The sequence below is a fragment of the Achromobacter sp. GQ309 genome, assembly GCF_059759315.1.
Genome location: NZ_JCAXDP010000008.1, coordinates 223,335 through 279,617, shown reverse-complemented (window position 1 = coordinate 279,617; position 56,283 = coordinate 223,335). Strand labels below are relative to the sequence as shown.

Below are 56,283 nucleotides of genomic sequence, written 5' to 3'. Positions count from 1 at the left end.
ACCGCGAGCGCTTCGCCATTGCCATCAGCCCCGCCGATGCCACCACGTTGGGCGAGGCCGTTTATCCCAAGGGCGAGGTCAAGTACGACCCGACCTTTGAAAAGGACATGGAAGTCTTCCACAAGGACGTGACGATCCGCGTCCCGGTGGGAGCCGGCGGACAGCCGTTCACGCTGACGCTGACGGGCCAGGGCTGCGCGGATGCCGGCCTTTGCTATCCGCCGATGGACAGCACCGTGAAGCTCACGCCTGTGGCAGGTGGATATACGGTGGCGGGCACGGGGCTTGGCGGGGCGTTGGCGCCGCAAGCGGCTTCCGGCGGCTTGTCCGCGCTGGTCAATGCCGGAGACACGGGCCTGGCCGACGCGCTGGGTGGCCTGGGATGGATCAAGACGGCTGGCGTGTTTCTGGTGCTGGGCCTGTTGCTGGCTTTCACGCCGTGCGTGCTGCCCATGATCCCCATCCTGTCGTCCATCGTGCTGGGCGGCGCGCAGCAGGAGCGGCCTAGCCGCGGACGCGGATTGGCTTTGGCCGCCACCTACGTGCTGGGCATGTCGGTGGTGTACACCGCGCTGGGCGTGGCAGCCGGCCTGAGCGGCGCGGGGCTCGCGGCCTGGTTGCAGACGCCGTGGATCCTGACCCTCTTTGCCATCCTGCTGACCGTGCTGGCGCTGGCGATGTTCGATGTCTTCACGTTCCAGATGCCGTCGGGTGTGCAGGCGATGCTGTCCGAGCGCTCGTCGCGCGTGCCGGGCGGACGCTACACCGGCGCCCTGGTCATGGGCGCCTTGTCGGCGCTGATCGTCGGCCCGTGCGTGGCCGCGCCGCTGGCCGGCGCCCTGCTGTATATCTCGCAGACCGGGGACGTGGTCCTGGGCGGATCGGCGCTGTTTGCGATGGCATGGGGGATGGGCGTGCCGCTGTTGATCGTCGGCGCGTCGTCGTCCGCCTTGCTGCCCAAGGCCGGACCGTGGATGGACGGCGTCAAGCGGCTGTTCGGCATGCTGCTGCTGGCGACCGCGTGGTGGATGCTGATTCCCGTCGTGCCCACCTGGGTCCAGATGACGGGGTGGGCGTTCCTGGCTGTCGTGTCGGCCGTGATGCTGCGCGCCTTCGACGCCTTGCCGCAAGGCGCGGGCGCCGGGCGCATGTTCGGCAAGGGCCTGGGCTTGTTGCTTGCCCTGGCGGCCGCGGCGTGGCTCGTCGGTGCGGCCAGTGGCGGGCGCGATGTGCTGCAGCCGCTGTCGCACTTGGCCGCGCGCGGCGATGCGCCGGCTGCCGGCGCCGCCACTGCGGGCGAGGTCCATTTCACGCGTGTGCGCAGCAATGCCGAGCTGGACGCGCTGCTGGCGCAAAGCACCCGGCCGGTGATGCTGGACTTCTATGCGGACTGGTGCGTGTCGTGCCGCGAGATGGAGCGCTTCACCTTCACGGATCCGGGCGTCGCGCAGCGCATGGCGGGCATGGTGCTGGTGCAGGCGGATGTGACCGCGAACAATGCCGACGACCGCGCGCTGCTCAAGCGCTTCCGGCTGTTCGGCCCGCCGGGCATCATGTTCTTCGAGCCGGGCGGTAAGGAAATCGCGGATGCGCGCGTAGTGGGCTTTCAGGACGCAAAGCGCTTCACGGAATCGCTGGACCGCGTGCTCGTGCGTTGAGGGACGAGCACGCTGGCGGCGGGGCATGCGCCAGCGTCTGATGCGCGCAACGCAACGATGCTTGCGTTGAATCAAGAAAGGGCGCGATATACCATGATCGCTTCGCTGCCCGCGCGGCGCATCCCACTCCCTCCAGGCCGGCGCCGTGACGTCCCCCACCGTTGATGCAAGTCAGGACCGGAACGGTCTGATTTATCTTCAATTGATGTTCGTCATGGCCACGTGGGGCCTGAACATCGTCTCCATCAAGTATCTGACCCAGCACATGGACATCCAGGCGCTCGCCGCCGTTCGGATCGTCATTGCGTTCATTACCGTCACCCTCATCATCAAGGCGCGCGGCGGCCGTATCCCGAAGTTGGGTAGCGCGCAGCTGGGCTGGGTGGCGCTTGCCGGCTTTCTGGTCGTGTATGCGCACCAGGTGGCGTTGGTGTCGGGTTTGCGCGTGTCGTCGGCGGCCAACGGCACGCTGATCATGGCCACCAGTCCGTTGCTGTCCGCCTTTCTTGCCGCCATCTTCTACCGAGAAAAACTCACGGCGACTCGCATTGCCGGCGCGCTGCTCGGCCTCCTGGGCGTCGGCATGGTGGTGGTGGGCAGCGGCGCGCAGCTCGGGTTGACCGGCTGGGGCGATGCCGTGGTGTTCGTGGCCGTGCTGGTGTTCGTGTTTGGCGGCCTCGTCATCCAGCGGATGTCACGCATGATGGATCCGCTGGGGATGCTCTGGTACATGTACCTGGCCGGCGGCGTGATGCTGGTGGGACATGCCGCGCTGACGCCGTCGTCGTACCACGCTGAGACGTGGCAGATGGCATGGTGGCCTTGGGCGGTGCTGATGTTTTCGGCGGTGGTCGCGTCCGGTATCAGCAACATCGTGTGGAACGCGGGCATCGCGCGGCTGGGGATCAGCCGCGCCGCGCTGTTCGTGAACTGGCTGCCGATCTTCGGGCTGCTGTTCGCGGCCCTGTTCCTGGACGAGCACGTCACGCTGACGCATGTCGTCGGTCTGGGCTGTGTGCTGGGCGGGACGTGGCTGGGGCTGCGCCGCGGCGCGCAGCCGGCGCGGGCTGCCGCCGCAAAGGCTTGATGGCGGGGGATGCCGGCGTCCTGGCCGGCGGGAGGCGCCGAGCGCAGACGGCCAAAGCCGCCGCGCCCGGAGGTCCTTCTAGCGCTGGTTTTTCAGCAGCTTGGCCGCTTCGATGGCGAAGTACGTCAGGATGCCGTCCGCGCCGGCGCGCTTGAAGGCCAGCAGCGCTTCCATCATGACCTTGTCGTGATCCAGCCAGCCATTGGCGGCGGCCGCCTTGATCATGGCGTATTCGCCGCTGACCTGGTAGGCGAAGGTCGGCACGCGGAACGTGTCCTTGACCCGGCGCAGCACGTCCAGGTAAGGCATGCCTGGCTTGACCATCACCATGTCGGCGCCTTCCTGCAGGTCGCCGGCCACTTCGCGCAGCGCCTCGTCGATGTTGCCCGGATCCATCTGGTAAGCCATCTTGTTGGACTTGCCCAGATTGGTGGCCGAGCCCACGGCATCGCGGAAGGGACCGTAGAACGCGCTGGCGTACTTGGCCGAATACGCCATGATGCGCGTGTGGATGTGGCCGTTGGCCTCGAGCGCGCGACGCACCGCGCCGATGCGGCCGTCCATCATGTCGCTGGGGGCGACCATGTCGACGCCGGCTTCAGCCTGCGTGAGCGCCTGCTTGACCAGGATCTCGACGGTGGGTTCGTTGACCACGTAGCCGTCCGCATCGATGACGCCGTCCTGGCCGTGGCTGGTGTACGGGTCCAGAGCCACATCGCACAGCACGCCCAGTTCCGGGAAACGCGACTTCAGCTCGCGGACCACGCGCGGGATCAGGCCGTCGGGATTGGTGGCTTCGATGCCGTCGGGCGTCTTGAGCGACGGGTCGATGGCGGGAAAGAGCGACAGCACGGGGATGCCCAGCGCCACGCATTCCTCGGCCACGGGCAGCAGCGTGTCCAGCGAATAGCGGACCACGCCGGGCAGGGACGCCACGGCCTGCCGCAGGCCGGAGCCTTCGGCCACGAAGACGGGGTAGATCAGGTCATTGACCGTCAGTGCGTTCTCGCGCACCAGACGGCGGGTGAAGTCGTCGCGGCGCAGGCGGCGGGGGCGGGAAACCGGAAACTCAGGGGTGATGATCTGCGGGTTCATGGTACGACCTTGGGGGAAATCCAATTTTCGATGTGGGCGCCGGCTTCTTCCAGGCCGATGCGCTCAGGCGCCGAGAAGGGAATCGTGTGCAGCGCGCCGATGTCGGCCAGATCCTTGCGGACCGAGAACACGGTGCGCATGCGCTGTCCGTACGGCAGCTTGTCGGCCTTGGTCAGCAGCGCCAGCACCGGGCGGCCGGTGGGGGCAATGAAATTCGCCAGACGCCGGTCCAGTTCCGTCACGCCGCGGCGGATGTCGATGAGCAGCACGATGCCGACGAGCGACTCACGGTCGCGCAGGTAGCCGCCCAGGATGTCCGCCCACTTTTCCTTCTCGTTGCGGGCCACGGACGCATAGCCGTAGCCGGGCAGGTCGACCAGATAGCCGATGTGGGCTTCCGGGTCCAGCGGGTCCGGCAGGCCGAACATGTTGATCAGGCGCGTGCGGCCCGGCGTCTTGCTGGAGAACGCAAGACGGCGCTGGTTGCACAGCACGTTGATGGACGTGGACTTGCCGGCGTTGGAGCGGCCGACAAAGCAGACCTCGGGAGCGCCGGCGGGCGGCAACTGGTCGAGGCGAGCCGCGGAAGTGAGGAAGGAGGCGCGATGTAGGAGGGACACGGATGGCTTTCGATACGGTTGGTTTCGAGCCCTATTGTATAATCCGGCGTTTGCTACAGTGGTCCCCGTGCGCGGAGCCGTCTTTTTTGCTTACTGTTTAGCTGTCATCCAGCCGATAAAAGCCCCTTTCGGGCAGCGCTGACGCAGCTTCGCAGAAAGATCGCAAGCAGGACAAGCAAAACAGGTTCGATACGGTTTTACTGCGAGTGCGGGCAGGCGTGGGCGCCTTTTTGCGCCTTGATCGATGTGATCGTCGAGGTCTTCATGAAGCGTGTGCTGTCCCGGATGTTGGTTGCGAGCGGGCTGTTGCTCGGCGCCTCCGCCCTCTCTGCTACGAGTTTCGCCGCCAATGGCGCTGCGGGCCCGGCCAAACCAGATGCCGCCAAGGGCGGTCAGCTGTTTGACCAAGGCGACGCGGCCCGCGGCATCATTGCCTGTGCCTCCTGTCACGGCGCGGCGGGTAACAGCACCATTCCGGTGAACCCGAACCTGGCCGCGCAGCCGCACGAATACCTGGCCAAGCAGCTTGCCGACTTCAAGGTGAAGGAAGGCGCCAAAGCGCCTGTTCGCAACGGCCCGGGCGGCAATCCCAGCCCCATGACCGTCATGGTGCAGAACCTGACGCCGGCCGACATGCAGAACATCGCGCTGTACCTGGCAACGCAGCCGCTCAAAGAGCCCGCCACGGCTGGCCATGAGAACCTGGTTGAGCTAGGTCAAAAGATCTGGCGTGGCGGTTTGCCAGACCGCAACGTCCCGGCTTGCGCGGCATGCCATTCTGCCAATGGCGCCGGGATTCCCGGTCAGTACCCCCGTCTGTCGGGCCAGTTCCCCGTGTACATCGAAGAGCAACTGAAGCTTTTCCGTAGCGGCGACCGCAAGAACGACGTCATGCATGCCATCGCGGACCGCATGTCGGACGCCGACATCAAGGCGGTGTCGGATTACGCGGCCGGCCTTCGGTAAACGATCGGCCGCAACGTGCGCGGCCGGTCCGCGTTGATGCAACTTGCGCGTGCCGGAACCTCGTTCCGTCATGCACTGTCTATGAGGGGGGTAGCCGATAGCGCGGCCCCCCTTTTTTCATGAATTCGACTCGAACCCACTCCCGCCCCTCTTTGCGCAGCCTGCCAGGCGATCTCTTTGAACTTCTGGGTTCGATGCGTTTTGCCGTCAGCCTGCTGATGTTCATCTGCGTGGCCAGCCTCGTGGGAACGGTGCTGCAGCAGAACCGCTCGTCCAACAACTACATCGACCAGTTCGGCCCGTTCTGGTTTGAAGTGTTCGACAAGTTCTCCATCTGGCACGTCTACAACAGCTGGTGGTTCCTGCTGATCATGGGCTTTCTGGTCGTGTCGACCTCGGTGTGCCTGATCCGCAATGCGCCCAAGATGCTGCGCGACGCCCGGTCGTTCCGCGAGCACGTGCGCGAGGGCAGCTTGCGCGCATTCCCGCATCGCGTGGAAACCACCGAGCCCACCGGCGTGCCGCAGACCGTGACCGGCCTGAAGGCGCTGCTGGGCCGCATGGGGTATGCGGTGCGCGTGCGCGAGGACCAGGATGGCGTCCTGCTGGCCGCCAAGAAGGGCAGCGCGAACCGCCTGGGTTATGTGTTCGCCCACGCGGCCATGGTCATCATCTGTATCGGCGGCCTGCTCGACAGCGAGTTGCCGGTGCGCCTGCAGGTCATGTTCGGCGGCAAGCAGCCCATCGTCGACAACATGCTGATCTCCGAAGTGCCGGAAAGCGGCCGCCTGTCGGTCAACAACCCGAGCTTTCGCGCCAGCGTCCTCGTGCCCGAGGGCGGCCAGGCCAGCACCGCGGTCGTGATGGTGGGTGACGGCGCCCTGGTGCAGCCGATGCCCTTCACGCTCAAGCTCAAGAAGTTCGTTGTCGACTATTACTCCACCGGTATGCCCAGCCGCTTCGCCAGCGAAGTCGAGGTCACGGACCCGGACACCGGCAAGACCTTCGATTCCACCATCGAGGTCAACGAACCGCTGCGCTTCAAGGGCATGACGGTCTATCAATCCAGCTTTGACGATGGCGGCAGCACGGTCGCGCTCAAGGGTTATCCGCTGGTGGGCGCCAACGACGCCACGTTCTCGGTCGATGGCACGGTCGGCAAGACCAGCGAGCTCACCGCGCAGACGGCCAAGGGCCCGCGCAGCATGGGCATCGAGATCACGGCCATGCGTCCCATCAACGTCGAGGACCTGACCCGGGGTGACCCCAAAGGCGCCGACCAGAGCTTTGCCGAACACGTGGCATCGGTTGCCGGCAGCGCGGCCGGCAAGAAGAACGAGAACCTGCGCAACGTCGGGCCCAGCGTCGAGTACAAGCTGATCGACGATGCGGGCCAGGCGCACGAATTCCAGAACTACATGCTGCCCGTCGAGCTGGACGGCGCGGCCGTGTTCCTGGCCGGCGTGCGCAACAACGCGTCCGAGCCGTTCCGCTATCTGCGCATTCCGGCCGACGACGACAGCACCATCGCTGAATTCATGCGCCTGCGCGCCACCCTGGCCGATCCGGCCGCGCGCAAGGAAGCCGCCCGCCGCTTTGCCGAACGCAACAGCCCATCGGGCGCGGACCGCCAACCGCTGGAGACCGCGGCAGAGCGCGCGCTGGACACCTTTGCCGCTGGCGGCCTGCAGGCCGTCGCGGCTTTCCTGCAAGCCAATACGCCCGCCCCGGACCTTGAGCGCGCGGCCGATGTCGTGATCCGCCTGATCGGCGCCAGCATGAACGAATTGCGTGCCATCGCGCGCGAACGCGCGGGTCAGCCGCCCGTGCCCGTCGAGGGCCAGGAAGGCGAACGCGCGGCGGTGTGGTCGCGTCTGGCGGTGGCGGCGCTGTCCGACCTGACCGTCTATCCCGCGCCGGTGTTCCTGTCGCTGGCCGACTTCAATCACGTGCAGGCCAGCGTGTTCCAGGTCAGCCGCACCCCGGGCAAAAACACGGTCTACCTGGGCAGCCTGCTGCTGGTCCTGGGCGTGTTCTCCATGTTCTACATTCGCGATCGTCGTGTCTGGATCTGGGTCAAGCCGCAAGGCGGCGGCAGCAGCGTCCTGGCGGCCATGACGTCTCAGAAGCGTACACTTGACTTCAATCAAGAGTTTGAACGCTTCAAGCAGGCGCTGCTGCGCCAGAAAAAAGGGTCCTGAGGTTATTTATGTCCACGACGACCACCACGCAACCCCCGTCGCCTGAAACGCTCTGGCAGGACGCCTTATCCGAAACCGGCGACAGCCGCGCGCAACGCGGCAAGCCCGACTGGACCGACATCGTCTTCTTTTTGCTGCTGGCAGCGGGCGCGGGATTCGCGCTGACCCGCTACGGGCACGCGATGGACTACTACGAGAAGATCATCCTGTGCGGCACGGTGCCCGCGGTGGCCTGGCTGGGCTGGCTGTGGCGGCCGCTGCGCCGGCTGATGATCGCCTGTGCGATCTCGTCGGGCCTGGCGCTGATGCTCTATGGCACCGACCTCGCCCGCGCCGAGCAGGTGTTCTTCCTGAAGTTTCTGTTTTCTTCGCAGTCCGCCATTCTTTGGATGAGCGCGCTGTTTGCGCTGTCGATGGTGTGCTACTGGATCGGCCTTTTCAGCCCGACGGCTGCCTGGCTGGGCACGGCGCTGAATTGGGGCGCGGTGTTTGCTGGCGTCACGGGTCTGCTCGTGCGCTGGCGCGAGGGCCATCTGATGGGTCCGGACCTGGGTCATATCCCGGTCAGCAACCTGTATGAAGTCTTCGTGCTGTTTTGCCTCATCACGGCGCTGTTCTATCTGTACTACGAACGCAAGTACGCCACGCGCGCGCTGGGCGGCTTCGTGATGCTGGTGGTCACCTCGGCCGTCGTGTTCCTGCTCTGGTATTCGTTCACGCGCGACGCGGGACAGATCCAGCCGCTGGTGCCCGCGCTAAAAAGCTGGTGGATGAAACTGCACGTGCCCGCCAATTTCATCGGCTACGGCACGTTCTCGCTGGCGGCGATGGTGGGCTTTGCGTACCTGGTCAAGCAGCACGGTCAGACGACGTCGTGGGCCAAGCTGGCGCCGCTGTTCATCCTGGGCGTGTTGCTGTGTGCCGAGCCGATGGTGTTCCGCACCGATGGCCTGTCGGCCACCTGGATGCTGTACTTCGGCGTGGGCGCGGTGATCGTGGGCGCCATTCTTCTGGGCCGCCGCCGCATCGCGGAGGCGCTACCCTCGCTGGAAGTGCTGGACGATATCATGTATCGCGCCATCGCGATCGGGTTCGCGTTCTTCACGGTGGCCACCATTTTGGGGGCGCTGTGGGCCGCCGACGCGTGGGGCGCGTACTGGCAGTGGGACCCGAAGGAAACCTGGGCGCTGATCGTCTGGCTGAATTACGCGGCTTGGCTGCACATGCGGCTTATCAAGGGCCTGCGTGGCGCGATGGCTGCCTACTGGGCGCTGATAGGCCTGTTGATTACGGGGTTTGCGTTCCTGGGCGTGAACATGTTCCTGTCGGGCCTGCACTCGTACGGCCAGCTTTAACGCCGTAAATATCCCGGCAGACGAACGAAGGCCCCTGCATGCAGGGGCCTTTGTCTTTTGCGCGACGCCGGTTCAGGGTAGCAGCGATTCGCCGCGAAGCTGGTCCGCCAAGGTTTCGCGCTGGCGCACGACATAGTATTTGTCGCCGTCGACCATGACCTCGGCCGGGCGCCCGCGCGAGTTGTAGTTGCTGGCCATGGTCATGCCGTAGGCGCCGGCCGATTCCACCGCCAGCACGTCGCCTTGGCGGATGGTCAGCAGCCGCTGTTTGGCGAGCCAGTCGGCGCTTTCGCATACAGGGCCGACGAGGTCGTATTCGGCGGGGTCGCCGGCGCGCGGGTGCAGCGGCTGCACGCCATGGAACGCGTCATAGAGCGCCGGGCGCAGCAGGTCGTTCATGGCTGCGTCGACGATGGCGAAATTGCGGGCTTCGGCATGCTTGATGTACTGGACGGTGGTGAGCAGTACGCCGGCGTTGCCGACGAGCGAGCGTCCCGGTTCCAGCACCAGTTGCAGATGACCTTGGCCGCGCGCGTTCAACCGTTCAAAAACGCGGTCGAGCAGGGCGCGGGGCGAAGGCGGCGTCTCGTCCAGGTAGCGGATGCCCAGTCCGCCGCCCAGGTCCAGGTGTTCGATAGCGATGCCCGCCTGTTGCAGGCTTTCGATCAGGTCCAGCAGCTTTTCGAGGGCATCGAAGTAGGGACTGATGTCGGTGAGCTGCGAGCCGATGTGGCAGTCCACGCCGACGATCCGAAGACCGGGCAGCGACTGCGCAGTGCGGTAGGCCTCGAGCGCGTCGCCGATGGCGATGCCGAATTTGTTTTCCTTCAGGCCGGTCGAGATGTACGGGTGCGTGCGGGCGTCGACGTCCGGGTTCACGCGCAGCGACACGGCGGCGCGCAGGCCCATGTGTGCCGCGACGTCGGACAGGCGGTGCAGTTCGTCGACCGATTCGACGTTGAAGCACTTTACGCCAGCGCGCAGCGCATCGCGCATTTCCCAGGCCTGCTTGCCCACGCCTGAGAACACGATGCGGGAAGCATCGGCGCCGGCGGTAAGCGCGCGATGCAGTTCGCCGCCGGACACGATGTCAAAGCCGGCGCCCAACCGCGCAAATTCGCCGAGCACGGCCAGATTGGAGTTGGCCTTCATGCCATAGCAGACGAGCACCGGACGCGGTCCGATGGCGCTGCAATAGGATTGCCACGCGGCTTTCAGCGCCGCGCGGGAGTAGACGTAAAGAGGTGTTCCCAACCGTTCGGCCAGATGGTCAAGCGGCACATCTTCGGCGTACAACACATTATTGCGGTACTGGAAGTAGGGATGGCCGGCCAGGTCTGGCGGAGTGGGGAACGGTGGCGTCATGGGAGGGTCGGGGCCGGAGGGATCTGCACCGGCGGCGCGGTCTGCTGCGTACTGGCCGGCGCCTTGCTGCCTTCAGGGGGCGGCGGCATGGAGAGCGGCCCCTTGTACCCGCAGGCCGCCACGATGCCGGTCGCCATGAGCGTGGCTACAATGCGAAGAGCCATGCGGCTGTATGCCAATTGGAACACTGGGAACTCCGTAATTCTTGCAGGCTCGATTATGACCGAAACCGAATTTCTTGCGTTGATCGACCAAGTGCTGGACAGCATCGAAAGCCAGGCCGATGACTGGGCGGCTTCGCTCGACGTCGATGTCGAAACCAGCCGCAGCGGCAATGTGCTGACCATGGTTTTCGAGGACAACACCCACGTCGTGGTGAACAGCCAGGCCGCCATGCAGGAGCTGTGGGTCGCCGCGCGCAGCGGCGGCTTCCATTACCGCTTTGATGGCCAGCACTGGAACGATACCCGGGGCGGGCCGCAGCTGCCGGACGCCTTGTCTCAGATCTGCTCCGCTGCCGCCGGCGTCCCCGTGACGATACGGCTGTAAAAAAGGCCGGCCCAGTGGGCCGGCCTTTTTGCATCAGAAAGGAATCTTCTGCGACCAGGGCGTGGTGGTTTGCGTCCCCACGCCCGGCGCGACCTTGATCCGGGTGTCCTCGCTGGAGCTGCTGCTCAGGCCATTCAGGAATTCACCCAGTGTGTCGGCTTCGGGCAGTCCGAGGCGCGCCACGGCCTGTCCCGGCGGAAACTCCGAGAAGTAGAACTCGCCGTTCTCGACGAGCAGACCGTCCGGACGCGGACGCTGCTTTTCTTCCGGCACGCCCTTCAGCACGCTCTGCATGTAGTCCACCCAGATCGGCATGGCGACGCCACCGCCGGTTTCGCGCGAACCCAGCGACTTGGGCTGGTCAAAGCCCAGCCAGGCGGTTGCCGCCAGCGTCGGCGTGTAGCCCGAGAACCAGGCGTCCACGGATTCGTTGGTCGTGCCCGTCTTGCCGGCGATGTCGCCGCGCTTGAGGAGCGCCCGGGCGCGCGCCGCGGTGCCGTACGTGGTAACGCCGCGCAGGATGTCGTCCATGACCCAGGCGGTGCGCGGGTCGATGGCGCGGGCTGCCGCGTCGCCGGCCACAACCGGCTTGGATTGCATGATGACCTTGCCGCTGCTGTCGGTGACGCGGTCGATGAGATAAGGCGTGACGCGGTAGCCGCCGTTGGCGAACACCGAGAACGCGCCGGCCAGTTGCAGCGGCGTGACCGAACCTGCGCCCAGCGCCAGCGGCAGCACGGCGGGCTGCCGCGCCTTGTCAAAGCCGAAGCGGGTCAGGTAATCCTGCGCGTACTGCGGGCCGATGGCCTGCAGGATGCGGATCGACACCATGTTCTTGGACTTGTACAGGCCTTGGCGCAGCGTCAGCATGGGCTCGTACTGGTTGCCGTAGTTCTTGGGATTCCAGGCCTTCGAGCCGGTTTGCGCGGCGGTCAGTTCGAACGGCTGGTCCGAGATCTGTGTGCCCGGCGTCAGGCCGCGTTCCAGCGAGGCGGCGTAGATGAAGGGCTTGATGTTCGAGCCCGGCTGGCGCCATGCCTGTGTCACGCGGTTGAAGTTGCCGCGGTAGAAATCGAAGCCGCCGACCATGGCACGGATGGCGCCGTCCTGCGGCGACAGCGCGACGAACGCTGCCTGCACCGACGGCAAGTTGATGATTTCCCAGTTGTCGCCGAACTTGCGGATGTAGACCACGGAGCCGCGCTTGATGCGCTGTTCGGGCTTGGCCTTGTCGTTCAGCGCGCGGGCCACGACACCCAGCACCTTCTTGTCCGTCACGGTGATGACTTCGCGCGAGCTGCGCGCCAGCTTCACTTCGGTGGGGCTGGCCGACAGCACGACCGCGGTCAGCAGGTCGCCGCTGTCCGGGAACTTGTCGAACACGCCATCCAGGAACTCGTCCAGCGCGGCGGGGTTGTTCTCGGTGCCGGCGGGCAGGTCCAGCTGTTCTTCCGGGCCGGGGTAGGGCGCGCGGCGCGTGTATTCCAGCACGCCTTCGCGCACGGCGCGGTAGGCGGCTTCCTGGTCCTTGGACTGCACGGTCGTGTAGATGTTGATGCCGCGCGAATAGACGTTGTCCTGGTACACGTTGTAGAGGAGCTGGCGCGCCAGCTCGGCCACGTATTCGCCATGGATGGAATAGCCGCCGGCCGGGGTGCCTTCGGCGGACTTCATGACGATGGGCTGCGCCATCGCCTGCTTGTATTCGGGTTCGGTCAGGTAGCCCAGCGAATGCATGCGGCCCAGCACGTAGCGCTGGCGGAGTTCGGCGCGGGGGCGGTTGGCGATGGGGTTGAAGCGCGAGGGGGCCTTGGGGATGCCGGCCAGCATGGCGGCTTCGGCCGGCGTGATTTCGGACAGCGGCTTGCCGAAATACGTGCGCGACGCGGCCGCGAATCCGTAGGCGCGATGACCCAGGTAGATCTGGTTCATGTAGAGCTCGAGGATCTGGTCCTTGGTGAGCTCGGATTCAATCTTGAAGGTCAGCAGCAGTTCGTAGAACTTGCGTGAATAGGTCTTTTCGGACGACAGGTAGAAGTTGCGCGCGACCTGCATCGTGATCGTGCTGGCGCCCTGCGTCTTGGACATGTTGATCAGGTTGGTCAGGCCGGCCCGCACCACGCCCATCCAGTCGATCCCGCCATGCTGGTAGAAGCGGTCGTCCTCGGCCGCCAGGACCGCCGATTTCATGACGTCCGGGATTTCGTTGAAGCGCAGCACGTTGCGGCGTTCTTCGCCGAACTCGCCGATGAGGACGCGGTCTGCCGTGTACACGCGCAGCGGCACCCGCGGACGGTAGTCCGTCATGGCGTTCAGGTCGGGCAGGTTGGGCCACGCGAGCGCCAGCGCCATGCCCGCGAGCAGGACGCCGCACAGGAACAGGCCGGCGAAAAGGATGCCGGTTTTAACGAAGAACCGCAGTATCGGGGAGCCGCTGCTGGCGGGCTTGTCTTTCTTGGAGGAATTCTGGGGCTTGCTCATCGCGGCGATTTTACGGGTATCTCCGGTCCCGCCTCATCGTGGCGGATCGGTTTCTGTAACAAAATAGGTCAGTGTGGTGCGCGGGCAACTGCGGCAAATGTGATAATGCCGGCATGAACTTTGCCGCTAACTCATGTCCGGAGGCAGCCCCGGACCCGGCGCGCGCCGACGCCGCGCCTGAAAGCCAGCCCTGCGCCGTCGAGTGCACGGGCAAGACCGCGTCGTTGCCGCACGACCTGCCGGTATTTTTGGTCGGAATGATGGGCGCGGGCAAGACAACCATAGGCCGTAGCCTGGCGCGCGCGCTGGGGCGCGACTTTATGGATCTGGATCATGAGCTCGAGGCGCGTTGCGGCGTGCGGGTGCCGGTAATCTTCGAAATCGAGGGCGAAGCCGGTTTTCGTCGCCGAGAGTCCGCCGCCTTGGAAGAGTGTACCCAACGGCGCAACATAATTCTTGCAACGGGCGGCGGCGCCATCCTGGACGCCGGGAACCGGCAGCTTCTGCACGAGCGCGGCATCGTCGTCTATCTGCGCGCCAGCGTGGACGAATTGTTCCGCCGGACCTGCCGCGACCGCAACCGGCCCCTCCTGGCCACCGCCGACCCGCGCGGCACCCTTCGCGACCTGATGACCCGGCGCGAACCCCTATATAAGGAAGTCGCCGACCTGGTGGTGGAAACGGGGTCAATGCCCATCCACACCCTGGTCAAGGCGCTGCTGCCGCAATTACAAGCATTCGAGAAGCGCATATGAACGTTGTTGACGTTGAAACTCCGGGCGGAAGCTATCCGATCCACATCGGACCGGGCCGTCTGGACTCCCTGGATCAATGCATTCCCGCGGACGCTACCGCGATTGCGGTCGTCACCAATCCGACCGTGGCGGCCCTGTATGCCGAACGCGCGGAAGCCGCGCTGGCGCGCTCGGGCAAGCGGGTGCTGCGCATCGAACTCCCCGACGGCGAGGCCTATAAGGACTGGCAGTCGCTCAACCTGATCTTCGACGCGCTGTTGGGCAATCGCCTGGACCGGCGCTGCGTCCTGGTGGCGCTGGGCGGCGGCGTCATCGGCGACATGACCGGTTTTGCCGCGGCCGTGTACATGCGCGGCGTGCGTTTTCTGCAGGTGCCCACCACGCTGCTGGCGCAGGTCGACTCCTCGGTGGGCGGCAAGACGGCCGTGAACCACCCGCTGGGCAAGAACATGATCGGCGCCTTCTACCAGCCGATCGCGGTCGAGATCGATACCGACGTGCTGGGCACACTGCCGGCGCGCGAGGTCTCGGCGGGCCTGGCCGAGGTCATCAAGTACGGCCTCATCCTGGATCCGGAATTCTGGCGCTGGTGCGAGGACAATGCGCAAAAACTGCGCGCGCTGGACCCCGAGGCCGTCACGTATGCCATCCGCCGCTCGTGCGAGCTGAAGGCGCAGGTGGTGGGCAAGGACGAGCGGGAATCCGGGCTGCGCGCCATCCTGAACCTGGGTCATACGTTCGGCCATGCCATCGAATCGGGCCTGGGCTACGGCGCCTGGCTGCACGGCGAGGCCGTGGGCTGCGGCATGGTGCAAGCCGCTGAGCTGTCGGCCGATGTGGCCGGCTTTGATCCCGCCGACGTCGAACGCGTTCGCGCGCTGGTCCAGGCCATCGGCTGCCCGACCGTCGCGCCGGACCTGGGCGCCGACCGTTGGTTGGACCTGATGCAGGTGGACAAGAAGACCGAAGGCGGCTCGATCCGCTACGTGCTCATGACACGCATCGGTGAAGCCCTGATGCGGCCGGCCCCCGACGACGCGGTGCGCGCCGTGCTGGCACGAACCACCCAGTAAACGTAGTGAAGGACGGTGTTGCAGATGAATGAACTGGCTTCCTATGCTTCTCACCCGTCCCGATCGCGCGGCCGGGCGCATGCCGAGCCGCCACCCGAGAACCGCACGGAATTCCAGCGCGACCGGGATCGCATCGTCCATTCCAGCGCCTTCCGGCGGCTGGAATACAAGACGCAGGTCTTCGTCAATCACGAGGGCGACCTGTTCCGCACTCGCCTCACGCACAGCCTGGAAGTGGCGCAGATCGCGCGCACGCTGGCGCGCAGCATGGGGCTGTCCGAAGACCTGACCGAAGCCATTTCGCTGGCGCACGACCTGGGGCACACGCCGTTCGGCCATGCCGGCCAGGACGAGCTGAACGCCTGCATGCGCGAACTGGCGCCGGAGGCGGGCGGCTTTGAACACAACTTGCAAAGCCTGCGGGTGGTGGATGAGCTTGAAGAGCGCTATGCCGACTTCAATGGCTTGAACCTGTGTTTCGAGACGCGCGAGGGCATTCTCAAGCATTGTTCGGTGGCCCACGCACGGGTGCTGGGAGATGTCGGCGAACGGTTTCTGAACCGCACGCAGCCGTCGCTGGAGGCGCAGCTTGCCAACCTGGCTGACGAAATCGCCTATAACAACCACGACGTGGACGACGGCCTGCGGTCCGGGCTCATCACGCTGGATCAGCTGAAGGAAGTGTCGATCTTCGAGCGCCACCATGCGTACGTGATGGATCGCTATCCCGGTCTGGCGCCGCGGCGCGCAGTTGCTGAAACGATACGCCGCATGATCAATACGCTGATCGTCGACCTGACCCACACGTCGCTGGCGCGCATCCGCGACGCGGCGCCGGCCAGCGCGGACGACGTGCGCCGCTCGCCGCCGCTGGCGGGGTTTTCCGACGAGATCCGACGCGAAGCCGACACGCTGAAGAAATTCCTGTTCGACAACCTGTACCGCCACTATCGCGTGCTGCGCATGACGCGCAAGGCGCGGCGCATCGTGCGCGAGCTGTTTGCGGTGTTCCTGGATGATCCGCGTCTGCTGCCGCCCGATTACCGCCGCGCGCAGTTCAACGAACAGGCGCGCGCCATCTCGGACTATATCGCCGGCATGACCGACCGCTACGCCATCCGCGAACACAAGCGGCTGTTCGATATGGCGTAGGGTTCCGCTGTCAGCGGCGCTTGCGGTAGGGCTCGTCGGCCTCGACGAAGGTCGCTTCGGCCAGCGCGTCCCGCGTCCATTCCTGCATAGCCGGCAGCGCCAGTACAGCATCCATGTACTCGCGCACCGGACCTGCCGCGGCGATGTTGTAGGTCTTGAAACGCGAGACCACCGGCGCAAAGAAGGCGTCGGCAATGGAAAACCCGCCAAAAAGAAACGGGCCGCCCTGGCCGAACTGCACACGCGTTTCCTGCCAGATGGCCTGCACGCGCGCGACGTCCGCGAGCGCCGCGTCGGGGAAGTCGATGCCCGGCAAATCGGCTTCGACATTCATCGGCATGGCTTGGCGCAGCGCGCCGAAACCGCTATGCATCTGCGCGGCCAGCGAACGCGCGCGGGCGCGGGCCTTGGCGTCTTTCGGCCACAAGGCGGCCTCCGGATGACGCTCGGCGGCGTACTCGCAGATGGCCAGCGAATCCCACACGGCGAAATCGCCGTCCAGCAGCACGGGCACCAGGCCGGCGGGCGACACCGCCGCGACACGCTTGGAAAATTCCTCGGTGAACAGGCCGACCTTCTGCTCCGTGAACGCGATGCCCGCGGCGCGCAGCGCGATCCACGGACGCATGGACCAGGACGAGTAGTTCTTGTTGCCGATGATCAGGGTGTACATGCTGGCTTTCCCATTGGATGGAGTGGGGGTGTTCAGTCGCCCGGCTTGCGGCGCAAAAGCTTGCCCAGATACTGGCCGGTATGGCTGGCCTGCGTTGCTGCCACGATTTCCGGCGTGCCTTGCGCCACGACCCTGCCGCCGCCGTCGCCGCCTTCAGGACCCATGTCGATAAGCCAGTCGGCCGTCTTGATGACGTCCAGGTTGTGCTCGATGATGAGCACCGTGTTGCCGGCGTCCACCAACTGATTGAGCACCTGAAGCAGCAGTTCGATGTCGCGGAAATGCAGGCCGGTCGTCGGCTCGTCCAGGATGTACAGCGTGCGCCCGGTGCTGCGGCGCGACAGCTCCTGCGAAAGCTTCACGCGCTGCGCCTCGCCGCCGGACAGCGTGGTCGCGCTTTGCCCCAGGCGGATGTACGACAGACCCACGTCGATCAGCGTATGCAGCTTGCGCGAGATGGCGGGCACCGATTCGAAATATTCGAGCGCCTGCTCCACCGTCAGGTCCAGCACTTCGCTGATGTTGCGGCCGCGGTAGCGGATTTCGAGCGTCTCGCGGTTGTAGCGCTTGCCGTGACAGACGTCGCAGGGCACGTACATGTCGGGCAGAAAGTGCATCTCGACCTTGACCACGCCGTCGCCCTGGCAGGCTTCGCAGCGGCCGCCCTTCACGTTGAAACTGAACCGCCCCGGGTCATAGCCGCGCGTGCGCGCTTCCGGCACGCCGGCGAAGAGTTCGCGGATCGGCGTGAACAGTCCCGTGTACGTGGCGGGATTGCTGCGCGGCGTGCGCCCGATGGGGCTTTGATCCACGCTGATGATCTTGTCGAAGTTCTCCAGCCCCTGCATCGACACGTAGGGGGCGGGCTCGCTCTGCGCGTGATGCAGTTGGCGCGACACGGCCACCGCCAGCGTGTCGTTGATGAGCGTGGACTTGCCCGAACCGGACACGCCGGTCACGCAGACGAGGCGGCCGGCGGGCACGTGCAGGTCGACGTTCTTGAGGTTGTTGCCGGTGGCGCCGGTGAGCGTCAGCCACGGCAGTTCGTCGTCGACAGGGCGGCGCTTCGGGATGGCGATGGCGCGCGCGCCGCTCAGGTATTGGCCGGTCAGCGAATTGGGATCGCGCTGCACGGTCTCGGGATCGCCTTGAGCGACGACTTCGCCGCCGTGCTCGCCCGCGCCCGGTCCCATGTCCACGACCCAGTCGGCCATGCGGATCATGTCCTCGTCATGCTCGACCACAATGACGCTGTTGCCGAGATCGCGCAGGTGCTGCAGCGTGCCGATCAGGCGGTCGTTGTCGCGCTGGTGCAGGCCGATGGAGGGCTCGTCCAGCACGTACATCACGCCCGTCAGGCCCGAGCCGATCTGGCTGGCCAGCCGGATGCGCTGTGCCTCGCCGCCGGAGATCGTGTCCGCGCTGCGGTCCAGCGACAGGTAGTTCAGGCCGACGTTGTTCAGGAAGCTCAGCCGGGCCTCGATCTCGCGCACGATGCGCTGCGCGATCTCCTGCTTGGCGCCCGTCAGGTTCAGGTTGCGGAACCAGTCCAGGCAGCTGGACAGCGGCATGGCCTCGACTTCGTAGATGGCCTGGCCGTGGCGTTCGCCGCCGCGCGGGTCATGGCCGATCAGCACATTGCGCGCTTCGGGGCGCAGGCGCGAGCCGGCGCAGTCCGGGCAGGTCTTGATGTTGCGGTACTTGCCCAGTTCCTCGCGCACCGTCGCCGAGTCCGTTTCGCGCCAGCGGCGCTCCAGGTTCGGGATGACGCCCTCGAAGGTGTGGCGCTTGACGGTGCTGCGGCCTTTTTCGTTCAAGTACAGGAACGAGATCTCTTCCTCGCCGGATCCGTACAAGACCTTGTCGCGCAACGCTTCGGGCAGGTCTTCAAAGGGCGCCTCGATGTCGAATTCGTAATGCGCGGCCAGGCTGGTCAGCAGCGAGTGGGTGAAGGCATTGCGGCGATCCCAGCCGCGGATCGCGCCGGCGGCCAGGCTGAGTTCCGGAAAGGCGACGACCCGCTTGGGATCGAAGAAGCCGACCTGTCCGATGCCGTCGCAACTGGGGCAGGCGCCCATCGGGTTGTTGAAGCTGAACAGGCGCGGTTCCAGTTCGGGCAGGCTGTGGCTGCACACCGGGCAGGCGTAGCGGCTGGAGAAGACGTGTTCGCGCTCGCTGTCCATGTCCAGCGCCAGGGCACGGCCTTCGGCGAGCTGCAGCGCCGTCTCGAAGCTTTCGGCCAGGCGCTGCTTGCTTTCGGGCTTGATGCGCAGGCGGTCGATGACGACGTCGATATCGTGCTTCTCGGTCTTCTTCAGCGGCGCCATGCCGTCGATTTCCACCAATTGGCCATCGACGCGCAGACGAACGTAGCCCTGCGCCTGCAGGCTGGCGCATTCGTCCTCGAAGCTGCCTTTCTTGCCGCGCGCAATGGGCGCCAGCACCGCCAGCCGCGTCTCGGGCGTCCAGCCCAGCACCGCGTCCACCATCTGGCTGACGCTCTGGGCCTGCAGCGGCAGGCCGTGGTCGGGGCAGTAGGGCGTGCCGACGCGCGCGTAGAGCAGGCGCAGGTAGTCGTGGATTTCGGTGATGGTGCCGACCGTGGAGCGCGGGTTGTGTCCCGCGGCCTTCTGTTCGATCGAGATGGCCGGAGACAGGCCCTCGATGAGATCCACATCCGGCTTGTCCATCAGTTGCAGGAACTGGCGGGCGTAGGCCGAAAGGCTTTCCACGTAGCGCCGCTGGCCTTCCGCGTACAGCGTGTCGAATGCCAGCGAGGATTTGCCGGACCCGGACAGGCCAGTGACGACCACCAGCTTGTGGCGCGGCAGGTCCAGCGAGACGTTCTTGAGATTGTGGGTGCGAGCACCCCGGATGCGTATGGTCACGTCGGTATGGGTAACGTCCAGTTGCGTCGTCGATGACGCCTTTGATCCCGCGCACCCTTTGGGCGCATTTAAGCGATTTCAAAGGCCAACTTGGTACTATAGCGCGCCGAATCCTCTCGCGTTCAAGGCCGTTCATCCGGTTGGACTGGCCCGAGGCCGGCGCCGCACCGCAAGCATCAGACCGTGAGCGTATGACATGAGAAGCATGCGCGCCGCCCTAGTCATCGTTGAAATTTCCGCATGCCGGCAGATAAAAAACTGAAATTGACCCCCTCCGAGCGCCGCGCCAGCGTGGCCCTGGCCGGCCTGTTCGCCGCGCGGATGCTGGGGCTGTTCCTGTTGCTGCCGGTTTTTGCCGTTGCCGCAAGCGGCATGCCGGGCGGCGACGATCCCGCCCGCGTGGGGCTGGCGCTGGGCATGTACGGCCTGACCCAGGCGTTCATGCAGATTCCCTTCGGTCTGGCGTCCGATCGCTGGGGGCGCCGTCCGGTGGTGATCTTCGGGTTGTTGCTGTTTATCGCCGGCAGCATCGTCTGTGCGCAGGCGACGGACGTCTTCTGGATCACCATAGGCCGCGCCATCCAGGGCGCCGGCGCCATTTCCGCCGCGGTCACCGCCTGGCTGGCCGACGCCACCCGCGACGAGGTACGCACGCGCGCCATGGCGATGGTGGGCGCATCGATCGGATTGTCGTTCGCCGTGTCCCTGGTGCTGTCGCCGGTGCTGGTGGGCTGGTGGGGGCTGTCGGGCCTGTTCTGGACCATCGCCTGCCTGGGCGTCGTCTGCCTGGCCGTGGCGCGCTTCGTGGTGCCCGTGGTGCCTCGCACGCAGGCCCGCACGATGCAGGCGGCCAAGCCGCGCGAGGTCCTGACCCATCGCGACCTGTTGCGGCTGAATTTTGGCGTCTTTGTCCTGCATCTGATCCAGGTGTCGCTGTTTGTCGTGGTGCCGGCGCTGCTGGCCAAGGTCGGCGGACTGGACGCGCGTGACTTGTGGAAGGTCTACCTGCCGGTCATCCTGGTGTCGTTCGTGCTGATGGTGCCGGTGGTCTTCGTGGCCGAAAAGCGCCGGGCGCACCGCGGCGCGCTGCGCGCGTCGGTGGCCGGCCTGGTGCTGGTGTGCGCGCTGCTGCCGGCCGCCAGCCACGGCTTTTACACGCTGGCCATCGCGCTGACCGGATTCTTCGTCGCTTTCAATGTGCTGGAGGCGCTGCAACCGTCGCTGGTCTCGCGCGTGGCGCCGCAGGCCTACAAGGGATTGGCGCTGGGCTTCTACAACACCGCGCAGGCCGCGGGTCTGTTCGCCGGGGGCGCGCTGGGCGGCTGGCTGGCGGGGCATTCGGGCGCCAGCGCCGTGTTCATCGGCGCGGCAATCCTGTCGGCCGTGTGGCTGGCGGTCACCTGGGCGCTGCGGCCCTTGGCCTGACCGTTGCGGGCTTTCCCGCAGGCTTCGGAAAGTCGCGGATCTGGCCCCGAACGGCGTCCAACAGCGCCGAAATGGTTTGCCTGCGGTGATCGATTTGTCACCGATCCCGTTTGGCGCGGCGGGCGCTTTCGTCGATAATACGCATCAACACAGGCTTCACCTGGGCATCGCCGGTCATCGCTTCGATGACCGGCGAGTTTCATGAAGCCGGTCTTCAACATCGCTTTTTTATGTTGTTGCCGGCGCGCTCGCGGCAACGCTAGTCGCAGGCTGTCAACAACAGAGGGACATCGGCATGGCATCGGTTAACAAAGTCATACTCGTGGGCAATCTGGGTCGCGACCCGGAAGTCCGCTACAGCCCCGACGGGGCGGCAATCTGCAACATGTCGATCGCCACGACCTCGTCCTGGAAGGACAAGGCCAGCGGCGAAAAGCGCGAAGAAACGGAATGGCACCGCGTCGTCATGTACAACCGCCTGGCTGAAATCGCCGGCGAATACCTGAAGAAGGGCCGCTCGGTCTACATCGAAGGCCGCCTCAAGACGCGCAAGTGGCAAGACAAGGACACCGGCGCCGACCGCTACAGCACCGAAGTCGTCGCTGACCAGATGCAGATGCTGGGCGGCCGCGAAGACGGCGGCGGCGGTGGTGGCGGCAACTACGGTGGCGGCGGCTACGACGACGCGCCGCGCCAGCAGCGCGCTGCCCCGGCCCAGCGCCCGGCGCCGCAGCAGCGCCCGGCTCCCGCAGCGGCCCCGGCCAGCAGCGGCGCCAACTTGGCCGACATGGACGACGATATTCCGTTCTAAGCGTCGCCCCGCGTTAGGTATGTTCAAGACCCCGGCTTTCAATGGAAGGCCGGGGTTTTGCTTTTGGGGAACACGGGGCGACGCAGGCGCGCCTCAAGGGCTAGGGACGGTCCGCGCCAGCGATTTCCTTTGCAGGACCTGGCTGAAATGCCTCAACCAGAAAATCGATAAACGCCCGCGTGCGAGCCGTCTGGTTGCGGCGCTGCGGGTAATAGACGAACAGGTCCGCCGACGGCAACGCGAAGTCGGGCAGCACCACCCGCAACCTGCCGCTTTCCAGATATTTGGCCAGATCCCATTCCGACCGGATGAGGATGCCGTGGCCTTCCAGGGCCCAGCCCAGCACGATGTCGCCGTCATTGCTGGATAGCCCGCCTTCCACCTTCACCACTTCGACGCGGCCTTTGTGCGTGAACCGCCAGACGCCGTGCGCCTCGTCGTTTTGCCGGTGAAGAATGCACTGGTGATGCGCCAGGTCGGCCAGTGTTGCCGGCGTGCCGTGCGCCTTCAGGTAGCGGGGCGACGCGCACAAAAAGCGCCGGTTGGTCATGATGCGCCGGGCGGCTAGGCGCTTGTCGGGCAGTTCGCCGAAGCGGATGGCCAGATCGAATGCGCCTTCCACCAGGTCGACGGGCCGGTCCGTTACCTCCAGTTCAACCTGCACTTGCGGATAGCGCTTCGCAAAGTCAGAGACCAGCGGCGCGATGGTCGTGCGGCCGAACCCCAGCGTGGCGTTGACGCGGATCAGGCCGCGCGGCTGGGCGCTGCTGCTGGACACCACGTCTTCCATCTCGCGCAGGTCCGCCAGGATCCGGGTCGCATAGGCCAGGTAGGTCTCGCCTTCGTTGGTCAGGCTGATGCTGCGCGTGGTGCGGTTGACCAGCCGCACGCCAAGGCGCTTTTCCATCAGGGCCAGTCGTTTGGTGGCCGCCGGTGGCGTCAGATCCAGTTGCCGCGCCGCCGCGGACAGGCTGCCCAGCCGGGCGATCAGCACGAAGAACTGCAGCTCGGAGGCTAGGTCGGCTTTCACTGAAAGTAAATAATCAAATGAACTTGGGTGAATTCTAGGGCAGGGATGCGCCACTAATCTATCGATTCCCGATGCGACCCAACCGGAGACAAGCCATGAGAATCGTCGACATCCGCGAGCAGACCCTGCCCATCAGCTCGCCCATCCGCAACGCCTACATCGACTTCAGCAAGATGACGCTGAGCTTGGTCGCCGTGATCACCGACGTGATCCGCGACGGTAAGCCGGTGGTCGGGTACGGCTTCAATTCGAATGGCCGCTATGGACAGGGCAAGCTCATGCGCGAGCGATTCATCCCGCGCGTGCTGGAAGCAGACCCGGACACGCTGGTGGACGCCACGGGGCGCAACCTGGATCCGCACAAGGTCTGGGACGCGATGTTCAAGAACGAGAAGCCCGGCGGCCACGGTGAGCGGTCGGTGGCGATCGGCACCATCGACATGGCCGTGTGGGATGCGGTCGCAAAAATCGAAGGCAAGCCGCTTTTCCAGTTGCTGGCCGAACGTTACGGCAATGGCCAGCCGGACCGGCGGGTGTTTGTGTACGCGGCCGGCGGCTACTACCACCCAGGGCAGGACCACGCCGCGCTTAAAGACGAAATGCGCAGCTATCTCGATCGCGGCTACACGGTCGTGAAAAAGAAGATCGGCGGCGCGTCGCTGGACGAGGACCTTCGCCGGATCGACTCGGTGCTGAGCGTGCTGCAGGACGGCCAGAAGCTGGCTGTGGATGCGAACGGGCGGTTCGACCTGGACACGGCGATTGCCTACGCCAAGGCGCTGTCGCAGTACGACCTGTTCTGGTACGAGGAGCCGGGCGATCCGCTCGACTTCGAGCTGCAGGCGACGCTGCGTAATTACTACGACAAGCCCATGGCCACGGGCGAAAACCTCTTTTCGATGCAGGATGCGCGCAACCTGATCCGCTATGGCGGCATGCGCGCCGACCGCGATTATCTGCAGTTCGATTGCGCGCTCAGCTATGGGCTGGTGGAGTATCTGCGCACGCTCGCGATGCTGCGTCAGCATGGCTGGTCCGCGAGCCGCTGCGTGCCGCATGGCGGGCATCAGATGTCGCTGAACATCGCGGCGGGGCTGGGTCTGGGCGGAAATGAGAGCTACCCGGATCTGTTCCAGCCCTTTGGCGGCTTTCCGGATGGGGTGAAGGTGGAGGCCGGCTACGTCACGATGCCGGATCTGCCGGGCATCGGCTTTGAGGGCAAGTCCGATCTGTACGCGGTGATGCAGGCGCTGTCCGCTTGATTGCCGGCGACGGCGGTCCCGTTGGCCGCGCCAGCGGGAACCGCCGTACTGCACTGATTCAGGCCTTCACACCGCATCCGATGTGGTTGGCCTGCATCGCGAAATAAATTGTTTCACTTTACCCGCTTGCGTCGTCTATCTAGTAGTAGGTAAGATTCATCCCATCGACGCAGCGCAAACAACAAACCGCCCGGCGCCGAAATCAGAAATACAGTAGGACCGCTTTTTTATTTCTCTCGACATCTACCTACAAGTAGATAGCTAACTGAAACGCATACTGCATCTAAAACTGGAGATTGACCATGAAGACCCTCGTATCCGCCCTGATCCTTTCCGCTTCCTTCATCGGCGCTGCCCAAGCTGGCGAACTGGACTATCCGCCCGAACTGAACACCCAAAGCACGGTGACCCGCGCTCAAGTGCAGCAAGAACTGGCCGCCGCCCGCGTCAACGGTGAACTGGCATTCGGTGAAGAAGGCTACGCCGCCGCCCCGATCGCCTTCACCAGCGACAAGACCCGCGCTCAGGTCAAGCAAGAACTGGCTGCTGCCCGCGCTCAAGGTCTGACCGACGGTGGCGAACTGGACTACCCGCCCGTTCAAGGCTGATTTTTTCGACCAAACCTCTATCTATAGATAGATAGCTTCAACCCAACAACGCAACACTGCATTTCAAACCAACCTGACTGGAGATTTCTCATGAAGACCCTCGTTTCCGCCCTGATCCTTTCCGCTTCCTTTATCGGCGCTGCCCAAGCTGGCGAACTGGACTATCCGCCCGAGCTGAACACCCAAAGCACGGTGACCCGCGCTCAAGTGCAGCAAGAACTGGCCGCCGCCCGCGTCAACGGTGAACTGGCATTCGGTGAAGAAGGCTACGCCGCTGCCCCGATCGCTTTCACCAGCGACAAGACGCGCGCTCAGGTCAAGCAAGAACTGGCTGCCGCCCGCGCACAAGGCCTGACCGACGGCGGCGAACTGGACTACCCGCCCGTTCAAGGCTGATTTTTTCGACCACGCCTCTATCTATAGATAGATAGCCTTAACCGACAACCTCGCAGCAACTGCAGCAACTCAACCAATCTGGAGATTTCTCATGAAGACCCTCATTTCCGCCCTGATCCTTTCCGCTTCCTTCATCGGCGCTGCCCAAGCCGGCGAACTGGACTATCCGCCCGAACTGAACACCCAAAGCACGGTGACCCGCGCTCAGGTGCAGCAAGAACTCGCCGCCGCCCGCGCCAATGGCGAACTGGTGTCCGGTGAAGAAGGCTACGCCGCCACCGCCTTTGCCCACGCTGGCGACAAGACGCGCGCTCAGGTCAAGCAGGAACTGGCAGCCGCCCGCGCCCAAGGCCTGACCGACGGCGGTGAACTCGACTACCCGCCCGTGCAAGGCTGAAGCAGATGGCAATCAAAGCGGACCCCGGGGGCGGGATTCTTGTCCCGGCCGGAGTCCGCTGGCACGGTCGGTGACATGGAATGGCCCGCTCGGTAACTGCCGATAAGGGACCCTCCCAATGACGAACCGATCTATTAGTAGGTAATATGCCGCCATGGATACCCCGACTTCCAATACCACTCGCGAACTGCTTCTGGCGCACGCCGAGAAGCTGATCCGCATGCGCGGATGCAACGGCTTCAGCTACCGCGACCTGGCTGAGCATGTGGGCGTCAAGACGTCCAGCATCCATTACTACTTTCCAGGCAAGGACGACCTGCTGTACGAAGCGGTCGAGGCCTACAGCACGCGCGCACTTGGCGCGGTGCGCGGGATCGATACCGCGCAGCCGGCGCAGGCGCAGCTTGAAAAATATCTGTCGATGATGGAATCCGCCGCCTGCGGTTCCGGTGAACTCTGTCTGGGCGGCATGTTGGCCGCCGACGTGATGAGTTTGTCGGAACGGGTCCGCGGCGCGCTGCAGGGATTCTTCCGCGCGCACGAAGCGTGGCTGGCCCGCGTGCTGGCCGAAGGCGCGGCGCAGGGCACGCTGAAGTTTTCCGGCACGCCCGAAGCAGCGGGGCGGGCGGTGTTCGCGACGATTCAGGGCTGTCTGCTGGTGTCGCGCCTGTTCCAGCAGCCGCCCGCGTTGTGCGAAGCGATCAGCGCGCTTTACGTTGAATGCGAAGGCAAGACGGGCCACGGCGCCTGAACGCCACGCGCTGACGTCGCTGTTCACCGTTTCACGGCCGCCTTGCTGATGCAGGCGGCCGTTGTGTTTGGGCGCGCCGACTGCGCGTCGCCATCCTACGCCAGCGCGCGCGCCATGTCGGTGCTGGTACGTTCCTGCACGCCAAGATCCCGCATGCGTTGCAGAAAGCTCAACTGTGCGTTCGCAAAGCCCGCGACGGGACTCATGCAGTCCGTCAGCAGCACGATGCGCGACAGGTTGCCGCCGGGCAGGTGCTCGGCCAGGTGTTCGACGGTGGCCTTGACGCAGTGGCTGCCGGCCTCGCCCGCGATCAGGATCAGATCGGCGCGGTCCAGCGAGTCCAGCAAGCCGCGGTTGAGCTGGCTGCGCGGATCGTCGGCGTCGGGCACCTCGGCCATCAGCGCGCTGTAGTGTTCGGTCCAGGGGTTGGCGCCCTTGGGCACCTTGCGCACAATGAACTGGCGCTCTTCTTCCCAACGACCATACGCGGCGCGCACGTCGGGATGCACGTTATGACCCCACGTGCCGATCTCGCAATGCACCGGCCACGCCATCAGCGTGTAGCGGCCCCGCGCTTCGAGTTCATCCAGGTAGTTGAGCGTGCGCGGCAGGTCGTCGTCATGGCGCGGCACGAATTGGCCGGCGCGCAATTGCGCCGCCGTGATCGGCGTGAAGGGCGCGACCGGGTCGCCATTGCCCGCGCGCCAGAATGTGGGGTGCGCAATGTCCAGACGATGATGCGAATCCAGCGTAACCGTGATCGACGAGAGCACGGGGGCCGTGGCGTCGATGAACCGCGCCAGCCGCTGCATGTCTGCGTGGGCGCCAGCGATGGGCAGCGCGGGCGCAACCGCCAGTCCGGTCAGCGGGTCGAGGGGCCGGTACGACTTGGGCAAGTCGCAGAAATCGTTTTGCGGGTCGACGATCAGCAGGTGAATGGTGCGCGGCATGGTGGGGGGGCGGGGTCTTAGAACAGCACGAGGTGTTCGGCGCGGTCGGGCAACTGGCGCAGCAGCAAGCGCCATTGGCGCCAAAGGATGGACGATACGCCTAACGCGCCTAACGGAATAAGAATCCACATGGCCTGCTCCTGTCAATATTCGCACGGTCGTGCGAAATTAAGCGAAAGTAAAGCCGGCACAACGCCGGCTCCGGGGGATTACTCGATGTACTTGAAGCTGCGATACGTGGAGATAAGACGCTCGTAGCCGGCCTTCACGCGTTCGTGCGCCTTCGGGTCACGCAGGAACCGCGCGTCGTGCATCAGGCCGATCATCAGGCTGTAGACCTCGAACACGAGCTGTTGCGGGTCTGTGTCGGGGCGCAAGTGGCCGGCTTCGAGCGCCTGGTTCACCGTGCGCACCATCGCGGCCCGCCAGCGCTTCAGGTTGTGTTCCAGCACCGACCGCACCGGCGAGTCGACGTCGTCGTATTCAAACGCGCCGGCCACGTAGATGCAGCCGGTCAGCGTTTCGACATTGCTGGCGCGGTCGATCCACAGCGACACCAGCGCGTTCAGCCGCGGCAGACCGCGCGGGTAGGCCATGGCAGGTGTGAAGACCGCTTCGACAAAGCGCCGGTCGTATTCGTCCAGCACCGCCTGCTGCAGGGCTTCGAGCGAGCCGACGCGCGAGAAGACGCCGCTCTTGCTGATGCCGAGCCGCTTGGCGACCTGTCCCAGCGAGAGGCTTTCCATGCCTTGCGCGGCGGCCATGTCGAGCGCCGTGTTCACGATGGCCGCGAAGGTGAGTTCGCTTTTCTCGGTTTTTGCTGTCATGGCGGAAATTTAGCACGATCGTGCGAAAACCAAGAGGTTTTTAATCGGGGAGGGATGAGGCAGCAAGACACCCCCCGCCCGAATCCAAACCCAAACCCGAAAAAAAGCCGGACGGCATTGCCGTCCGGCTTTGGTCAAGCGTGGCGCTGAATCAGGCGCGCGCCGTCTTGTACTCCAGGCGGTACTTGTGCAGCAGCGGCTCGGTGTAGCCGTTGGGCTGAGTCAGGCCTTCGAACACCAGGGCGCACGCGGCCTTGAATGCCAGCGACGTGTCGAAGTTGCCGGCCATCGGCTGGTAGAGCGGGTCGCCCGCGTTCTGGCCGTCGACGACCTTGGCCATGCGCTTGAAGGTCTCGGTGACCTGATCGCGGTTCGTGATGCCGTGGCGCAGCCAGTTGGCGATGTGCTGGCTGGAAATGCGCAGCGTGGCGCGGTCTTCCATCAGCCCCACGTTGTGGATATCGGGCACCTTCGAGCAGCCCACGCCCTGGTCGATCCACCGCACCACGTAGCCAAGAATGCCCTGCACATTGTTGTCCAGTTCCTGCTGGATGTCGGCGGCGGACCACTTGGCGGGATCGCCGACCGGCACCGTGAGCAGGCCATTGAGCAGGTCGTCGCGCACGCTGTCCAGCTTCGTGCGTTCGAGTTCCTGCTGGACCGCCTGCACGTCGACCTGGTGGTAATGCAGCGCATGCAGCGTGGCAGCGGTGGGCGAAGGCACCCAGGCGGTATTGGCGCCGGCCTTGGGATGCGCGATCTTTTGTTCGAGCATGGCGGCCATCAGGTCGGGCATGGCCCACATGCCCTTGCCGATCTGGGCGCGGCCGCGCAGGCCGGCGTCCAGGCCCACCAGCACGTTGTTGCGTTCGTAAGCGGTGATCCACGCGCTGGACTTCATGTCGCCCTTGCGCAGCATGGGACCGGCTTCCATGCCGGAGTGCATCTCGTCGCCGGTGCGGTCCAGAAAGCCGGTGTTGATGAAGGCCACGCGCGAGGCGGCAGCTTCGATGCAGGCCTTGAGGTTGACGCTGGTGCGGCGCTCTTCGTCCATGATGCCCATCTTCAGCGTGTTGCGCGGCACGCGGATCAGGTCTTCGACGCGGTCGAAGAGTTCGCTGGCGAATGCGGCTTCGGCGGGGCCGTGCATCTTGGGCTTCACGATGTAGACGGAGCCCGTGCGCGAATTGAGCTTGTGCTTGCGGTCCTGCACCGCGGCCAGGCTGGTGACGACGGCATCGAGAATGCCTTCGGGGATTTCCTGGCCGTCGCGATCCAGCACGGCCGGGTTGGTCATCAGGTGACCCACGTTGCGCACGAACATGAGCGAGCGGCCATGCAGCGTCAGCGCCGAGCCGTCCGGCCGCGTGTAGTTGCGGTCGGCGTTGAGCTTGCGGGTGAAGGTCTTGCCGCCCTTGGTGACGTCCTCGGTCAGGTCGCCCTTCATCAGGCCCAGCCAGTTGCGGTAGATCTGCACCTTGTCGTCGCCGTCGACGGCCGCGACCGAGTCTTCGCAGTCCATGATCGTGGTGAGCGCGGCCTCGACCACCACGTCTTTCACACCCGCCGCATCGGTGGCGCCGATGGTGCTGGCGCGGTCGATCTGGATTTCGAAATGCAGGCCGTTGTTCTTGAGCAGGATCGCGGTGGGAGCGGACGCGTCGCCTTGGTAGCCGACGAACTGCGTGCCCGTCTTCAGGCCGGTCGCGCCCGTGGCAAGCGCCACGCGAAGCTGGCCGCCTTCGACCGTGTAGCCCTTGGCATCCGCATGCGAGCCCTGCGCGAGCGGCGCCGCGGTGTCCAGGAAGCTGCGCGCGCGGGCGATGACGGCGGCGCCACGTTCCGGGTTGTAGCCGCGGCCCGTGTCGCCGGGCGTGGCAGGGATGGCGTCGGTGCCGTACAGGGCGTCGTACAGGCTGCCCCAGCGCGCGTTGGCGGCGTTCAGCGCATATCGCGGATTGGACATCGGCACGACGAGCTGCGGGCCGGCCTGCTGCGAGATCTCGGTGTCCACGTTGTCGGTGGTGGCGCGCACGGTGGCAGGCTGCGGCAGCAGGTAGCCGATGCCTTCGAGGAACTTGCGGTAGGCGGCGGGATCCGTGATGGGACCGGGATGGGCGCGATGCCAGGCATCGAGTTCTGCCTGCAGGCGATCGCGTTCGGCGAGCAAGGCCCGGTTCTTGGGCGCCAGATCGTGCACCAGGGCCGCGAAGCCTTGCCAGAAGTCGTCGGCCTCCAGGCCGGAACCGGGCAGCGCTTCCTGTTCAATGAATTGACTGAGATTGGCCGCCACTTGCAGGCCGTGGTGCTGGATGCGTTGAGTCATGCGGTTCTCTGGCGTTGAGTCAGGCTGACCGGCGCGGCGCGCCGGGTGAGGGGTGTTGACATCATCGTCCGCGACCGCGCCGATGTCCATACGGAAACCCGCTGGTCATACCAGTTTGTGCGGCGCACCCCGGGCAGAGCATCAATTTTTATGGTTTGATATCAGCCACTTACCAAGGCAAGGCCGATCCGCGAGAGCGCCGACCGCGCATGGTCATACCACTGGTCGCGGAGAATGCATGCACGCGGAAACTGAAGAAAAGCCCCGTCAGGTGGCCGATGAAGTCGCCGAACGGATCGAGCGTCTGATTCTGGACGGCGTCCTCAAGGCGGGCCAGGCCCTGCCGTCCGAGCGGCGCCTGACCGAAAAGCTTGGCGTATCGCGCACGGCGCTGCGCGAGGGCCTGAAGCTGCTGCGCGCCCGCGAGATCATTCACACGGCGCAGGGCAAGGGCTCGTTCGTTGCGCGCATCTCGAAGGTGGACGCCGGGCCGCTGATGCACCTGTTCAATTCGCAGCCGCGCACGCTGTATGACCTGCTTGAAGTGCGGTCGCTGCTGGAGGCCGAATCGGCACGGCTGGCCGCCATCCGCGGGACCGAGGCCGATTTCATCATGATCCGGCGCCGGTATGACGAGATGGTGTCCGCGCAGGGCGCCGCCACCGATACCGCCACCCACGCGCATCTGGACCACGCCTTTCATCTGGCGATCTGCGAGGCCTCGCACAACCCTGTGCTGGTGCATACGCTGCAATCGCTGACGGATCTGCTGCTGGGATCGGTGTTCGCGTGCGTGAACAACCTGTACCACCGCGAGCCCGAGAAGCGCCAGATCGACCGCCAGCACACGCGGCTGTTCAACGCGGTGATCGGGCGCCAGCCAGAGCAGGCGCGCAAGGCCGCGGCCGATCATGTGGACAGCGTGCGCCAGAGCCTGTCGGATATCGAGCAGGAAGAGCAGCGCCTGGTGCGCGCGACGCTGCGTCTGGAAGGCTGGACGTAGCGCCGCGCGCTGGCGGCGACGAGGCCGGCTGTGATGACGGCGGTGATGACGGACTCAACGATCGGCCACCGCGCACCCGGCCAGCGCCAGCGATTTGCCCGCGTAAATGCGGCCGAATCGGTTGTTGAGCAATGCCTCAAGGCCAATCGCCTCTTGCCCCACGAAGCCCTGCTGCGGCAGAACGCCGTGCGCCACCAGATCTAGGGCCGCGCAAATGCCTGCGGCCGTGGACAGCTGGATTGCGCTCAGGCGGTGGCCGTCGACTTCCGCGCCGAAGACACGAATCGGATACGACTCTTCTTCCAGACGGCCGTGGCGGTAGCCGGACGCCGATGCCTGGATCACGATCACGTCCTGTTCGGTAGTGGGGATGGCCGACTCGAAGATGTCCTTGAGCAGGTCGCGGCGGTCGCGCAGGCGCAGGTCATTGAGCAGCAGCTTCATGATGTTGCAATGGCCGGGATAGCGCACTGACTTGTAATCGACGTTGCGTGCGCGGCCCAGCAGCGTCGCGGGCAAGGTGCCCAGGCCGCCGGAGGTGTTGAAGGCTTCGTACTCCACGCCGTCCAGCGCAAAGGTTTCGTAGCCTTCCAGTGCGGGCACGCTGGTCAGCTGGCCGTCCACGATCGCCTCGCACGGATTGCAGTATTCGTTGATCAGCCCTTCGGTGCTCCACGTCAGGTTGTAGCGCAGGCTGTTGGACGGATAGCGCGGGAGTGCGCCGACGCGCATGCGCAGATCGAGCAAGGTGTCGAAGCGGCGCGCCAGCGCGTTGCCGACGATGCCGATGAAGCCGGGCGCCAGCCCGCATTGCGGCATCAGCACGCCGCCGGTGTCATGGGCCAGCGCCTGGATCGCGTGCGTGCTGGCCACGTCTTCGGTCAGGTCGAAATAATGTACGCCGGCCTTGGCGCACAAGCCCGCCACCGCAATCGCGCGATGAAAGGGCAACGCATTGACCACCGCGTAGGCGCCTTCGATGCAGCGCGCCACGCCGGCATCGTCGCTGACCTGGCGCGTCTCGCAGCCCAGTTCGGCAAGCACGGCCAGCCGGCTGGCGTCCTGGTCCGCGACGAGGACGGAATAATCGCCGCTGCGTTCCAGCATCAGCGCGATCGCAAAACCGATTTTTCCTGCGCCCAGCAGAACGATGGGCTTGGTGTGCGTGGACATGGTGCGGCTCCTGCAATGAGAGGGAAGGGAAGTGGCCCCATCCTATGCGGGAGTGCTGACGATTTGTAGCGGCTAAACCGTCGAATCGGCCTCAAGTCACGTCGATATGACCGTTGAAGTGGTCGAAGCGTCAAAGAAAAAGCCCTCTGGCTTGTGGCCAGAGGGCTGCCTGGTAGCGATTCACGGCCGGCGTGGCCCGTGGATCAGCTGCCCAGGTGGGGGGGATAGTCCAGGTTGCCGAAGGTCACCAGGCCTTCGGTCTTGGCTTGTGCCAGTTGCGATTCGACTTGGGCGCGGCTCAGCGACGTGGCGGAGGCCGAGGCGGCGACGGGCGGGTAGTCCATGTTGCCGAAGGTCACTTGGCCGGCGTTCTTGGCCTGGGCCAGATCGGCTTGAACTTGCTGCGAGGTCAGGCTGGAGTGTTGAGCGATGGGGGCGGGGTAGCCTTCTTCGCCGAACGTGTATTGGCCCGAAACCTTGGCTTGTTGCAGCTCGGCTTGAACCTGAGCGCGGGTGGGGGCTTGGTCGGCTTCGGCGGCTTGAGCGCCGGCAGCCAGAACGGACATGGACAGCATCAGTGCGGTAGCAAGGGTTTTCATGGCAGACCTCCGAGTCTTGTGAGCTTGGGATTCGAGCCCCAGGCCTGACTGCCTGGGGCTCGCTTGCTGTGTCCCGATGAGAGGCATTCTGTGCCTAAACAACCCTGGGATAAACCCTTATTACCTGAAAACATCTTTCCAAAATCATGGCTAATCGGTTTGGATTGTCCATGTTGGCGCCATGGGTGGCGATATTTCCATCGTGTGACGCGTCAGATTTCCGGGCCTCGGAGGTCGGCCCGCCGGCGAAGGGGAGGGCAACTGCAAGAATGGGCGCGCGGCCGGCTCGGGGCAGGCAGAGGCAGACATCGGAGGGGGCGCGGCGAGGGAGCGGCCGCAGGAGAGTGGGAGATAAGCGGCGGCCAGCGCGCGCGACGCCCTGGCTCGCAGGCACGTCAGGTCAGCGGTTCAGGTCGGCCAACGCGTCGTTGTATTCGGCCTGTGCTTCTTCAAGCTTGCGTTGGGCCTTGTCGATCTTGTCCTGCTTGCCCTTGGCTTTCGCCTCTGTCAGCTCTTGCTGGCGTTCGGCCACTTTGGATTGCTTCTCGCGCACGTCGGCCTCGCGCTGCGATTGCAGGCGGCTGTCGGTGCAGCTTGCCTTGGCTTCGGACAACGCCTTGCGCAGGCCCGCCTCGCGGCGCGAGTTGTTCTGCGCCTGCGCGGCGGCAATGTCGTTTTCGATGTGGCAGAACTTGGCCGCGCAACCGCGCAGCGGGGCGCAATCGGTGGCGGCTTGTGCGGGCAGCGTGGCGAAGAGGGCGCACACGGCGGCGGCGGTGGTCAGGGATTTGATCATTGCAGGCATGCGGTGACTCCGTGACGTGGGGCGGAAGGCCCATCATCGCCTGAGGCCGTCAATCCCGCAAATGCACGGCCTGAAAGTACCGCCCGAAAATACCGCTCGAAAGTGCCGCCCGAAAGTACCGCTCGAAAATACCGCCCGAAAGTGCGGCTCGAAAGCGCGGGACGCGCAGACGTCGCCATGTCGCGCTTCCGCGCCGCTTCAACCGCGCCGCATCAGCGGATCAACGTGCCCGCCAATGCTGCGGCAACCAGCAATGCGCCCAGCCACAGGTTGGCGCGGAACAGCATGAAATTGCGGTGGGGATGCTGGATGTCGAACACCTTCAACTGCCAGGCCAGATGCACGGCCACAGCGACCATGCCGACCTGATAGGCCCACGACAGGCCGATGGCATAACCGCCCCAGGCCCACAGCAACACGGTGCCCAGATAGAACCCGCCGATCCAGAGCTTGCCCTGATCGCCGAAACGCATGGCGGTCGAGTGCAGGCCCACGCTGCGGTCGTCGCGCACGTCGACGTAGGCATAGATGCTGTCGTAGCCCACCTGCCACAGCACCGCGCCCAGCCACATGGCGATGGCGGCGAGCGGCACGTGGTTCTGCGTGTCCGACCAGGCCATCAGCATGCCCCAGTTGAAGCAGATGCCCAGCACGACCTGCGGCCAGTAGGTGACGCGCTTGCACAGCGGATAGATGAAGACGAAGGGCAGCACGGCCACCGCCAGCCAGCGGCTCATGTCGTTCAGGAAGAACAGCAGCGACCCGCAGACCAGCAACTGGCCCAGGAGAAACCACACGGCGTTCTTCATCGACAGCTGGCCGCTGGTCAGCGGACGGAAGCGCGTGCGCTCGACGTGCTTGTCGAAATCGCGGTCGCACATGTCGTTGACGGTGCAGCCGATGCCGCGCATCAGCAGGGCGCCCAGCGAGAAGACGATAAGGCGTTGCAGGTCGGGCAGGCCGCCCGCGGCCTGGACCAGCGCGGCAATGGCCGGCAGCAGGGTCAGCCAGGTGCCGATAGGGCGATCCAGGCGGCACAGCCGCGCGTAGGGCCGCCACGACTTCGGCAGCCAGCGTTCGACCCAGTCGGTGAAGACGATGTCACTGAGATCGGCGGGGGATTGTTGCGAAGCGCTCACTGTCACGGTCACAAGTGGTCGGGAAAGCCGACAGCATAAAACAACGGCCGGGCATCGCGCCCGGCCGATCGGTCATCAAGGCATCCGCGCCGCCCCTTCAAGGGACGACGGCGGACGTTGTCATTCCGCCTTCAGCAGCTTGCCCAGGATGGCGATGCCGGTGCGGATCTTGTCTTCCGGCACGGTGGCGAAACTGAGGCGCAGCGTGTTGCGCTTGCCTTCGCCGCTGTAGAACGGCGCGCCGGGCACGAAGGCCACGTTCTGCGCGATGGCCTTTTCGAGCAGCTTGGTGCTGTCGATGTGCTCGGGCAGCGTCAGCCAGATGAACATGCCGCCTTCCGGCTTGGTCCAGGTGACGGTGGACGGGAATTCCTTCTGGATGGCGTCCAGCATGCAGCTGCCCTGGGCGCGGTAGATCTCGCGCACGTTCGGCAGGTGCTCGGCCAGGAAGCCGTCCTTGACGATCTCGTACACGGCCATCTGGGTCAGCGTGGGCGTGTGCAGGTCGGTTGCCTGCTTGGCCTGCACCAGCTTGTTGATGAGCGCGCGGCCGCCAGCGATGTAGCCCAGGCGCAGGCCCGGGGCCAGCACCTTCGAGAACGTGCCCAGACGCACGACGTTCGCGCCGTATTCCTTGGCAAGCGCGATCAGGCCGGGCTGCGGCTCGCCGGCGTAGCGCAGTTCGCCGTAGGGATCGTCCTCGACGATGGTCAGGCCCAGTTCGGCGGCGCGCTTGACCAGCGCGATGCGGCGCTCCAGGTTGAGCGTGCGGCCGGTCGGGTTCTGGAAGTTGGGCAGGGCGTACAGGAAGCGGGCGCCGTCAGCCAGTTCGGGCGTGATGGCTTCGGGGATCAGGCCGCCTTCGTCGGTGGGCACGGGCACGAAGTTCGGCTGGTACAGGCTGAACGATTGCAGTGCGCCCAGGTAGCTGGGGTCTTCGACCAGGACCTTGCTGTCCTTGTCGATCAGCACCTTGCCCAGCAGATCCAGCGCCTGCTGCGAGCCGGACACGATCAGGACCTGGTCGGGGGCGATGTCGGCGCCGGAGGCGGTCAGGTCATCGGCCACCCACTTGCGCAGGGGCGCGTAACCTTCGGTGGGACCGTATTGCAGGGCCGCGCGGCCGTTGGTGGACAGGACCTTGTCGAATGCCGCACGCACCACTTCTACCGGGAAGCCGCCGGGCGCGGGCAGGCCGCCTGCGAACGAAATGACTTCGGGGCGCTCGGTTACCTTGAGAATCTCGCGGATGGCGGAGCTGGTGAGTTGCAGGGCGCGTTCCGAAAAGGAAAACGCAGGTTCGAGGGGCTTGTCCATGGAGTGCTTCTTGATCAAGAAGGGTGGGTCGGTTGATGCGTTTGACAACAAAGTATTGTCCCACACGGTAACAGCCCGGCCCTTTTATCGGGTGGAACCCCTAAAATCACCTGCATCGATAACCGCCAGTACAGTTACATTTTCATGTTCGAAGCCGCTCCCATCGTCGCCGATTCCAAGGCCGCCGTGTATGCCGAACTGACCATGCAGGCGCGCGCGCTGCTGGAAGGCGAACCCGACCGCATCGCCAACGCCGCCAACCTGAGCGCGCTGGCGTTCCAGGCACTGCCCGACCTGAATTGGGTGGGCTTTTATTTCTTCGACGGCACGGAACTGGTCCTGGGCCCGTTCCAGGGCAAGCCCGCGTGCGTGCGCATTCCGCTCAATCGCGGCGTGTGCGGCGCGGCCGCCAGCCAGCGTCAGACGCAGCTCGTGCCGGACGTGCATGCCTTTCCCGGCCACATCGCCTGCGACGCGGCCTCGCGTTCGGAAATCGTGGTGCCGTTGGTGCACAAGGGCGAACTGATCGGCGTGTGGGACGTGGACAGCCCCGTGCCCGACCGGTTCGACGAAGACGACCGCAAGGGCATGGAAGCGTTGTGCGCGGTGTTCCTGGCGGCGCTCAGCTGAACGCCTGCCTGCGGCGCGGCCGACAGTACGGCGCGCCGCCGCGTTGACACCGCCGCGCCCGCCCGGTAGATTTCTGCATCCGCCGCATATTGCGTCCCGCTCATCCATGATTCATCAGGCCCACCAGACTGCTAGCCACCTCCGCGCCCTTGGCGTGGTGCTGGCTGCCGCCGGCCTGAAATCCAAAAAACAGCCGCTCATCTGACCGGAGCATGCTGTTCCGTCAGATGGGCGACGGAACAGCGGCCTCCTGGCGGCGCTTTGGCGCCTCCGCGCGCACCCCCTGACCTCCCGAGCACTTCTGTACGGTCCCCCAACGGTCCATACGAAGGAGTGTTCTCATGCAATCTCAACAATCTCTGTTCCAGGGCGTCTGGGTGCCGCTGGTCACGCCGTTTTCCGGCGGCCATGTCGACGGCGGGGCGCTGCGCCGCCTGGTGCGCCACTACGTGGCCGCAGGTGTGGACGGGCTGGTCGTGTGCGGCAGCACGGGCGAGGCCGCGGCGCTGGACGATGCCGAACAGCTTGCCGTGCTGGATACGGTGCTGACCGAGGCGGGCGACCTGCCCATCGTGATGGGGCTGGCGGGCAATCATCAGGGGCACGTGCTGCATCGGCTGACGGCGTTTGGCACGCGTCCCCTGGCCGGCATCCTGGCGCCCGCGCCGTACTACGTGCGGGCGGGCCAGGAAGGGGCCGCGGCCTACTTCCGCTGCCTGGCCGATGCCTCGCGCTTTCCGTTGGTGCTCTACGACATTCCGTACCGGACCGGCACCACGCTGGAGACGCCCACGCTGCTGGCGCTGGCCGCGCATCCCAACATCTCCGCCATCAAGGATTGCGGCGGCTCGCTGGACAAGACGGTGGCGCTGATCAGCGATGGGCAGATGAATGTCCTGGCCGGCGAAGATCTGCAATCGCTGTCCGCGATGTGCCTGGGCGCCACCGGCATGATCGCCGCGGCCGCGCACGTGCGCCCCGATCTCTTCGTGGCGATGCACCGCGCGGTGCGGGCGCAGCGGCTGGACGAAGCCCGTTCGCTGTTCCATGCGCTGGCGCCGGTGATCCAACTGGTGTTCGGCGAGCCCAATCCCGGTCCGCTGAAGGCGGAGCTTGCGCGGCAGGGGCTGCTGTCGAACGAACTGCGCCTGCCCATGCTGCAGGCCAGTGAAGCCCTCGCGGCGCGATTGGGCGCCGCCGTGGACGCGCTGGACCGCCAGTTTCCGGCGCAAGGCGTCACCCTGCGCGCGGCATGAGCGCTTTGTGGCGTCCGGATTCAATTGGTAATAAATCGCCTACCGGGAAGCTGACGGATTGCTTATGATGCGGCCATTCTTCGGGGTGACATAAAACCTTCATGGGCCAAGCTTTTGAAGCCTTGTCCGCCTGGCAGGTCATGCTGGCGGGGCTGCTCTTCTTCGGCGGCATCTACCTGGTCTTTGGCGCGGCCACCTGGTTGCTGACCCGGCACATCCTGCCGGCCCTGGGGCTGGGCCGGCCGCTCGATCCGCGGCCGCTTGCGCCGGGCCAGTTGCGCCGCGAACTGGCGCAATCAGGGCTGTCGATCCTGTTGTTCGGCACCGGCATGATCTTTCCGTGGGGCCTTCTGCAATTAGGGTGGGCGCGTCTGGACCCGGACGCGAGCTGGCAGCAGATCGTGCTGGAGATTTTGGCGCTGGTGGCCTGGAACGACGTGCATTTCTGGATCAACCACCGGCTGCTGCACACGCGGCTTCTGCGCCGCTTTCACCTGCCGCATCATCGCTCGGTCGTGACGACGCCATTCTCGACGTACAGCTTTCATCCCATCGAGGCGCTGATGTTGGGCAACGTAATCCTGTTGCCGATGGTGGTGCACGATTTCAGCTTCTGGTCGTTGTTGTCGGTGCCGCTCTTTAGCCTGTTCTTCAATTGCATCGGTCACGCCAACTACGATTTCTTTCCCAAGGTCTCGTACGCGCACTGGTTCGCCGCCAGCCGCCGGCACCATCTGCACCACGCCTGCTACAACGGCAACTACGGCTTCCAGTTCACCTTCATGGATCGACTGTTCCGCACGCGGCTGGGGGCGGAAGCCGCCGAGCGACAGCTGGAAGCCTACCGGCAGCGCGAGTCCGGCGCCGGCCTGCGAGGCTCCGCATAGTGGCGGCAAGGATCGGCCCGAATGGCCAGAGCGGCCCGCGGCGTGCGCTGCCCACGCTGCGCAACCGGCGGGATTGGCAGAGCCTGACCTATCTGGCTGCGCTGCCCCTGCTGGCGGCCTGGCAGTGGTTCAACGGGTTCTGGTGGCCGGCCTATGCGCTGATGCTGTTTCTGACCCTGGGCATCGGCGTCATCCATCACAACCACACGCACATCCGGATGTGGCGCGGCCGCTGGGCCAACCGCATCACCGACTTCTGGATCACGCTGCTGCAGGGCCATCCCACGTTCGTGTTCTATCCGGCCCATGTGGCCAATCATCACCGCTACAAGCATGGCGAGCGCGATGTGGCGCGCACGTACCGGTTTGGCGGCGACACCAACCATTTGTGGGGCTACGTCATCCATCCCGTGCAAGCGGCCTGGGTGCTGTATCCACTGTTTTTCGCGTGGCTGAACCGGCTGCGCAGACACTGGCCGGGCGCCTTTCGCTATTGCATGGCGCAGTACGGCGCTTGGCTGGGCCTGTGGGCCGGGCTGATCGCGGTGAACCCGGTCAAGGCGCTGGTGTTCGTGATCGTGCCGCAGCTGCACGGCCTGCATTGGCTGCTGGCCACCAATTATCTGCAGCACGCGCATGCGGACGGCGGACCGCGGCACGTTGCGGGCCTGAACTACGCGCGCAATTTCGAGGGGCTGGTCAATCCGCTGCTGTTCAACATCGGCCTGCACACCGCGCACCACGAGCATCCGCGCGCGCACTGGTCCGAGCTGACCGGCCTGCATCGTGACTACTACCGCAGCCGCGTGCGTGCTGAATTGAACGAGCGCGGCCTTGTGCCCTATATGTTCCGCACCTTCGTGCTGGGCGCTTTCGTGCCGCGCTTTCGCAGCCGTTCCTGCATGGCGCCCGAGCACCTCCGCTAGCGCCGTACACCCCCATTTCCCAACCAGAGATCCGTCATGCCCATTGCGTTTCATCGTGTCTACCTGGAGAGCGCCGGCTATTTCATGCCGGGCGAGCCCGTGTCCAGCGAAGCCATGGACGACTACATCGCGCCGCTGAACCGCATGTCCAGCCGGATCAAGAGCCGCATCCTGGCCGAGAACGGCATCAAGCAACGCTACTACGCGATCGATCGGGATGGCGCGACCGTGTTCTCGAATGCGCAGCTTGCAGCCAACGCGATTCGCGATTGCCTGCGGCGCCATGACACCGACCTGTCGGCCGTATCGTTGCTGGCCAGCGGCTCGTCAGGCGGCGATGCGCTGATGCCGGGCTTTTCCAACATGATCCAGGGCGAGCTGGCCGCGCCGCCGATGGAGACGCTGTCAGTGCATGGCATCTGCGCCGCGGGCGTGTCGGCGATCCAGGCGGCCGCGCAAGGCGTCGAGTTGGGCGCGCATGCCAGCGCGCTGGCCGTGGCCAGCGAACTGCCGTCGCGCCTGTTCAAGCGCTCGCGCTTTGCTGCGCGCGGCTACGACGCCGACTTCGACGCGCATTTCCTGCGCTGGATGCTGTCGGACGGCGCCGGTGCGGTGCTGCTGGGAAATGGCCAGCGGCCGCTGCCCGGCGCGTCGCAGGGCGTGCGCTTGCGCTTGAAGTGGGTGCATCAGCGCTCGTTCTCCGGCGACTATCCGGTGTGCATGCAGTTGGGGCTGTCGGCCGACCGGAGCAAGGGGCATCTGGACTACCCGTCCTGGAACGAGGCCGAGGCCGATGGTGCGTTGTCGCTGCGCCAGGACATCCGCCTGTTGCCGCATCTGTTCGACATCGGCATCCACGAGTACGCCAAGCTGGTGCGCGACGGCTGGGTGGATCCGGGCCAGGTCGATCACTTCCTGTGCCATTACTCATCGGAAAAATTCATCCCGGTCGTGGAAGACCTGATGGAGAAGGCCGGCCTGGTGATCCCGCGCGAGCGCTGGTTTAGCAACCTGGCGTGGCGCGGCAACACAGGCGCCGCCTCCATCATGATCATGCTGGCCGAGTTCCTGGAGACGCGGGAGGTCAAGCCGGGCGAACAGATCTTCTGCTACATCCCCGAATCCGGGCGCTTCATGGCGGCCTACATGCTGCTGGAAGCCGAAGCGGTGCACGCCCAGCCGGCGGTGGCCGCAGGCGTGTCGGGCGCCGCCACTCCGGGCGTCGTTACTCCTGGCGTCGTTACTCCTGGCGTCGCTACGCCGGGCGTCGCTGCGCGCGAAGACGCGGCGTCCGCCGACGCCGACGCGATCGCGCCGCCGCACGATCCCGACATGGCGCCGCAAGGCCTGGGCCAGCTTCTGACCGAACTTGCGGCGATCTGGCACGACTACCGCTCGCGCGTGTGGCGCACGCCGGTGGTCCGCCGCCTGCGCAACCGCCAATTCCAGACCACGGATTACCTGACGTGGATGGAGAACTGGATTCCGCAGGTGCGTGAAGGCAGCAAGTGGATGCGCGAGGGCGCCGCGTCGCTGACCGAGCAGTACGCGCCGTTGGCCGCGCTGATCGACATGCACGCGGGCGAAGAGCAGAACGACTTCCAGATATTGTTCGACGACTACCGCACCGCGGGCGGCACGGTGGACAGCATTGATGCCCTGCGCCGCAATCCCGGCGGCGAGGCGCTCAATGCCTACTTGCACAGCCTGGCCGCCACGCGCGATCCGATCGGCCTTTTGGGCGCCATCTACATCATCGAAGGCACGGGGCAGCGCATCGTGCCGGCGCTGCTGCCGCTGCTCAAGGCCAGCCTGAAGCTGCCGCCCGACGCCTTCCGCTTCCTGGAATACCACGGCCACAACGACGAGCACCATCTGGCGCGCTGGCTGTCGGCTGTGGAGCTGGCGCTCGATTGCGACGAGGACGGCCGTGCCGAGCAACGCATCGTCGACACCGCGCGCCGCACGGCGGCGCTCTACCTGATGCAGTTTCATCACGTGATGGAGGCGGACGCGGCATGAACAAGGAGCCCGAATTCCTTGCCCGGGAACACGATCCCGCGGACCCGAGCCCCTGGCTGGCGCTGTATCTGGACCGCAGCACGCCGCTGCCCGACAAGGTCAAGAAGGCCTGGCTGACGGATTCCAGCTGCGCGTCGCGCCAGTACCTGCTGCCGTTCTTGCGGCCGCTTGCGCGGGCCTTCATCATCCTGATCCAGGTCGTCAAGACGTTCCTGCCGCGCCGCTGGTCGCATTCCCGCGTCCTGCATCGCATGCTGGCGTGGGGCCTGAAACGGTTCGTGTCGCCCGAGGCCAACTGGCTGATCCTGCGGCACTTTCACCTTGGGGCGCAGGCGCTGGCCTTCATCGCGGCGAACTCGCCGGTGCCCGTCAGCACCACGCCGCTCGAGCCGATGACGATCGACGACCTGAAGGACGATCTGTTCGTCAAGCACGATCTGAACCTCTTCAACTTCGTCATCCGGCTGAACCAGGCGCTGCGCGATGCGGGTGTGGAAATGCACGCGCCGCAGACCGTGGACTTTTCCATGCTGCGCGACCCGCCGATCCGGCTGGAGGACATGCCGCAAGGCAAGCTGAATTTCCTGGACCTGCAAAGCGCCATCGAGCTGTTCACGCCGCTGTATCAACTGCTGCTGACCGACAACGACTTCTGGCGCGCGGCCAATTCGCTGCAGCTCGATGAGACCGTGGGCATCTATGCGGCCAAGCTGCTGGGCGCGCCGCAGCACTTGATCCTGGTCAACAACAGCCATCCGCTGGTGCCCATGTCCACGCTGCGTGCAGGCTACCGGCTGGTGCTGCACGGCCTGTCCACCGAGATGCTGCACAGCCTGCTGATGGAGATGAAGGCGGCTCAGGCGGGCGCCGAACCGCCGGCCCCGATCGCGTAGAAAAGGCGGCAGGGATCAGTGTTGACCCTGCGTTACACCGGCCAGCCGCTGGGCTATATTGCGACGCTTGTCCGACAAGCCCGCCGGAACACCCCTCCGCCGGGCGTCATAGGAATTGCCGCAAATGCCCCAGACGCTAGAGGTCATCGCCACCATCCTGTTTGCCGTGGCGGTCCTCCACACCTTTTCGGTTCCCTTCTTTGCGCGCCTGGCGCATCGGGGCGGGCCGCACGCGGGCTTCTGGCATCTGTTTTCCGAGGTCGAGGCCGTCTTTGGCGTGTGGGCCTTCGCGCTGATCGTGACCATGGCCGCGCTGGCCGGGCCGTCGGCCGCCATCGATTACATGGACACGCGCAACTTCACGGAGCCGCTGTTCGTCTTTGTCATCATGGTGGTGGCGGCCAGCCGGCCGATTCTTGAGCTGGTGGGGCTGCTGGTCCGCATCGTGGCGCGGGCGCTGCCCATGCCGCGCGAGCTCTCGACCTTTTTCGTGGTGATGGCCCTGGTGCCGCTGGGCGGCTCGTTCATCACCGAACCCGCCGCGATGACGCTGGCCGCCATCCTGCTGCGCGACGCGTACTTTCGCAGCAGCGGCCGGGCCGGGTTCAAGTATCTGACGCTGGGCGTGCTGTTCGTGAACGTGTCCATCGGCGGCGTGCTCACGTCCTACGCCGCGCCGCCCGTCCTGATGGTGGCGGGCACGTTCGGCTGGGATTCGGCCTTCATGCTGCAGCACTTCGGCTGGCGCGCGGCGCTGGCGGTGTGCCTGAATGCGGGCCTGCTGACGTTCATCTGCCGAAAGGCGCTGCTCGAAGGCGCGGTGGGCACGCGCGGCGGCGTCGATGCGCCGGAGGGCGCCGGCAAGCGCGCGCCGGTGCCCGCCATCGTGATTCTGGTGCACCTGGTGTTCCTGGTCGCCATCGTGCTGACCGCGCACCATCCGGCCATCTTCCTGGGCCTTTTGATGATGTTCATCGGCTTTTCCGAGGCCTACAAGCGGCACCAGGACCGCCTGATGATCAAGGAGGGCCTGATGGTCGGCTTCTTCCTGGCCGGTCTCGTGGTGCTGGGCGGATTGCAGAAGTGGTGGCTGCAGGGACTGCTCGGCGGGCTGGAGCCCTTCGTCCTGTTCTGGGGCGCGACGGCCCTGACGGCCATCACCGACAACGCGGCGCTCACCTATCTGGGGTCGCTCGTGGAAGGCACCAGCGAGGCCTGGCGCTACATGCTGGTGGCCGGCGCGGTCACGGGCGGCGGGTTGACGGTGATCGCCAACGCGCCCAATCCGGCCGGTTTCGCGATCCTGAAGAACCATTTCCCGGATGGCAGCATTTCGTCCGGGCGCCTGTTCCTGTGCGCCCTGGGACCGACCCTGGTGGCCGCCGTGATGTTCCTGCTTCCCGTGTAGGGCAAGGCCGCCCGCACCGGGCAGGCCGTGCCCCGCGCGCCGGCTTGCGGCCGGCAGGGTGGGGCGGACACCGACGCTTTATGAAAAACCGCTAAAATTCAAGACTTTCCCGTATTTTTCCGGCCTTGCCCAGCCGCCGAGCCTTGCGCCCGCGCGCGGCAGCAGGCGGAATTTGATATGCCGGGCTTGCGCCTGGGAGCCCTCGATGCCCATCTACGCCTATAAGTGCAGCGCCTGCGGCCATGCCAAAGACGTCTTGCAGAAGATTTCCGACGCGCCGCTTTCGGTTTGCCCCGAATGCGGCCACAGCACGTTTTCCAAGCAGGTGACCGCGGCTGGATTCCAGCTCAAGGGCTCCGGCTGGTATGTCACGGACTTCCGTAACAACGGCAGCAGTAACAGCAGCAGCGGCGCCAACAGCAGCAGCCCGGGCGCCGCCCCGGCCTCCGCTGAAAGCGCCACGCCCGCCGCCGCGCCGGCTGCCGCGCCTGCCGCAGCCCCCGCCCCGGCGACGCCTGCTGCCGGCAGCGCCGCTTCCTAGAGCGCATCGCGATGCGGATGCGCGTCATCAAGAAGTACTTCATCACCGGGCTGCTGATCTGGGTTCCCCTGGTCATCACGGTGTGGGTACTGGGACTGCTGGTCGCCACCCTTGAAGGGTTCGTGCCCGGCTTCCTGTCGTCCGAATCGCTGTTCGGACTGGACATTCCCGGTTTCCGCTTCGCCCTCGTGATCGTGGTGGTGCTTCTGACGGGCGTCTTCGCCGCCAACCTGATCGGCCGCACCATGGTCGACCAGTGGGAAAGCCTGCTGGGCCGCATCCCGCTCGTGCGTTCCATCTACAACTCGGTCAAGCAGGTCAGCGATACCGTGCTTGCCCCCAACGGCCAGGCGTTTCGCCGCGCGGTGCTGGTGCAGTATCCGCGGGCAGGCGCCTGGACCATCGCTTTCGTCACCGGCACGCCCAGCGGTGAAGTGGCCGCCAGCCTGCCTGGCGACCACATCAGCCTGTACGTGCCGACGACCCCCAACCCCACATCCGGCTTTTTCCTGATGGTGCCTCGCGCCGAGGTTGTCGACCTTCAGATGAGCGTGGACGCGGCCTTGAAGTACATCGTTTCCATGGGCGTGGTCGCCCCGGTCCCGGGGGCAACGCCCGTGGTCCGGCCGGCTGCGCTCTCTCCGGCGCCGGGCGTGCAGGACGCACCCCGCGCCGATTCGTAACCCTTACACACCAAGCACAAAACGGAGTCATCCCGCATGCGTACCTGCTACACCGGCCAGGTTTGCCGTGACCATCTCGGCCAGACCGTCACCCTGTACGGCTGGGTGAACCGCCGCCGCGACCACGGCGGGGTCATCTTCATCGACCTGCGCGACCGCGCGGGCCTGGCGCAGATCGTGTTCGATCCGGACAACGCCGCCTTCGCCACCGCCGAGCGCCTGCGCAATGAATTCTGCGTCCGCGTCACCGGCCTCGTGCGCGAGCGTCCGGCCGGCACGGCCAACGCTGAACTGGCCTCCGGCGAAATCGAAGTGCTCTGCAAGGAAGTCGAGATCCTGAACGCGTCGGTCACGCCGCCGTTCCAGCTGGATGACGACAACCTGTCGGAAACCACCCGCCTGACGCACCGCGTGCTGGACCTGCGTCGTCCGCAGATGCAGCGCAACCTGATGCTGCGCTACCGCGTGTCCATCGAAACCCGCAAGTTCCTGGACGAGCTGGGCTTCATCGACATCGAAACGCCGATGCTGGCCAAGAGCACGCCGGAAGGCGCGCGCGACTACCTGGTGCCCTCGCGTGTGAACGCCGGCCACTTCTTCGCGCTGCCGCAATCGCCGCAGCTCTTCAAGCAGATGCTGATGGTCTCGGGCTTTGACCGCTACTACCAGATCACCAAGTGCTTCCGCGACGAAGACCTGCGCGCCGACCGTCAGCCGGAATTCACCCAGATCGATTGCGAAACCTCGTTCCTGAACGAATTCGAAATCCGTGAAATCTTCGAAAACCTGATCCGCCACGTGTTCAAGGTGGTGCAGGGCGTCGACCTGCCGTCGCCGTTCCCGATCATGCCGTGGACCGAAGCGATGCGCCGCTACGGCTCGGACAAGCCCGATCTGCGTGTGCAGCTCGAGTTCACCGATATCACCGACGTCATGCGCGACGTGGACTTCAAGGTGTTTGCCGCCGCCGCCACGGCGCCCGGCAGCCGCGTGGTCGCCCTGCGCGTGCCCGGTGGCGCCGAAATGTCGCGCAGCGAGATCGACGCCTACACCCAGTTCGTCGGCATCTACGGCGCCAAGGGCCTGGCCTACATCAAGGTCAACGAAGTGGCCAAGGGCCGCGACGGCCTGCAATCGCCCATCGTCAAGAACCTGCACGACGCTGCCCTGGCCGAACTGGTCAAGCGCACCGGCGCCCAGGACGGCGACATCATCTTCTTTGGCGCGGACCGCGAGAAGGTCGTCAACGACGCCATCGGCGCGCTGCGCGTGAAGATTGGCCACAGCGAGTTCGGCAAGAAGACGGGTCTGTTCACGGCCGGCTGGAAGCCGCTGTGGGTGGTCGACTTCCCGATGTTCGAATACGACGAGGAAGACGGTCGCTACACCGCTGCCCACCACCCGTTCACCAGCCCCAAGGACGGCCACGAAGACTTCCTGGAATCCGATCCCAGCAAGGCCTTCGCCAAGGCCTACGACATGGTGCTGAACGGCTGGGAAATCGGCGGCGGCTCGGTCCGTATCCACCGCGAGGAAGTGCAGAGCAAGGTGTTCCGCGCGCTGAAGATTGGCGCCGAGGAAGCCCGCGAGAAGTTCGGCTACCTGCTGGACGCGCTGCAGTACGGCGCGCCTCCGCACGGCGGCATCGCCTTCGGCCTGGACCGCATCGTCACGATGATGACCGGCGCCGAATCGATCCGCGACGTGATCGCCTTCCCGAAGACGCAGCGCGCCCAGGACCTCCTGACGCAAGCGCCGTCGGAAGTCGACGAGAAGCAACTGCGCGAGCTGCACATCCGCCTGCGCAACGTCGAAAAAGCGTAAAGCGCCGGAGCGCCGTTGGCGCTCCCCCCCGGCGGCCTTCTTCACGGGGGCCGCTGGCGGACCGGCAGCGCCGGATCCGCGGCGGTCTGCTTGAAGCACGATCCGCACTGGGCGCCACGCCCGAATCATGAGCAGGTTTCAAGTGTCTGATCAGTCAGTCTGGCCTGACCGCATGCCGCAAAGATGGGAATGCCCGGCTGAAATGGAGTAATCTGGCTAACGCCGCCAAACACGGCGGCGGCTGGCCAGAGGACCTACCGGGACCCGGCCGGCGGTTCTCAAGATTTGAAAGGCGCCATTGCTTCCATGTCGCTCATCCGAGTCGTCAGCTACAACATACACAAGGGCCGTTCGGCACTAGGCCGGCGCGACTCCCTGAATGAACTTCGCCTGGGCCTGTATGGCCTGCGCCCCGACCTGGTCTTCCTGCAGGAGGTCCAGGGCCGCAACGAGCAGAAGTCGCTGCTCGACGCTCAGCACGAGTCCCTGGCCGCGGCATTGCGGCTGGATGTGGCCTATGGCCGCAACGCCATCCGCCACGCCACCGACCACGGCAATGCGCTGCTGTCGCGTTATCCCATCCTCGACCACGAAAATCTCGACATCTCCGACCATCGCCTCGAGCAACGCGGGCTGCTGCATGCGCGCATCGACGTGGGCGATCGGGCGGTGCATTGCTTCGTGGTGCATCTGGGCCTCTTTGCCGGCAGCCGCAGCCGCCAGATCCTGGCGCTGACCGAGCGCATCAAGCGCATGGTGCCCGACGGCGAGCCCATCCTGATCGCCGGCGATTTCAACGACTGGAATGACCGGCTGGCGCCCATGTTCGTGCAGCAGCTTGGGCTGTACGAAGTGTTTTCGCATGCCCCGCGCAGCCATGGCGGCGACCTGCCGCGCCTGCGCGACTCGGTCAAGCGGCTGTCCAACGCCCTGCGCGGTTTGCCCAGCAGCGGCGTCTCGGTCATGGAGCGCAACAACCAGCTCGGCATGGACGGCAGCTCCCGGCTGCTGGCGCCGCCGCCGCGCACGTTTCCCGCCGTGTTCCCGTGGTTCCGCCTGGACCGCATCTACCAGCGGGGCTTTGCCGTGCGCAGCGCCCGGGTGCTGCGCGGCCGCGAGTGGGCCAAGCTGTCCGATCATTCGCCCTTGCTCGCGGAGCTGGAACTCCCGTGAAGGACGAGCAGGACAGGCTGGAGTGGGTGCAGGGCAACGATATCCGTCTGCTCCAGAACGGCGCCGACTTCTTTCCCGCGCTGTGCGCGGCGATCGACGCGGCCACGGTCAGCGTGCATCTGGAAACCTACATCTTCATGCTCGACCGCACCGGTACGAAGGTGCTGGAGTGCCTGTCGGCGGCCGCGCGCCGCGGCGTCAAGGTACGCGTGGTCCTGGATGGCTTTGGCAGCGCGTTGCACGGCGAGCGCGTGCGCGTTGCGCTGACCAATGCGGGCGCGCAGTGCCGCATCTTCCGGCCCGAGCCGCGCTGGTTTGCGCGTTTCGTGCCATCGCGCAGCCGCCTGCGGCGCCTGCATCGCAAGGTCACCATCATCGATGGCCGCATGGCCTTCATCGGCGGCATCAACGTCATCGACGACTACGATGACCTGGATCCCACCGACGGCCTGACCGGTCCGCGTTTCGACTTCGCCGTGCAGGTCGAGGGCCCGCTCGTCACGCAGGCGGCCCATGCGCAGGATCTCCTGTGGGTGCGCCTGAACTGGGCGCGCCTGCGGCGCCATCCGCGCGACTGGCATCGGTTGCAGTTGCTCAAGCCGCGCGATGTTCCTGCGCCGCCTGGCGGCATGCTGCGCGCCGCGCTGGTGCTGCGCGACAACCTGCGCTTTCGCAGGACATTCGAGCGTGCCTATCTGTTCGGCATCTCGCGCGCGCGGCGCGACATCCTGATCGCCAATGCCTACTTTTTCCCGGGCGTGCGCTTTCGCCGCGCGCTGGCCAAGGCAGCCGCCCGCGGCGTGCGCGTGCGGCTGCTGTTGCAGGGCAAGGTCGAATACCGGATGCAGTATCACGCCACGCGCTCGCTGTATGACAAGCTGCTGCGCGACGGCATCGAGATCTACGAGTACATGCCGAGCTACCTGCACGCGAAGGTCGCCGTGATCGACAACGTGGCGACGGTGGGGTCATCGAACCTCGACCCCTTCAGCCTGCTGCTGGCGCGTGAGGCCAATGTCGTGGTCGACAGCCAGCCGTTCGCCTGGGACCTGCAGGAGCGCCTGGAAACCGCCATCCGGGAGGGCGGACGCTTCATCCGGCCGCTGGATTACCAGCGCCGGGGTTTCGTGCGGCGGTGGATCGATGCGGCGTCTTACGCGTTGCTGCGGATTGGCGTGGCGTTCACGGGCACGTCGGACAAGTACTGAACGCGGGCGCTCAAGTACGGGGTTTGAGAAGCCCCAGCGCCAGCGCCGTTCCCACCAGGATGATGGCCGCGCCAATCGCGATGGACGGCGTCACGGCTTCATCCAGCAGCGTTGCGCCCCAGACCACGCCGAATATCGGCACGAGGAACGTCACGCTCACGGCCGCAGTGGGACCCACATTGGCGATCAGCCGGAAGAAGATGATGTAAGCCGCACCGGTGCAGACCACCGCCAGCAGTATGGTGGAGATCCACGCGGGCGCCGATGCCGGCGTCTCCGGCCAAGCCGGAATGGCCAGCGGCAACAGCACGAGCGACGCGGCGATCATGCTGCCGGTGGCGCTTGCCAGCGCGTCGACACCTGTCAGGAAACGCTTGGTCCAGTTGGCCGCGATGCCATAGAAGACCGGCGCCGACACGGCAGCGAGGACGGCGGGGCCTGTGCCGCCATCCTGGAAATTCAGCTTGTCCCAGACCAGCACGACGATGCCGATCAAGCCGATGAACAGCCCCAGCGACCGCATCCACGGGAGCCTGTCCTTGAGCCACAGCCACCCCACAACGGCGCCCCACACGGGCGTCACCGCATTGGCCACCGACAGGAAGCCGGCGCCGAGGGACTGTGCGGCATAGGCGTACAGCAGAAAGGGCACGGCGGCATTGAGGGTGCCGACCACCAGCAACGCCTTCCAGTGGCGTCCGATGATGGGCAGCTTGCCGCGCCACATCGCGGCCGGCAGCAAGAACAGGGCGGCAAGTCCGACGCGCAGCTCGATCAGTGCGATGGGTCCGAACTCCTTGACCGCCACGCGCATGAACAGAAAGGAGCCGCCCCAGACGGCGGCCAGAAGCAGCAAATCCATCAGATTGCGTTGACGCATGATTTGTCTCGGGCGTACGCTTTATTTCCGGTTCGTGACCAGATTCTTCATCTTCACCCGGTGCGCCAGCAGCGCGCAGGTCAGGGACAGGACGATACACAGGATCAGCCCGGTCCGCACGCCGGAAAGCACCGTGCTGTGCGAAATCAGAATGCCGACCACGGCAGTGCCCAGCGCGCTGCCGATGGCGCGTGTGGTCTGCACCAGCGCCGACGCCACGCCCACGTCGCGCCGCTCGCTCAGCATCTGCATGAAGAGCGTCAGGTTGGGCAATAGGAAGCCCAGCGCGCAGCCGTTGACGAAAAAGGCGGACAGGATCCACCACGCCGACGTGCCCGGTGAAATCAGCAGCACCATCAGCGATCCCGCGGCCAGCAGGCCGCCGCCGAACACCATCAGCCGCTGCGGCTCGGTCTGCTTGGGAAACATGCGGCCGTTGATGATGCTGCCGACCGAGATCGCGGCCACGAGCGGCGTCAGCAGCAGGCCCGCCTGGCTGGGCGTGTAGCCCAGCACCTGCTGCAACAGCAGCGGGCTGTAGAAGATCAGGATGAACATCACCGCGCCCACCATCATTGCTGCCACGTTCAAGAGGCGCGGGTCGCGGCCGGACAGCACGCGCAGCGGGAAGATCGGCGACTTCACGCGGCGTTCGGTCGGAATCAGGATGGCAATGGCGGCAGCGCCGACCAGCGCCAGTGTCAGGCCGAGCATCGGGTGCGCGTGTTCGCCGCTGGCGAAAGCAAGCTCCAGCGCGGCCAGCGGCGCGCCCACGGCCAGCACGAGCAAGATGGCGCCCACCCAGTCGATCTTGCGGCTGCCATCGTGAATGGGCCGGATGCGCGGGAAATAACGGGCCAAGAGGAAGAAGGCGGCGGCGGCCGCGATCGGCGTGATGAAGAACGCCGCGCGCCACCCCAATGCCTGCGTGGCCGCCCCGCCCAGCACCGGGCCGATGCCGCTGGCCATGGCAAAGGCCGCGGACACCAGCGCCATCCATCTGACCCGCTGCTTGGCGTCGGGAAACAGATCCGCCGGCGCGGCGAACGCCGTGGCGATCATCATGCCGCCGCCCACCCCCTGCAGGGTGCGGAACACGATGAGTTGGGTCATGGACTGCGCCAGGCCGCAGGCGATGGAGCCCAGCGCAATGATCAGCACCGACACCAGCATCAAGGGCTTGCGGCCGAACATGTCGCCCAGCCGGCCGAAGATCAGGATGGATGCCGCAGTGGCCAGCAGATAGCCCGTGCCGACCCAGGCGTAGAGCGCCATGCCGTTCAGCGCCTCGGCCACGCGCGGCAGGGTGGTGCTGATGATGGTGGAATCCAGGGCGGCAAGCACCACGGTGGCCGACACGCCTGCCATCGCCATCAGCAGGTCCCGTCGTGAGCGTGTGGGATCAGTGGCTGGCTGCGGGGGCGTCGGCGGCGGATTCATGCCGTCAAGGATATCACCGGCACCCTAGGGTTATCACTTGTAAAACGTGTGGTATCCCCAGAAAACCGCGATGACCAGCACGACCAGCATCCAGGACCAGCGTGAATTCGAAAGGCCGCGCGCTTCTGGTTCGGGAGGCGGGGGAGGGGGCGCGATCCGCGGCTGTGCCGCCATGTGGTCGATGAAGGAAGCGAAGAACTTCTCGATGATCTTCTCGCCGGCCTTCAAGAGAACGCCTTCTCCGCATTCGCCCAGCTTGCCGCCCGCCATGCCAGCCACCGTGTAGGCCACGCGGGTGCCCTGGTCCTTGGTGGTCAGGTTGACCTGCGCCGTGCCGATCGCCAGGCAGGCGGCGCGCCCCTTGCCTTCGAACACCAGCGTGCAGCTGTCGGGGGCGTTCATGTCGGAGAGCAGGATCTCGCCTTCGTAGTCGGTGTCGATGCCGGCGATCTTGGCGCGCAGCGTGACCGCATATTCGGTCGGGCTGCGCATGGCGACTTCGACACACCCCGGAATGCATTTCTGTAACACTCGCGGGTCGGTCAACGCATCCCATGTCTGGTGCTGCGTCGAAGGAATCCATTGGGCATCGGCAATGCGCATGGCTGTCTCCTTGTAGAAACGCTTTATGTGCATTCTGTGCCCAAAAGGCGGGTTTGGCTATCTCGGGGACAAAACCCTGCTAGGCCAAGCGGTCAATCGTGGTTGTCGCGGTCCTGCCGGTCGCCTGCCAGCAGCGAGATCCAGTGCCGAGTGGATTGGTCGTGCGACGGCGTCTGCGGTTCGCCATGGAGTTCGCGCAGTATGCCGCTGGCCATCTTCTTGCCGGCTTCGACACCCCATTGGTCGAAAGGGTTGATGCCCCAGACCAGCGCTTGCACGAAGACCTTGTGCTCGTAAAGCGCGAGCAAGGCGCCAAGCGCCTCGGGCGTCAGGCGCGGAAGCACGATCAACGTCGAGGGCCGGCCGCCCTGATGGTGGCGGTGGCGGGCAAGCCATTGCGCATCGGCTTCCGGCATACCTTGCGCCTTCAGCGCCGCCTCATCCGCGTCGATCGATGTGCCCCGCAGCAACGTCTGGCGCTGCGCGAGACAATTGGCCAGCAGCATGGCGTGTTCCTCGACCCATTGATGGTCGGCTTCGCGGCACATGATGAAATCGACCGCCGCGCCGTCCGTGCCTTGGTGCAGCCACTGGAAGAACGTGTGCTGCCCGTCCGTGCCCGGCATGCCCCAGACCGAAGGACCGGTGGGCACGCCCACGGGCCGGCCGGCAATATCGACGGATTTGCCGAGCGACTCCATGTCGAGCTGCTGCAGATAGGGGGCCAGGTATTGCAGGCGGGCGTCGTAGGCGGCAATGCTCAGTGAGCCGTAGCCGAGCACGCTGCGGTTGGCGATGCCGGCCAGCGCGAGCTGCACCGGGGCGTTGTCGGCGATGTCGGCCTGGGCGAAGTGGTCGTCCATCGCGGCGGCGCCGGCGCGGATGCCCTCGATCACGTCCAGGCCCACGGCCAGCGCAACCGGCAGGCCGACAGCCGACCAAAGCGAGTAGCGGCCCCCCACCCAGTCCCAGAATTGGAAGGTCTGGTTTTCGGGAATGCCGATCTTGGCCGCCGCCGCCGGCTTGGCAGTGATGGCGACCACATGGTCGTAAGGATTCTCTATGCCCGCATCGGCCAGCCACTGCACGGCGCGCCGCAGGTTCGCCAGCGTCTCGGCCGTCGTGAACGACTTGGACGTCACCACCACGAGCGTTTCACGGGGGTCCATGCCCAGGACCGCGTCCTCGATGGCGTGGCCGTCGATATTGGCGACGAACTTGAGGTCACGGCGGCAGCCGTAGCCACCGCACGCGTCTGTGGCCAGGCGCACGCCCCAGTCGCTGCCGCCGATGCCGATATGGATGATGGACTTCCATTTGCCGTGCGCATCGGCGTCCCGCACGAAGTCGCGTACGCGCTGGTGTTCGTGGGCGACTTCCGCGATAGGCTGACGCGCGCGCAGCATCGTGTGCCACGCAGCCCGATCCTCGGTCATGTTGACAGGCTCGCCCGCCAGCAAGGCCTTGCGCGCGGCGTCGAAGCCGCGTGCGTGGAGCAGGGCGGCGCCGGCCTGCCGCGCGGCGGGCGAGTCGACATGCGCGCTCAAGTCAACGGTCAGGTCGGCAGCCTGCACGAGGTGCAGCGCGTCAGTGCAAAACGCGCCTTCCAGGACGGCTTCGGAAAATGCCTTCCATTCGGGCAGTTGCAGCAGGCTTGCGTGTTCAGCGGGCTTGAAAGGATGCATATTTTCGGGAATGCGTCGTGGTGCTGGAGTCGAGGCAGCGGGTCGCCGGAATCGTCGCCCGAACTTTCTTGCCGTCAGGAAAGGTCCGCAGTTTAGCTGTTTGGACGGCGTCGATGCAGGCCCCATTTATCCTGTGAACACCGTATCCGTCCATTTGTAAACCCGCCAGTCTTCCGATCCTTACACAAATGCGTCTGACGCTACAATCCGCCTAACTTTTTAGGCGCCCTTCCATGCTGTACGTCCTCGTAGCGTTCCTGGTTTCGCTCATTTCGACCTTGCTGATCGTTCGCTACCGCGCCTGGCACGATGGACTGACGGCCGATCACGATCTTGAAGGGGTGCAGAAGTACCATGCTGTCCCCGTGCCGCGCATCGGCGGCTTGTCCCTGCTTGTTGCTTCCGGCGTGACTTGTGCGTTGGTCGCCGTGCGCGAACCCGATGTACTCCCGAATCTGGTTCTATTGCTTGCGGCAGGCATGCCCGCTTTTCTTGGCGGATTTGCCGAGGACCTGACGAAAAGAGTGAGAGTGCTTGTCCGGCTGGGACTTGCGATGCTCTCGGGTGCTGCAGCGTTTTATCTATTGGGCGCTGAAGTGACGCGTGTCGACATTATTGGCGTGGACTGGCTGCTGCAATTCGGGGTGATTTCGCTGGTATTTACTTCCGTCGCCATCGGCGGCGCCGCCAATGCGATAAATATTATCGACGGATATAATGGCTTGGCCGCCGTGGTGTCAGCAATGATATTGGCCGGTTTTGCGTACGTATCGTTTTACCTGGGTGACCGCTTCCTTCTGATTGTTGCCCTGAGCACCTTGGGCGCCGTCATCGGCTTCCTGGTCTGGAATTTTCCGCACGGCCATATTTTCCTTGGTGATGGTGGCGCATATCTTCTCGGATTCATCATCGGTGAACTGTCCGTGTTGATGCTCGCGCGGCATCCCTACGTCTCCGCCTGGTTCCCCCTGCTGTTGTGCATCTATCCGGTGTTCGAGACGCTCTTCTCCATCTACCGCAAGAAATTCCTCCGAGGGCGCTCGCCAGGCGCGCCGGATGGCGTGCACTTGCATATGCTGATCTACAAACGCCTGGTCCGCTGGGCCATCGGTTCGCGTGAAATGCGGCATCAGACGCAGCGTAATTCAATGACGTCGCCTTACCTGTGGCTGCTTTCGTCGCTGGCGGTTATCCCCGCGGTGCTTTTTTGGCAGGATCCCTGGCTGCTGATGCTGTTTACAGGCATTTTCTCGACGACGTATGTCGTGTTGTACCGCCGCCTGGTTTTGTTCCGAATGCCAAAGTGGATGATCTTGAAGAAAAAGAAGCGGTCATAATCCCGATTTGGTGTCCTGCCCCTGCTTGCCCGGAACGGCACGACAAAGGATGCGCTGGCGTGCGCAGCAATTGCCATTGTTGATGTAAAGTTCCGGCTGCGTTGATCGGTGTCTGCTCTCATCGGGTCGAGCGCGGCTCCCTGCACCAAT

At 65.3% G+C, this 56,283-nt stretch carries 50 protein-coding genes (1 of these 50 cut by a window edge); 30 read left to right on the top strand and 20 right to left on the bottom strand.

Annotation, left to right across the window (positions count from 1 at the left end):
• Nucleotides 1-1,658, top strand: partial view of a protein-disulfide reductase DsbD gene (gene dsbD / locus AC6CIE_RS24355; RefSeq protein ID WP_452003214.1) — the 3' portion only. 238 nt of this gene lie to the left of the window's left edge; the window shows 1,658 of its 1,896 coding nt (coding positions 239-1,896); its start codon lies beyond the left edge, outside the window; it ends in the stop codon at nucleotides 1,656-1,658.
• A 205-nt stretch (nucleotides 1,659-1,863) separates the two neighbouring features.
• Nucleotides 1,864-2,745, top strand: coding sequence for a DMT family transporter (locus AC6CIE_RS24350; RefSeq protein WP_175124858.1), 882 nt, complete (start codon nucleotides 1,864-1,866; stop codon nucleotides 2,743-2,745).
• Nucleotides 2,746-2,823: 78 nt separating this feature from the next.
• Here AC6CIE_RS24350 and hemB read toward each other — a convergent pair whose 3' ends face one another.
• Complete coding sequence (hemB, locus tag AC6CIE_RS24345; protein ID WP_239216356.1) at nucleotides 2,824-3,840, bottom strand: porphobilinogen synthase; 1,017 nt, start codon at nucleotides 3,838-3,840, stop codon at nucleotides 2,824-2,826.
• Nucleotides 3,837-4,460, bottom strand: coding sequence for a ribosome biogenesis GTP-binding protein YihA/YsxC (yihA, locus tag AC6CIE_RS24340; RefSeq protein ID WP_056571052.1), 624 nt, complete (start codon nucleotides 4,458-4,460; stop codon nucleotides 3,837-3,839). Before yihA ends, hemB begins: the two co-directional genes overlap by 4 nt.
• A gap of 264 nt (nucleotides 4,461-4,724) precedes the next feature.
• Here yihA and AC6CIE_RS24335 point away from each other — a divergent pair, with 264 nt between their 5' ends.
• From AC6CIE_RS24335 to ccsB, 3 genes are all read left to right on the top strand, one after another.
• Nucleotides 4,725-5,426: a c-type cytochrome gene (locus AC6CIE_RS24335; RefSeq protein ID WP_175124857.1), complete on the top strand. Its 702-nt coding sequence runs from the start codon at nucleotides 4,725-4,727 to the stop codon at nucleotides 5,424-5,426.
• A gap of 119 nt (nucleotides 5,427-5,545) precedes the next feature.
• Nucleotides 5,546-7,627 carry a cytochrome c biogenesis protein ResB gene (locus AC6CIE_RS24330; protein WP_175124775.1) on the top strand — a complete coding sequence of 694 codons (2,082 nt, stop codon included), beginning with the start codon at nucleotides 5,546-5,548 and terminating at the stop codon, nucleotides 7,625-7,627.
• An 8-nt stretch (nucleotides 7,628-7,635) separates the two neighbouring features.
• Complete coding sequence (ccsB, locus tag AC6CIE_RS24325; RefSeq protein WP_175136918.1) at nucleotides 7,636-8,982, top strand: c-type cytochrome biogenesis protein CcsB; 1,347 nt, start codon at nucleotides 7,636-7,638, stop codon at nucleotides 8,980-8,982.
• Between the two features lie 72 nt (nucleotides 8,983-9,054).
• Here the strand turns inward: ccsB and lysA are convergent, their stop codons facing one another.
• Complete coding sequence (gene lysA, locus AC6CIE_RS24320) at nucleotides 9,055-10,347, bottom strand: diaminopimelate decarboxylase (RefSeq protein ID WP_498094357.1); 1,293 nt, start codon at nucleotides 10,345-10,347, stop codon at nucleotides 9,055-9,057.
• Complete coding sequence (gene lptM / locus AC6CIE_RS24315) at nucleotides 10,344-10,511, bottom strand: LPS translocon maturation chaperone LptM (protein WP_239216358.1); 168 nt, start codon at nucleotides 10,509-10,511, stop codon at nucleotides 10,344-10,346. The genes lysA and lptM overlap by 4 nt, the downstream gene beginning before the upstream one ends.
• Nucleotides 10,512-10,566: 55 nt before the next feature.
• Here lptM and cyaY point away from each other — a divergent pair, with 55 nt between their 5' ends.
• On the top strand, nucleotides 10,567-10,896 hold the full coding sequence (gene cyaY, locus AC6CIE_RS24310) for an iron donor protein CyaY (RefSeq protein ID WP_175124771.1): 330 nt from the start codon (nucleotides 10,567-10,569) through the stop codon (nucleotides 10,894-10,896).
• Between the two features lie 33 nt (nucleotides 10,897-10,929).
• Here the strand turns inward: cyaY and AC6CIE_RS24305 are convergent, their stop codons facing one another.
• Nucleotides 10,930-13,377 carry a penicillin-binding protein 1A gene (locus AC6CIE_RS24305; RefSeq protein WP_175124770.1) on the bottom strand — a complete coding sequence of 816 codons (2,448 nt, stop codon included), beginning with the start codon at nucleotides 13,375-13,377 and terminating at the stop codon, nucleotides 10,930-10,932.
• Between the two features lie 113 nt (nucleotides 13,378-13,490).
• Here AC6CIE_RS24305 and AC6CIE_RS24300 point away from each other — a divergent pair, with 113 nt between their 5' ends.
• From AC6CIE_RS24300 to AC6CIE_RS24290, 3 genes are read left to right on the top strand one after another with little or no spacing between them, the layout of a single operon-like run.
• Nucleotides 13,491-14,132, top strand: coding sequence for a shikimate kinase (locus AC6CIE_RS24300; protein WP_175124769.1), 642 nt, complete (start codon nucleotides 13,491-13,493; stop codon nucleotides 14,130-14,132).
• Nucleotides 14,129-15,205, top strand: coding sequence for a 3-dehydroquinate synthase (gene aroB, locus AC6CIE_RS24295; RefSeq protein WP_279971532.1), 1,077 nt, complete (start codon nucleotides 14,129-14,131; stop codon nucleotides 15,203-15,205). Before AC6CIE_RS24300 ends, aroB begins: the two co-directional genes overlap by 4 nt.
• A 24-nt stretch (nucleotides 15,206-15,229) precedes the next feature.
• The gene (locus AC6CIE_RS24290) at nucleotides 15,230-16,357 is read left to right on the top strand and encodes a deoxyguanosinetriphosphate triphosphohydrolase (RefSeq protein WP_452003198.1); all 1,128 of its coding nucleotides are present in this window, start codon (nucleotides 15,230-15,232) and stop codon (nucleotides 16,355-16,357) included.
• A gap of 10 nt (nucleotides 16,358-16,367) precedes the next feature.
• On the opposite strand, the gene AC6CIE_RS24285 is transcribed toward AC6CIE_RS24290, so the two are convergent.
• Both AC6CIE_RS24285 and uvrA read right to left on the bottom strand, forming a co-directional pair.
• Nucleotides 16,368-17,030, bottom strand: coding sequence for a glutathione S-transferase N-terminal domain-containing protein (locus AC6CIE_RS24285; protein WP_498094354.1), 663 nt, complete (start codon nucleotides 17,028-17,030; stop codon nucleotides 16,368-16,370).
• Between the two features lie 32 nt (nucleotides 17,031-17,062).
• Nucleotides 17,063-19,918, bottom strand: coding sequence for an excinuclease ABC subunit UvrA (gene uvrA, locus AC6CIE_RS24280; RefSeq protein WP_498094352.1), 2,856 nt, complete (start codon nucleotides 19,916-19,918; stop codon nucleotides 17,063-17,065).
• A 240-nt stretch (nucleotides 19,919-20,158) separates the two neighbouring features.
• Here uvrA and AC6CIE_RS24275 point away from each other — a divergent pair, with 240 nt between their 5' ends.
• Both AC6CIE_RS24275 and ssb read left to right on the top strand, forming a co-directional pair.
• Entirely contained in the window at nucleotides 20,159-21,343 is a 1,185-nt protein-coding gene (locus AC6CIE_RS24275) for an MFS transporter (RefSeq protein ID WP_175185875.1), read from the top strand.
• A gap of 295 nt (nucleotides 21,344-21,638) precedes the next feature.
• The gene (gene ssb / locus AC6CIE_RS24270; protein ID WP_175124763.1) at nucleotides 21,639-22,154 is read left to right on the top strand and encodes a single-stranded DNA-binding protein; all 516 of its coding nucleotides are present in this window, start codon (nucleotides 21,639-21,641) and stop codon (nucleotides 22,152-22,154) included.
• A gap of 100 nt (nucleotides 22,155-22,254) precedes the next feature.
• Here ssb and AC6CIE_RS24265 read toward each other — a convergent pair whose 3' ends face one another.
• Entirely contained in the window at nucleotides 22,255-23,184 is a 930-nt protein-coding gene (locus AC6CIE_RS24265) for a LysR family transcriptional regulator (protein WP_498094350.1), read from the bottom strand.
• Between the two features lie 95 nt (nucleotides 23,185-23,279).
• Here AC6CIE_RS24265 and AC6CIE_RS24260 point away from each other — a divergent pair, with 95 nt between their 5' ends.
• The 5 genes from AC6CIE_RS24260 to AC6CIE_RS24240 all read left to right on the top strand — a co-directional run bounded on the left by AC6CIE_RS24260 (nucleotide 23,280) and on the right by AC6CIE_RS24240 (nucleotide 26,598).
• Complete coding sequence (locus tag AC6CIE_RS24260; protein ID WP_218342510.1) at nucleotides 23,280-24,446, top strand: mandelate racemase/muconate lactonizing enzyme family protein; 1,167 nt, start codon at nucleotides 23,280-23,282, stop codon at nucleotides 24,444-24,446.
• Nucleotides 24,447-24,748: 302 nt separating this feature from the next.
• Nucleotides 24,749-25,054, top strand: coding sequence for a DUF4148 domain-containing protein (locus AC6CIE_RS24255; RefSeq protein WP_175136911.1), 306 nt, complete (start codon nucleotides 24,749-24,751; stop codon nucleotides 25,052-25,054).
• 90 nt (nucleotides 25,055-25,144) lie between these two features.
• Nucleotides 25,145-25,450 carry a DUF4148 domain-containing protein gene (locus tag AC6CIE_RS24250; protein WP_175136911.1) on the top strand — a complete coding sequence of 102 codons (306 nt, stop codon included), beginning with the start codon at nucleotides 25,145-25,147 and terminating at the stop codon, nucleotides 25,448-25,450.
• 91 nt (nucleotides 25,451-25,541) lie between these two features.
• Nucleotides 25,542-25,847, top strand: coding sequence for a DUF4148 domain-containing protein (locus AC6CIE_RS24245; protein ID WP_175124758.1), 306 nt, complete (start codon nucleotides 25,542-25,544; stop codon nucleotides 25,845-25,847).
• A gap of 154 nt (nucleotides 25,848-26,001) precedes the next feature.
• The gene (locus tag AC6CIE_RS24240; RefSeq protein ID WP_175124757.1) at nucleotides 26,002-26,598 is read left to right on the top strand and encodes a TetR/AcrR family transcriptional regulator; all 597 of its coding nucleotides are present in this window, start codon (nucleotides 26,002-26,004) and stop codon (nucleotides 26,596-26,598) included.
• A gap of 95 nt (nucleotides 26,599-26,693) precedes the next feature.
• Here AC6CIE_RS24240 and AC6CIE_RS24235 read toward each other — a convergent pair whose 3' ends face one another.
• The 3 genes from AC6CIE_RS24235 to AC6CIE_RS24225 form a co-directional block, all read right to left on the bottom strand.
• Nucleotides 26,694-27,548: a cysteine hydrolase family protein gene (locus AC6CIE_RS24235; RefSeq protein WP_498094347.1), complete on the bottom strand. Its 855-nt coding sequence runs from the start codon at nucleotides 27,546-27,548 to the stop codon at nucleotides 26,694-26,696.
• A gap of 209 nt (nucleotides 27,549-27,757) precedes the next feature.
• Nucleotides 27,758-28,375: a TetR/AcrR family transcriptional regulator gene (locus AC6CIE_RS24230; protein ID WP_175136908.1), complete on the bottom strand. Its 618-nt coding sequence runs from the start codon at nucleotides 28,373-28,375 to the stop codon at nucleotides 27,758-27,760.
• 151 nt (nucleotides 28,376-28,526) lie between these two features.
• Entirely contained in the window at nucleotides 28,527-30,701 is a 2,175-nt protein-coding gene (locus AC6CIE_RS24225; protein WP_498094345.1) for a malate synthase G, read from the bottom strand.
• A gap of 238 nt (nucleotides 30,702-30,939) precedes the next feature.
• Between AC6CIE_RS24225 and glcC the strand changes: the two genes are divergently transcribed.
• On the top strand, nucleotides 30,940-31,704 hold the full coding sequence (gene glcC, locus AC6CIE_RS24220; protein WP_175136906.1) for a transcriptional regulator GlcC: 765 nt from the start codon (nucleotides 30,940-30,942) through the stop codon (nucleotides 31,702-31,704).
• A 54-nt stretch (nucleotides 31,705-31,758) separates the two neighbouring features.
• On the opposite strand, the gene AC6CIE_RS24215 is transcribed toward glcC, so the two are convergent.
• The 5 genes from AC6CIE_RS24215 to AC6CIE_RS24195 all read right to left on the bottom strand — a co-directional run bounded on the left by AC6CIE_RS24215 (nucleotide 31,759) and on the right by AC6CIE_RS24195 (nucleotide 36,737).
• Nucleotides 31,759-32,877, bottom strand: a complete 1,119-nt coding sequence (locus AC6CIE_RS24215; RefSeq protein ID WP_498094343.1) for a saccharopine dehydrogenase family protein — start codon at nucleotides 32,875-32,877, stop codon at nucleotides 31,759-31,761.
• A 203-nt stretch (nucleotides 32,878-33,080) separates the two neighbouring features.
• Nucleotides 33,081-33,476, bottom strand: a complete 396-nt coding sequence (locus AC6CIE_RS24210) for a DUF4148 domain-containing protein (protein WP_175124752.1) — start codon at nucleotides 33,474-33,476, stop codon at nucleotides 33,081-33,083.
• A 400-nt stretch (nucleotides 33,477-33,876) separates the two neighbouring features.
• Nucleotides 33,877-34,281: a DUF1090 domain-containing protein gene (locus AC6CIE_RS24205; protein ID WP_175124751.1), complete on the bottom strand. Its 405-nt coding sequence runs from the start codon at nucleotides 34,279-34,281 to the stop codon at nucleotides 33,877-33,879.
• A 212-nt stretch (nucleotides 34,282-34,493) separates the two neighbouring features.
• A complete protein-coding gene (gene ubiA, locus AC6CIE_RS24200; RefSeq protein ID WP_498094341.1) occupies nucleotides 34,494-35,420 on the bottom strand; it encodes a 4-hydroxybenzoate octaprenyltransferase in 927 nt (308 codons plus the stop codon).
• A 120-nt stretch (nucleotides 35,421-35,540) separates the two neighbouring features.
• Nucleotides 35,541-36,737, bottom strand: coding sequence for an aminotransferase-like domain-containing protein (locus tag AC6CIE_RS24195; protein WP_175124749.1), 1,197 nt, complete (start codon nucleotides 36,735-36,737; stop codon nucleotides 35,541-35,543).
• 144 nt (nucleotides 36,738-36,881) lie between these two features.
• On the opposite strand from AC6CIE_RS24195, the gene AC6CIE_RS24190 reads away from it, so the two are divergent.
• The 12 genes from AC6CIE_RS24190 (at nucleotide 36,882) to clsB (ending at nucleotide 50,188) form a co-directional block, all read left to right on the top strand.
• Nucleotides 36,882-37,367 carry a GAF domain-containing protein gene (locus AC6CIE_RS24190; RefSeq protein ID WP_498094339.1) on the top strand — a complete coding sequence of 162 codons (486 nt, stop codon included), beginning with the start codon at nucleotides 36,882-36,884 and terminating at the stop codon, nucleotides 37,365-37,367.
• A 341-nt stretch (nucleotides 37,368-37,708) separates the two neighbouring features.
• Nucleotides 37,709-38,623: a 4-hydroxy-tetrahydrodipicolinate synthase gene (dapA, locus tag AC6CIE_RS24185; RefSeq protein WP_343737704.1), complete on the top strand. Its 915-nt coding sequence runs from the start codon at nucleotides 37,709-37,711 to the stop codon at nucleotides 38,621-38,623.
• 101 nt (nucleotides 38,624-38,724) lie between these two features.
• Nucleotides 38,725-39,510: a sterol desaturase family protein gene (locus tag AC6CIE_RS24180; protein ID WP_175136899.1), complete on the top strand. Its 786-nt coding sequence runs from the start codon at nucleotides 38,725-38,727 to the stop codon at nucleotides 39,508-39,510.
• Entirely contained in the window at nucleotides 39,510-40,436 is a 927-nt protein-coding gene (locus tag AC6CIE_RS24175) for a fatty acid desaturase family protein (RefSeq protein WP_498094336.1), read from the top strand. The genes AC6CIE_RS24180 and AC6CIE_RS24175 overlap by 1 nt, the downstream gene beginning before the upstream one ends.
• A gap of 36 nt (nucleotides 40,437-40,472) precedes the next feature.
• Entirely contained in the window at nucleotides 40,473-42,458 is a 1,986-nt protein-coding gene (locus AC6CIE_RS24170) for an iron-containing redox enzyme family protein (protein WP_498094334.1), read from the top strand.
• On the top strand, nucleotides 42,455-43,351 hold the full coding sequence (locus AC6CIE_RS24165; protein ID WP_498094332.1) for a DUF6999 family protein: 897 nt from the start codon (nucleotides 42,455-42,457) through the stop codon (nucleotides 43,349-43,351). Before AC6CIE_RS24170 ends, AC6CIE_RS24165 begins: the two co-directional genes overlap by 4 nt.
• 124 nt (nucleotides 43,352-43,475) lie before the next feature.
• Nucleotides 43,476-44,759 (top strand): putative Na+/H+ antiporter, encoded by a 1,284-nt coding sequence (locus tag AC6CIE_RS24160; RefSeq protein ID WP_286891842.1) that lies wholly within the window; start codon nucleotides 43,476-43,478, stop codon nucleotides 44,757-44,759.
• A 205-nt stretch (nucleotides 44,760-44,964) separates the two neighbouring features.
• The gene (locus tag AC6CIE_RS24155; protein WP_498094330.1) at nucleotides 44,965-45,300 is read left to right on the top strand and encodes an FmdB family zinc ribbon protein; all 336 of its coding nucleotides are present in this window, start codon (nucleotides 44,965-44,967) and stop codon (nucleotides 45,298-45,300) included.
• 17 nt (nucleotides 45,301-45,317) lie between these two features.
• Nucleotides 45,318-45,983: a DUF502 domain-containing protein gene (locus AC6CIE_RS24150; protein WP_370632979.1), complete on the top strand. Its 666-nt coding sequence runs from the start codon at nucleotides 45,318-45,320 to the stop codon at nucleotides 45,981-45,983.
• 36 nt (nucleotides 45,984-46,019) lie between these two features.
• Nucleotides 46,020-47,807 (top strand): aspartate--tRNA ligase, encoded by a 1,788-nt coding sequence (aspS, locus tag AC6CIE_RS24145; RefSeq protein WP_175124740.1) that lies wholly within the window; start codon nucleotides 46,020-46,022, stop codon nucleotides 47,805-47,807.
• 306 nt (nucleotides 47,808-48,113) lie between these two features.
• Nucleotides 48,114-48,980 (top strand): endonuclease/exonuclease/phosphatase family protein, encoded by an 867-nt coding sequence (locus AC6CIE_RS24140; RefSeq protein WP_175124739.1) that lies wholly within the window; start codon nucleotides 48,114-48,116, stop codon nucleotides 48,978-48,980.
• On the top strand, nucleotides 48,977-50,188 hold the full coding sequence (gene clsB, locus AC6CIE_RS24135; protein ID WP_175136895.1) for a cardiolipin synthase ClsB: 1,212 nt from the start codon (nucleotides 48,977-48,979) through the stop codon (nucleotides 50,186-50,188). Before AC6CIE_RS24140 ends, clsB begins: the two co-directional genes overlap by 4 nt.
• 10 nt (nucleotides 50,189-50,198) lie before the next feature.
• Here the strand turns inward: clsB and AC6CIE_RS24130 are convergent, their stop codons facing one another.
• The 4 genes from AC6CIE_RS24130 to pgi all read right to left on the bottom strand — a co-directional run bounded on the left by AC6CIE_RS24130 (nucleotide 50,199) and on the right by pgi (nucleotide 54,796).
• Nucleotides 50,199-51,068 (bottom strand): DMT family transporter, encoded by an 870-nt coding sequence (locus AC6CIE_RS24130; RefSeq protein WP_218342522.1) that lies wholly within the window; start codon nucleotides 51,066-51,068, stop codon nucleotides 50,199-50,201.
• A 21-nt stretch (nucleotides 51,069-51,089) separates the two neighbouring features.
• Nucleotides 51,090-52,442: an MFS transporter gene (locus AC6CIE_RS24125; protein ID WP_191577564.1), complete on the bottom strand. Its 1,353-nt coding sequence runs from the start codon at nucleotides 52,440-52,442 to the stop codon at nucleotides 51,090-51,092.
• Between the two features lie 99 nt (nucleotides 52,443-52,541).
• Nucleotides 52,542-53,111, bottom strand: a complete 570-nt coding sequence (locus tag AC6CIE_RS24120; RefSeq protein ID WP_175124869.1) for an SRPBCC family protein — start codon at nucleotides 53,109-53,111, stop codon at nucleotides 52,542-52,544.
• 92 nt (nucleotides 53,112-53,203) lie between these two features.
• Nucleotides 53,204-54,796: a glucose-6-phosphate isomerase gene (gene pgi, locus AC6CIE_RS24115; protein ID WP_498094326.1), complete on the bottom strand. Its 1,593-nt coding sequence runs from the start codon at nucleotides 54,794-54,796 to the stop codon at nucleotides 53,204-53,206.
• Between the two features lie 233 nt (nucleotides 54,797-55,029).
• Between pgi and AC6CIE_RS24110 the strand changes: the two genes are divergently transcribed.
• Nucleotides 55,030-56,133: an MraY family glycosyltransferase gene (locus AC6CIE_RS24110; RefSeq protein WP_175185891.1), complete on the top strand. Its 1,104-nt coding sequence runs from the start codon at nucleotides 55,030-55,032 to the stop codon at nucleotides 56,131-56,133.
• Nucleotides 56,134-56,283: the final 150 nt, after the last annotated feature.

Coding starts and splice junctions, on each gene's coding strand:
- dapA (WP_343737704.1), top strand. CDS start 37,709: ATGCAATCTCAACAATCTCTGTTCCAGGGCGTCTGGGTGCCGCTGGTC.
- ccsB (WP_175136918.1), top strand. CDS start 7,636: ATGTCCACGACGACCACCACGCAACCCCCGTCGCCTGAAACGCTCTGG.
- AC6CIE_RS24285 (WP_498094354.1), bottom strand. CDS start 17,030: ATGTACACCCTGATCATCGGCAACAAGAACTACTCGTCCTGGTCCATG.
- AC6CIE_RS24205 (WP_175124751.1), bottom strand. CDS start 34,281: ATGCCTGCAATGATCAAATCCCTGACCACCGCCGCCGCCGTGTGCGCC.
- cyaY (WP_175124771.1), top strand. CDS start 10,567: ATGACCGAAACCGAATTTCTTGCGTTGATCGACCAAGTGCTGGACAGC.
- aspS (WP_175124740.1), top strand. CDS start 46,020: ATGCGTACCTGCTACACCGGCCAGGTTTGCCGTGACCATCTCGGCCAG.
- AC6CIE_RS24190 (WP_498094339.1), top strand. CDS start 36,882: ATGTTCGAAGCCGCTCCCATCGTCGCCGATTCCAAGGCCGCCGTGTAT.
- AC6CIE_RS24255 (WP_175136911.1), top strand. CDS start 24,749: ATGAAGACCCTCGTATCCGCCCTGATCCTTTCCGCTTCCTTCATCGGC.
- AC6CIE_RS24150 (WP_370632979.1), top strand. CDS start 45,318: ATGCGCGTCATCAAGAAGTACTTCATCACCGGGCTGCTGATCTGGGTT.
- AC6CIE_RS24290 (WP_452003198.1), top strand. CDS start 15,230: ATGAATGAACTGGCTTCCTATGCTTCTCACCCGTCCCGATCGCGCGGC.
- AC6CIE_RS24335 (WP_175124857.1), top strand. CDS start 4,725: ATGAAGCGTGTGCTGTCCCGGATGTTGGTTGCGAGCGGGCTGTTGCTC.
- AC6CIE_RS24160 (WP_286891842.1), top strand. CDS start 43,476: ATGCCCCAGACGCTAGAGGTCATCGCCACCATCCTGTTTGCCGTGGCG.
- aroB (WP_279971532.1), top strand. CDS start 14,129: ATGAACGTTGTTGACGTTGAAACTCCGGGCGGAAGCTATCCGATCCAC.
- AC6CIE_RS24155 (WP_498094330.1), top strand. CDS start 44,965: ATGCCCATCTACGCCTATAAGTGCAGCGCCTGCGGCCATGCCAAAGAC.
- ssb (WP_175124763.1), top strand. CDS start 21,639: ATGGCATCGGTTAACAAAGTCATACTCGTGGGCAATCTGGGTCGCGAC.
- glcC (WP_175136906.1), top strand. CDS start 30,940: ATGCACGCGGAAACTGAAGAAAAGCCCCGTCAGGTGGCCGATGAAGTC.
- AC6CIE_RS24225 (WP_498094345.1), bottom strand. CDS start 30,701: ATGACTCAACGCATCCAGCACCACGGCCTGCAAGTGGCGGCCAATCTC.
- AC6CIE_RS24120 (WP_175124869.1), bottom strand. CDS start 53,111: ATGCGCATTGCCGATGCCCAATGGATTCCTTCGACGCAGCACCAGACA.
- AC6CIE_RS24130 (WP_218342522.1), bottom strand. CDS start 51,068: ATGCGTCAACGCAATCTGATGGATTTGCTGCTTCTGGCCGCCGTCTGG.
- AC6CIE_RS24170 (WP_498094334.1), top strand. CDS start 40,473: ATGCCCATTGCGTTTCATCGTGTCTACCTGGAGAGCGCCGGCTATTTC.
- AC6CIE_RS24305 (WP_175124770.1), bottom strand. CDS start 13,377: ATGAGCAAGCCCCAGAATTCCTCCAAGAAAGACAAGCCCGCCAGCAGC.
- AC6CIE_RS24350 (WP_175124858.1), top strand. CDS start 1,864: ATGTTCGTCATGGCCACGTGGGGCCTGAACATCGTCTCCATCAAGTAT.
- AC6CIE_RS24230 (WP_175136908.1), bottom strand. CDS start 28,375: ATGACAGCAAAAACCGAGAAAAGCGAACTCACCTTCGCGGCCATCGTG.
- AC6CIE_RS24235 (WP_498094347.1), bottom strand. CDS start 27,548: ATGCCGCGCACCATTCACCTGCTGATCGTCGACCCGCAAAACGATTTC.
- AC6CIE_RS24215 (WP_498094343.1), bottom strand. CDS start 32,877: ATGTCCACGCACACCAAGCCCATCGTTCTGCTGGGCGCAGGAAAAATC.
- AC6CIE_RS24180 (WP_175136899.1), top strand. CDS start 38,725: ATGGGCCAAGCTTTTGAAGCCTTGTCCGCCTGGCAGGTCATGCTGGCG.
- hemB (WP_239216356.1), bottom strand. CDS start 3,840: ATGAACCCGCAGATCATCACCCCTGAGTTTCCGGTTTCCCGCCCCCGC.
- AC6CIE_RS24195 (WP_175124749.1), bottom strand. CDS start 36,737: ATGGACAAGCCCCTCGAACCTGCGTTTTCCTTTTCGGAACGCGCCCTG.
- AC6CIE_RS24110 (WP_175185891.1), top strand. CDS start 55,030: ATGCTGTACGTCCTCGTAGCGTTCCTGGTTTCGCTCATTTCGACCTTG.
- AC6CIE_RS24275 (WP_175185875.1), top strand. CDS start 20,159: ATGCCGGCAGATAAAAAACTGAAATTGACCCCCTCCGAGCGCCGCGCC.
- AC6CIE_RS24140 (WP_175124739.1), top strand. CDS start 48,114: ATGTCGCTCATCCGAGTCGTCAGCTACAACATACACAAGGGCCGTTCG.
- AC6CIE_RS24260 (WP_218342510.1), top strand. CDS start 23,280: ATGAGAATCGTCGACATCCGCGAGCAGACCCTGCCCATCAGCTCGCCC.
- AC6CIE_RS24240 (WP_175124757.1), top strand. CDS start 26,002: ATGGATACCCCGACTTCCAATACCACTCGCGAACTGCTTCTGGCGCAC.
- pgi (WP_498094326.1), bottom strand. CDS start 54,796: ATGCATCCTTTCAAGCCCGCTGAACACGCAAGCCTGCTGCAACTGCCC.
- AC6CIE_RS24330 (WP_175124775.1), top strand. CDS start 5,546: ATGAATTCGACTCGAACCCACTCCCGCCCCTCTTTGCGCAGCCTGCCA.
- lptM (WP_239216358.1), bottom strand. CDS start 10,511: ATGGCTCTTCGCATTGTAGCCACGCTCATGGCGACCGGCATCGTGGCG.
- AC6CIE_RS24245 (WP_175124758.1), top strand. CDS start 25,542: ATGAAGACCCTCATTTCCGCCCTGATCCTTTCCGCTTCCTTCATCGGC.
- AC6CIE_RS24125 (WP_191577564.1), bottom strand. CDS start 52,442: ATGGCGATGGCAGGCGTGTCGGCCACCGTGGTGCTTGCCGCCCTGGAT.
- lysA (WP_498094357.1), bottom strand. CDS start 10,347: ATGACGCCACCGTTCCCCACTCCGCCAGACCTGGCCGGCCATCCCTAC.
- AC6CIE_RS24250 (WP_175136911.1), top strand. CDS start 25,145: ATGAAGACCCTCGTTTCCGCCCTGATCCTTTCCGCTTCCTTTATCGGC.
- AC6CIE_RS24300 (WP_175124769.1), top strand. CDS start 13,491: ATGAACTTTGCCGCTAACTCATGTCCGGAGGCAGCCCCGGACCCGGCG.
- AC6CIE_RS24210 (WP_175124752.1), bottom strand. CDS start 33,476: ATGAAAACCCTTGCTACCGCACTGATGCTGTCCATGTCCGTTCTGGCT.
- AC6CIE_RS24165 (WP_498094332.1), top strand. CDS start 42,455: ATGAACAAGGAGCCCGAATTCCTTGCCCGGGAACACGATCCCGCGGAC.